This is a genomic window from Mycolicibacterium arseniciresistens (assembly GCF_030519285.1).
In the GTDB taxonomy this organism is placed as follows: domain Bacteria; phylum Actinomycetota; class Actinomycetes; order Mycobacteriales; family Mycobacteriaceae; genus Mycobacterium; species Mycobacterium arseniciresistens.
In genome coordinates, this window is record NZ_JAUMSQ010000020.1 from 1 (window position 1) to 53,575 (window position 53,575).

At 68.7% G+C, this 53,575-nt stretch carries 51 protein-coding genes and 2 tRNA genes; 25 read left to right on the top strand and 28 right to left on the bottom strand.

The features are described 5' to 3' along the window. Window positions 1–86 precede the first annotated feature (86 nt). Complete coding sequence (locus Q2100_RS04665) at window positions 87–413, bottom strand: transglycosylase family protein (RefSeq protein WP_302471835.1); 327 nt, start codon at window positions 411–413, stop codon at window positions 87–89. Window positions 414–732: 319 nt separating this feature from the next. On the opposite strand from Q2100_RS04665, the gene Q2100_RS04670 reads away from it, so the two are divergent. Next, a complete protein-coding gene (locus tag Q2100_RS04670) occupies window positions 733–1,035 on the top strand; it encodes a hypothetical protein (RefSeq protein ID WP_302913024.1) in 303 nt (100 codons plus the stop codon). A gap of 284 nt (window positions 1,036–1,319) precedes the next feature. Next, a complete protein-coding gene (locus tag Q2100_RS04675) occupies window positions 1,320–1,481 on the top strand; it encodes a hypothetical protein (RefSeq protein ID WP_302913025.1) in 162 nt (53 codons plus the stop codon). On the opposite strand, the gene mobA is transcribed toward Q2100_RS04675, so the two are convergent. From mobA to Q2100_RS04700, 5 genes are all read right to left on the bottom strand, one after another. Then, a complete protein-coding gene (mobA, locus tag Q2100_RS04680; RefSeq protein ID WP_302913026.1) occupies window positions 1,468–2,073 on the bottom strand; it encodes a molybdenum cofactor guanylyltransferase in 606 nt (201 codons plus the stop codon). The genes Q2100_RS04675 and mobA overlap by 14 nt on opposite strands. Window positions 2,074–2,083: 10 nt before the next feature. After that, window positions 2,084–3,160, bottom strand: a complete 1,077-nt coding sequence (locus Q2100_RS04685) for a 2-oxoacid:ferredoxin oxidoreductase subunit beta (protein WP_302913027.1) — start codon at window positions 3,158–3,160, stop codon at window positions 2,084–2,086. Continuing rightward, the gene (locus Q2100_RS04690; protein WP_264015409.1) at window positions 3,157–5,142 is read right to left on the bottom strand and encodes a 2-oxoacid:acceptor oxidoreductase subunit alpha; all 1,986 of its coding nucleotides are present in this window, start codon (window positions 5,140–5,142) and stop codon (window positions 3,157–3,159) included. Before Q2100_RS04690 ends, Q2100_RS04685 begins: the two co-directional genes overlap by 4 nt. Before the next feature lie 343 nt (window positions 5,143–5,485). Continuing rightward, the gene (locus Q2100_RS04695; RefSeq protein ID WP_302913059.1) at window positions 5,486–6,310 is read right to left on the bottom strand and encodes a PfkB family carbohydrate kinase; all 825 of its coding nucleotides are present in this window, start codon (window positions 6,308–6,310) and stop codon (window positions 5,486–5,488) included. 107 nt (window positions 6,311–6,417) lie between these two features. Next, window positions 6,418–7,422 (bottom strand): LacI family DNA-binding transcriptional regulator, encoded by a 1,005-nt coding sequence (locus Q2100_RS04700; protein ID WP_264015410.1) that lies wholly within the window; start codon window positions 7,420–7,422, stop codon window positions 6,418–6,420. Between the two features lie 95 nt (window positions 7,423–7,517). Here Q2100_RS04700 and Q2100_RS04705 point away from each other — a divergent pair, with 95 nt between their 5' ends. The 4 genes from Q2100_RS04705 to Q2100_RS04720 are packed head-to-tail and all read left to right on the top strand — an operon-like array spanning window position 7,518 to window position 11,531. Next, entirely contained in the window at window positions 7,518–8,681 is a 1,164-nt protein-coding gene (locus Q2100_RS04705; protein ID WP_302913028.1) for a phytanoyl-CoA dioxygenase family protein, read from the top strand. Continuing rightward, on the top strand, window positions 8,678–9,685 hold the full coding sequence (locus Q2100_RS04710) for a Gfo/Idh/MocA family protein (protein ID WP_302913029.1): 1,008 nt from the start codon (window positions 8,678–8,680) through the stop codon (window positions 9,683–9,685). The genes Q2100_RS04705 and Q2100_RS04710 overlap by 4 nt, the downstream gene beginning before the upstream one ends. 5 nt (window positions 9,686–9,690) lie before the next feature. Beyond that, window positions 9,691–10,572, top strand: coding sequence for a sugar phosphate isomerase/epimerase family protein (locus tag Q2100_RS04715; protein ID WP_302913060.1), 882 nt, complete (start codon window positions 9,691–9,693; stop codon window positions 10,570–10,572). Beyond that, window positions 10,569–11,531: a Gfo/Idh/MocA family protein gene (locus Q2100_RS04720; protein WP_302913030.1), complete on the top strand. Its 963-nt coding sequence runs from the start codon at window positions 10,569–10,571 to the stop codon at window positions 11,529–11,531. The genes Q2100_RS04715 and Q2100_RS04720 overlap by 4 nt, the downstream gene beginning before the upstream one ends. On the opposite strand, the gene Q2100_RS04725 is transcribed toward Q2100_RS04720, so the two are convergent. Both Q2100_RS04725 and Q2100_RS04730 read right to left on the bottom strand, forming a co-directional pair. Further along, a complete protein-coding gene (locus Q2100_RS04725; protein ID WP_302913031.1) occupies window positions 11,528–11,713 on the bottom strand; it encodes a hypothetical protein in 186 nt (61 codons plus the stop codon). The two genes, Q2100_RS04720 and Q2100_RS04725, sit on opposite strands and share 4 nt — an antisense overlap. A gap of 94 nt (window positions 11,714–11,807) precedes the next feature. Then, window positions 11,808–12,665 carry a polysaccharide deacetylase family protein gene (locus Q2100_RS04730; protein ID WP_302913032.1) on the bottom strand — a complete coding sequence of 286 codons (858 nt, stop codon included), beginning with the start codon at window positions 12,663–12,665 and terminating at the stop codon, window positions 11,808–11,810. Between the two features lie 64 nt (window positions 12,666–12,729). On the opposite strand from Q2100_RS04730, the gene Q2100_RS04735 reads away from it, so the two are divergent. Then, entirely contained in the window at window positions 12,730–13,101 is a 372-nt protein-coding gene (locus tag Q2100_RS04735) for a MerR family transcriptional regulator (RefSeq protein WP_302913033.1), read from the top strand. A gap of 53 nt (window positions 13,102–13,154) precedes the next feature. On the opposite strand, the gene Q2100_RS04740 is transcribed toward Q2100_RS04735, so the two are convergent. The 4 genes from Q2100_RS04740 to Q2100_RS04755 all read right to left on the bottom strand — a co-directional run bounded on the left by Q2100_RS04740 (window position 13,155) and on the right by Q2100_RS04755 (window position 17,080). Further along, a complete protein-coding gene (locus tag Q2100_RS04740) occupies window positions 13,155–13,976 on the bottom strand; it encodes an ATP-binding cassette domain-containing protein (RefSeq protein ID WP_302913034.1) in 822 nt (273 codons plus the stop codon). A 4-nt stretch (window positions 13,977–13,980) separates the two neighbouring features. Next, complete coding sequence (locus Q2100_RS04745; RefSeq protein WP_264015418.1) at window positions 13,981–15,039, bottom strand: ABC transporter permease; 1,059 nt, start codon at window positions 15,037–15,039, stop codon at window positions 13,981–13,983. A gap of 17 nt (window positions 15,040–15,056) precedes the next feature. Further along, window positions 15,057–16,046, bottom strand: coding sequence for a substrate-binding domain-containing protein (locus Q2100_RS04750; protein WP_264015419.1), 990 nt, complete (start codon window positions 16,044–16,046; stop codon window positions 15,057–15,059). Window positions 16,047–16,297: 251 nt separating this feature from the next. After that, complete coding sequence (locus tag Q2100_RS04755) at window positions 16,298–17,080, bottom strand: GntR family transcriptional regulator (protein ID WP_276009652.1); 783 nt, start codon at window positions 17,078–17,080, stop codon at window positions 16,298–16,300. A gap of 104 nt (window positions 17,081–17,184) precedes the next feature. Here Q2100_RS04755 and iolC point away from each other — a divergent pair, with 104 nt between their 5' ends. The 8 genes from iolC to Q2100_RS04795 are packed head-to-tail and all read left to right on the top strand — an operon-like array spanning window position 17,185 to window position 26,181. Next, window positions 17,185–18,156: a 5-dehydro-2-deoxygluconokinase gene (iolC, locus tag Q2100_RS04760; protein ID WP_302913035.1), complete on the top strand. Its 972-nt coding sequence runs from the start codon at window positions 17,185–17,187 to the stop codon at window positions 18,154–18,156. Further along, on the top strand, window positions 18,149–19,021 hold the full coding sequence (locus tag Q2100_RS04765) for a Cgl0159 family (beta/alpha)8-fold protein (protein WP_302913036.1): 873 nt from the start codon (window positions 18,149–18,151) through the stop codon (window positions 19,019–19,021). Before iolC ends, Q2100_RS04765 begins: the two co-directional genes overlap by 8 nt. Window positions 19,022–19,023: 2 nt before the next feature. After that, window positions 19,024–19,893: a 5-deoxy-glucuronate isomerase gene (gene iolB / locus Q2100_RS04770; RefSeq protein ID WP_302913061.1), complete on the top strand. Its 870-nt coding sequence runs from the start codon at window positions 19,024–19,026 to the stop codon at window positions 19,891–19,893. Window positions 19,894–19,895: 2 nt separating this feature from the next. Then, window positions 19,896–21,839: a 3D-(3,5/4)-trihydroxycyclohexane-1,2-dione acylhydrolase (decyclizing) gene (gene iolD / locus Q2100_RS04775; protein ID WP_302913037.1), complete on the top strand. Its 1,944-nt coding sequence runs from the start codon at window positions 19,896–19,898 to the stop codon at window positions 21,837–21,839. 16 nt (window positions 21,840–21,855) lie between these two features. Then, entirely contained in the window at window positions 21,856–22,773 is a 918-nt protein-coding gene (locus Q2100_RS04780) for a sugar phosphate isomerase/epimerase family protein (protein WP_302913038.1), read from the top strand. Window positions 22,774–22,779: 6 nt separating this feature from the next. Next, window positions 22,780–23,811 carry a Gfo/Idh/MocA family protein gene (locus tag Q2100_RS04785; protein WP_302913039.1) on the top strand — a complete coding sequence of 344 codons (1,032 nt, stop codon included), beginning with the start codon at window positions 22,780–22,782 and terminating at the stop codon, window positions 23,809–23,811. A gap of 1 nt (window position 23,812) precedes the next feature. Next, the gene (locus Q2100_RS04790; RefSeq protein WP_302913040.1) at window positions 23,813–24,694 is read left to right on the top strand and encodes a sugar phosphate isomerase/epimerase family protein; all 882 of its coding nucleotides are present in this window, start codon (window positions 23,813–23,815) and stop codon (window positions 24,692–24,694) included. Next, window positions 24,691–26,181: a CoA-acylating methylmalonate-semialdehyde dehydrogenase gene (locus Q2100_RS04795; protein ID WP_264015429.1), complete on the top strand. Its 1,491-nt coding sequence runs from the start codon at window positions 24,691–24,693 to the stop codon at window positions 26,179–26,181. Before Q2100_RS04790 ends, Q2100_RS04795 begins: the two co-directional genes overlap by 4 nt. Window positions 26,182–26,247: 66 nt before the next feature. Here the strand turns inward: Q2100_RS04795 and Q2100_RS04800 are convergent, their stop codons facing one another. Beyond that, window positions 26,248–27,807 carry a Na+/H+ antiporter gene (locus Q2100_RS04800; protein WP_302913041.1) on the bottom strand — a complete coding sequence of 520 codons (1,560 nt, stop codon included), beginning with the start codon at window positions 27,805–27,807 and terminating at the stop codon, window positions 26,248–26,250. A gap of 140 nt (window positions 27,808–27,947) precedes the next feature. Here Q2100_RS04800 and Q2100_RS04805 point away from each other — a divergent pair, with 140 nt between their 5' ends. Then, window positions 27,948–29,036 carry a YncE family protein gene (locus Q2100_RS04805; RefSeq protein WP_302913042.1) on the top strand — a complete coding sequence of 363 codons (1,089 nt, stop codon included), beginning with the start codon at window positions 27,948–27,950 and terminating at the stop codon, window positions 29,034–29,036. Between the two features lie 110 nt (window positions 29,037–29,146). On the opposite strand, the gene Q2100_RS04810 is transcribed toward Q2100_RS04805, so the two are convergent. Further along, the gene (locus Q2100_RS04810) at window positions 29,147–31,321 is read right to left on the bottom strand and encodes a glutamine synthetase III family protein (RefSeq protein WP_302913043.1); all 2,175 of its coding nucleotides are present in this window, start codon (window positions 31,319–31,321) and stop codon (window positions 29,147–29,149) included. A 189-nt stretch (window positions 31,322–31,510) separates the two neighbouring features. Here Q2100_RS04810 and Q2100_RS04815 point away from each other — a divergent pair, with 189 nt between their 5' ends. From Q2100_RS04815 to Q2100_RS04835, 5 genes are all read left to right on the top strand, one after another. Then, on the top strand, window positions 31,511–33,880 hold the full coding sequence (locus tag Q2100_RS04815) for an FdhF/YdeP family oxidoreductase (RefSeq protein WP_302913044.1): 2,370 nt from the start codon (window positions 31,511–31,513) through the stop codon (window positions 33,878–33,880). Continuing rightward, entirely contained in the window at window positions 33,868–34,692 is an 825-nt protein-coding gene (gene fdhD, locus Q2100_RS04820) for a formate dehydrogenase accessory sulfurtransferase FdhD (RefSeq protein WP_264015434.1), read from the top strand. The genes Q2100_RS04815 and fdhD overlap by 13 nt, the downstream gene beginning before the upstream one ends. A 228-nt stretch (window positions 34,693–34,920) precedes the next feature. Continuing rightward, window positions 34,921–36,153, top strand: a complete 1,233-nt coding sequence (locus Q2100_RS04825) for a fatty acid desaturase family protein (RefSeq protein WP_302913045.1) — start codon at window positions 34,921–34,923, stop codon at window positions 36,151–36,153. An 84-nt stretch (window positions 36,154–36,237) separates the two neighbouring features. Beyond that, on the top strand, window positions 36,238–37,554 hold the full coding sequence (locus Q2100_RS04830; protein WP_302913046.1) for a nucleotide disphospho-sugar-binding domain-containing protein: 1,317 nt from the start codon (window positions 36,238–36,240) through the stop codon (window positions 37,552–37,554). Window positions 37,555–37,599: 45 nt separating this feature from the next. Beyond that, window positions 37,600–38,004 (top strand): hypothetical protein, encoded by a 405-nt coding sequence (locus Q2100_RS04835; protein WP_302913047.1) that lies wholly within the window; start codon window positions 37,600–37,602, stop codon window positions 38,002–38,004. A 57-nt stretch (window positions 38,005–38,061) separates the two neighbouring features. Here Q2100_RS04835 and Q2100_RS04840 read toward each other — a convergent pair whose 3' ends face one another. Together Q2100_RS04840 and clpX are read right to left on the bottom strand one after the other, a co-directional pair. Beyond that, the gene (locus Q2100_RS04840) at window positions 38,062–38,961 is read right to left on the bottom strand and encodes an SAM-dependent methyltransferase (protein WP_302913048.1); all 900 of its coding nucleotides are present in this window, start codon (window positions 38,959–38,961) and stop codon (window positions 38,062–38,064) included. Between the two features lie 55 nt (window positions 38,962–39,016). After that, complete coding sequence (gene clpX / locus Q2100_RS04845) at window positions 39,017–40,297, bottom strand: ATP-dependent Clp protease ATP-binding subunit ClpX (RefSeq protein WP_264015439.1); 1,281 nt, start codon at window positions 40,295–40,297, stop codon at window positions 39,017–39,019. A 436-nt stretch (window positions 40,298–40,733) separates the two neighbouring features. On the opposite strand from clpX, the gene Q2100_RS04850 reads away from it, so the two are divergent. Then, entirely contained in the window at window positions 40,734–41,132 is a 399-nt protein-coding gene (locus Q2100_RS04850; protein WP_302913049.1) for a hypothetical protein, read from the top strand. Window positions 41,133–41,155: 23 nt separating this feature from the next. Here the strand turns inward: Q2100_RS04850 and Q2100_RS04855 are convergent, their stop codons facing one another. From Q2100_RS04855 to Q2100_RS04870, 4 genes are all read right to left on the bottom strand, one after another. After that, window positions 41,156–41,803 carry an ATP-dependent Clp protease proteolytic subunit gene (locus Q2100_RS04855; protein WP_302913050.1) on the bottom strand — a complete coding sequence of 216 codons (648 nt, stop codon included), beginning with the start codon at window positions 41,801–41,803 and terminating at the stop codon, window positions 41,156–41,158. Continuing rightward, window positions 41,803–42,399 carry an ATP-dependent Clp protease proteolytic subunit gene (locus tag Q2100_RS04860; protein WP_264015442.1) on the bottom strand — a complete coding sequence of 199 codons (597 nt, stop codon included), beginning with the start codon at window positions 42,397–42,399 and terminating at the stop codon, window positions 41,803–41,805. The genes Q2100_RS04855 and Q2100_RS04860 overlap by 1 nt, the downstream gene beginning before the upstream one ends. A 121-nt stretch (window positions 42,400–42,520) precedes the next feature. Beyond that, a complete protein-coding gene (gene tig, locus Q2100_RS04865) occupies window positions 42,521–43,954 on the bottom strand; it encodes a trigger factor (RefSeq protein ID WP_302913051.1) in 1,434 nt (477 codons plus the stop codon). Between the two features lie 39 nt (window positions 43,955–43,993). Next, a tRNA-Pro gene (locus tag Q2100_RS04870) sits at window positions 43,994–44,067 on the bottom strand. A 135-nt stretch (window positions 44,068–44,202) separates the two neighbouring features. Between Q2100_RS04870 and Q2100_RS04875 the strand changes: the two genes are divergently transcribed. Next, window positions 44,203–44,276 (top strand) — tRNA-Gly (locus Q2100_RS04875). A gap of 65 nt (window positions 44,277–44,341) precedes the next feature. Here the strand turns inward: Q2100_RS04875 and Q2100_RS04880 are convergent. Continuing rightward, complete coding sequence (locus Q2100_RS04880) at window positions 44,342–44,749, bottom strand: hypothetical protein (RefSeq protein WP_302913052.1); 408 nt, start codon at window positions 44,747–44,749, stop codon at window positions 44,342–44,344. Between the two features lie 85 nt (window positions 44,750–44,834). Continuing rightward, entirely contained in the window at window positions 44,835–45,221 is a 387-nt protein-coding gene (locus Q2100_RS04885; protein WP_302913053.1) for a hypothetical protein, read from the bottom strand. A 251-nt stretch (window positions 45,222–45,472) separates the two neighbouring features. Between Q2100_RS04885 and Q2100_RS04890 the strand changes: the two genes are divergently transcribed. Continuing rightward, a complete protein-coding gene (locus Q2100_RS04890) occupies window positions 45,473–46,657 on the top strand; it encodes a serine hydrolase domain-containing protein (protein WP_302913054.1) in 1,185 nt (394 codons plus the stop codon). Window positions 46,658–46,704: 47 nt separating this feature from the next. Then, window positions 46,705–47,490: a DUF1542 domain-containing protein gene (locus Q2100_RS04895; protein ID WP_302913055.1), complete on the top strand. Its 786-nt coding sequence runs from the start codon at window positions 46,705–46,707 to the stop codon at window positions 47,488–47,490. Between the two features lie 74 nt (window positions 47,491–47,564). On the opposite strand, the gene Q2100_RS04900 is transcribed toward Q2100_RS04895, so the two are convergent. The 6 genes from Q2100_RS04900 to Q2100_RS04925 are packed head-to-tail and all read right to left on the bottom strand — an operon-like array spanning window position 47,565 to window position 53,426. Next, the gene (locus tag Q2100_RS04900; protein ID WP_264015451.1) at window positions 47,565–49,253 is read right to left on the bottom strand and encodes a cation:proton antiporter; all 1,689 of its coding nucleotides are present in this window, start codon (window positions 49,251–49,253) and stop codon (window positions 47,565–47,567) included. 43 nt (window positions 49,254–49,296) lie between these two features. Beyond that, a complete protein-coding gene (locus Q2100_RS04905; RefSeq protein WP_302913056.1) occupies window positions 49,297–50,103 on the bottom strand; it encodes an Fpg/Nei family DNA glycosylase in 807 nt (268 codons plus the stop codon). A gap of 2 nt (window positions 50,104–50,105) precedes the next feature. Beyond that, a complete protein-coding gene (locus Q2100_RS04910; RefSeq protein ID WP_264015453.1) occupies window positions 50,106–50,585 on the bottom strand; it encodes a ribose-5-phosphate isomerase in 480 nt (159 codons plus the stop codon). 26 nt (window positions 50,586–50,611) lie between these two features. Then, window positions 50,612–51,571, bottom strand: a complete 960-nt coding sequence (locus tag Q2100_RS04915) for an isopenicillin N synthase family dioxygenase (RefSeq protein WP_302913057.1) — start codon at window positions 51,569–51,571, stop codon at window positions 50,612–50,614. After that, entirely contained in the window at window positions 51,568–52,017 is a 450-nt protein-coding gene (locus Q2100_RS04920; RefSeq protein ID WP_269893406.1) for a nucleoside deaminase, read from the bottom strand. Before Q2100_RS04920 ends, Q2100_RS04915 begins: the two co-directional genes overlap by 4 nt. After that, the gene (locus tag Q2100_RS04925; protein WP_302913058.1) at window positions 52,014–53,426 is read right to left on the bottom strand and encodes a purine-cytosine permease family protein; all 1,413 of its coding nucleotides are present in this window, start codon (window positions 53,424–53,426) and stop codon (window positions 52,014–52,016) included. Before Q2100_RS04925 ends, Q2100_RS04920 begins: the two co-directional genes overlap by 4 nt. Between the last annotated feature and the right edge of the window lie 149 nt (window positions 53,427–53,575).

A 53,575-nucleotide genomic window follows, 5' to 3' on the forward strand; every position in this document is an offset into this window, starting at 1 on the left:
CGGGGCGGAACACATCAGAGGGGCTGAAGAGAAGAAAGTGGCGGTGCCGGGGTATGCCCGGCACCGCCACCATCAGCTGCGAAGAATCAGCCCTGCCCACCGCACACCGGCCATGCGCCGATGCCCTGGCTGTTGAGCACGTTCTCGGCCACGCGGATCTGCTCCTCGCGCGAGGCATGGTGCGGCATGCCGGAGCCGCCGTTGCCCTTCCAGGTGCCCAGGGCGAACTGCAGGCCGCCGTAGTAGCCGTTTCCGGTGTTGGTCGACCAGTTGTTGCCGGACTCGCAGGAGGCAACGGCGTCCCAGTTGACGCCGCTGTCCGCATTCGCGGTACCGGTCGCCAGTGCCATCGGGGCCACGGCGAGCGCCCCGGCGATGGTGGCCAGCCCAAACGTCTTGCGGATGTTCTTCAAGTTCGATCCTTTCGCCAAGCGCGCGCCGGCGACGGCCCGGAAGGGTCGCGTCGCCTCACAGGAGGCTGGGAAGCCGGGGCGTGCCGTCTCGGTCAGGCACGCCAGGGGCGGCGATCTCGCCCCGCCGGGTAGATCCCGGCGGCCGCGGGGTGTCCCCACCCGTACGCGGACCCGCTCACACGCAGGTTCTCGGTTTTGAAATTATTTGCTCCAATTCCGAAGCCGGGTCGAACCGTACAAAACCGATTCAAGAGAAGTCATATCGTCCTCACGCCGATCCCGGTTTGATCACGGACAGATCACGACGCCGGCCCAGCGCATGCTTGTGCAGGTCAGCAGCGGTATCGACGCGGACCGCGATATCGTTACGCTCGCGAAAGATCGTGAGGCAGTTCACGCACAAAATGTGACCTGGGTTACCCGATTCGGGCGCAATCGGCGGCCGAAAACGGGTTTGTGCGGCAACATCAACGGGTATCGGATCGGCCTTGTGCCGCCTGATCCGGGCGATTCCTGGCGAGCCGGTTCGCTGACGGCTGTTGCGTGCACCGAAGCGGATGCTGCAGGAATCGTGCTGTCGCACAGCGTGATCGGTCATGTGCCGTTGTGCTTCCATGCGTGACGACGCCGGCCGGAGCCGGAGGGCACGCCGGCCGTAGGCGGCCGGGTGCCCCCGGCACGCAACGGGTTTCGGCATCTCTCGAAATCTCGCGAGGGGATGCCTCACTCGGTCCCGTGCGCTGGGTCCGGCACCGTCACCGGGCGGATCCAGGACCGACGGCTCGTCACGACATCGGCCCGGACAGACACGTCGTCCTGCACGCGCCTCGGGAAACGTCTTCCCGGCAACGACATCAACTGCCAGTCAAGCGAAATTCCCTACGGCGCAGGCACATCGGATCCCCCGTGCCGCCGCAGGGCGGTAATTCGACCGCCGAAACATTGAAATTGCCGCCACTGAATAACGGCACCGAATTCGGTGCATTCGACGATGACAGCGAAATAGGAGCGTCTGGGCTCTTGAATTCAGCGATTCACGGCAATTTGCTGGAGTTCACCGGCTGCTGAGTCGGCCGAGATCGGAGGAGGTGTTGACGTTGGTCAGTGCCCGTTGTTCCGGCATGACGATGCGCTGGGTGTCGACGCGGTCCACCAGAGCTCGCATGCTGCGTTCCCCGGCCGCCACGAGTGTCGAGATGCGCTCGTGCAGTGCGGTCCGGTACACGCCGGCCAGGTAGTGGTCACGGCCGTCCCAGGGCAGCACGACGTCGGGGCGCAGCCGTGCCGCCGGGCCGGCGAGGGCGTCGATGAGATCGACCGAGAGGTATGGCATGTCCACCGCGCAGACGAAGGCCCACTCCAGCCCCGCCTCGGCGGCGGCACGCAGGCCCCGGCCGGTGGCCAGGAGGGGTCCGACGCCGCGTTCCTCGTCGCGCAGCACCGACGGCTCGGGTGCGATGTCGAATACGGGCAGCCGCTGGCCGGGGGCCGCCATGACCAGCACCGGCGCACAACGACCGCTGACAGCGGCCACCACGGTCTCGACCAGGGTGGCGGGTCCCGCCGGGCCGTCGATGACCAGAGTGGCCTTGTCGCGTCCCATCCGCCGGGACGCTCCGCCGGCCAGAACGACTGCGGCGAGCGGCACGGCGGGCGTCACCTCTGCGACGTTAGTCGACGGTCCAGGTGTCCCTGCCGCGAAGCAGCGATTGCAGTGCGGCCGTGTCGTGCGGCCGCGCCTCGCGCGCCGCACGGACCTGCCCGCGGGCGGCATCGTCGTACGTGGGCCGGTTGACCTGGCGGAAGATGCCCATCACCATGTGCTCGAGGTTCTGCTCGCTCAACCGCGACAGGGCGAACGCGTACGCGGGGTCGTCGGCCTGGGCGTTGTGCACGACGATCTCGTCGGCCGACACATCCGCTGTCTTGGCCACCTCGAGCCCGAAGCCGGACCGCACGACGCAGTACTCGCCGTCGGCGCCGAACGTGATCGGCTCACCGTGAGTGACGCTGATCAGGCGCTCCTCGGCGCCCTCCTTGCGCAGCGCGTCGAACGAGCCGTCGTTGAAGATCGGGCAGTCCTGCATGATCTCCACCAGGGCGGCACCGCGGTGCGCAGCGGCGCCGCGGAGCACCTCGGAGAGGCCCTTGCGGTCCGAGTCGAGCGCCCGGCCGACGAAGGTGGCCTCGGCGCCCAGTGCCAGCGACACCGGGTTGAACGGGTAGTCCAGCGAGCCCATCGGCGTCGACTTGGTGATCTTGCCGACCTCGGAGGTCGGCGAGTACTGGCCCTTGGTCAGCCCGTAGATCCGGTTGTTGAACAGCAGGATCGTCAGGTTGATGTTGCGGCGCAGCGCGTGGATCAGGTGGTTGCCACCGATCGAGAGCGCATCGCCATCACCGGTCACCACCCACACCGAAAGGTCCTCGCGGGCCAGTGCCAGGCCGGTGGCGATGGTCGGCGCCCGGCCGTGGATCGAGTGGAACCCGTAGGTCTCCAGGTAGTACGGGAACCGGCTCGAGCAGCCGATGCCGCTGACGAAGGCGATGTTCTCCCGCCGCAGCCCGAGTTCGGGCAGGAAGTTCCGGATCGTGTTGAGGATGACGTAGTCACCACAACCGGGGCACCAGCGGACCTCCTGGTCGCTGGTGAAGTCCTTGCCCTTCTGCGGCTGGTCCGTCGTCGGCACATGAGCCGTCTTGGACAGCGGGGTCAGGTTCAGATCGGATCCGACTAGGTCGGTCATGCTTTCACTCCCACACCGGTCGCATCGGTTTCCACGTCGTCCTGCCCGGGGCCCTCGATGGTGGCCGCGGCCAGTCGTGCGAACTTGGCCTTGTCGATTTCCTTCTCCGCGAGTGTGCCCTCCAGGGCGGCGTCGATGATGCCCTCGACCTCGTCGGCCAGGAACGCCATGCCCTCCACCTTGGTCACCGACTGCACGTCGATGAGGAACTTGGCGCGCAGCAGCATCGCGAGCTGGCCCAGGTTCATCTCCGGCAGCACCACCTTCGGGTAGCGACGCAGCACGTCACCGAGGTTGGCGGGGAACGGGTTCATGTGCCGGATGTGCGCCTGGGCGACACTGATGCCGTTGCGCCGCGCCCGCCGGCACGCCTCGCCGATGGGGCCGTACGAGCTGCCCCAGCCCAGCATCAGCAGTTCGGCGTCGCCGCTGGGATCGTCGACCTCGAGGTCGGGCACCGCGATGCCGTCGACCTTGGCCTGGCGCAACCGCACCATCAGGTCGTGGTTCTTCGGCTCGTAGGAGATGTTGCCCGAACCGTTGGCGGCTTCCAGCCCGCCGATGCGGTGCTCCAGACCGGGTGTGCCGGGGACCGCGAACTGGCGGGCCAGCGTCTCGGGATCACGGGCGTACGGCTGGAACGGCTCGCCTGTCTTGGCGAAGGTGTGCTCGATCGACGGATAGGTGGTGATGTCCGGGATCCGCCACGGCTCCGAGCCGTTGGCGATCGCGCCGTCGGAGAGGATGACCACCGGGGTGTGGTAGCCGATCGCGATCCGGACGGCCTCGACGGCGACGTCGAAGCAGTCCGACGGAGAACGCGGTGCCAGCACGGCGACCGGTGACTCACCGTTGCGGCCGTAGAGCACCTGGAGCAGATCGGCCTGTTCGGTCTTGGTCGGCAGACCGGTCGACGGACCGCCGCGCTGCACGTCGATGACGATCAGCGGCAGTTCTGTCATCACGGCCAGACCCATCGCCTCCGACTTGAGCGAGATGCCCGGGCCGGAGGTGCTGGTCACACCGAGTGCGCCGCCGTAGGAGGCGCCGATGGCCGCGCCGATGCCTGCGATCTCGTCCTCGGCCTGGAACGTCAGCACGTTGAAGTTCTTGTGCTTGGACAGTTCGTGCAGGATGTCCGAGGCCGGGGTGATCGGGTAGGTGCCGAGCACCACCTGCAGGTTGCTGAGCTGTCCGGCCGCCACGATGCCGTAGGCGAGCGCGGTGTTGCCGGAGATCTGCCGGTAGTCGCCGGACTTGAGCTTGGCGGGCGAGACCTCGTAGGTGGTGGCGAAGGCCTCGGTGGTCTCACCGAAGTTCCAGCCGGCCTTCAGCGCGAGCACGTTGGCCTCGGCGACGTCGGGCTTGCGGCCGAACTTCTCCCGGATGAAGGCCTCGCTCTGATGCAGTTCGCGGCCGTACATCCAGGACAGCAGGCCGAGTGCGAACATGTTCTTCGCGCGCTGGCCGTCCTTCTTGGTCGCGCCGATCGCCTCCACCGCGCCGAGTGTCAGGGTGGTCATCGGAACGGCCTGCACGACGTAGTCGGACAGCTCGTCGTTCTCCAGCGGATTGGCCTCGTAGCCGACCTTGGCCAGGTTGCGCTTGGTGAATTCGTCGGAGTTCGCGATCACCAGACCACCGCGCGGGAGGTCGCCCACGTTGGCCTTGAGCGCCGCGGGATTCATCGCGACCAGGACGTCCGGGCGGTCACCCGCGGTGAGGATGTCGTAGTCGGCGATCTGGATCTGGAACGACGAGACGCCGGGCAGCGTGCCCTGAGGTGCACGGATCTCGGCGGGGTAGTTCGGCTGCGTCGCGAGGTCGTTGCCGAACAACGCCGCCTCGGAGGTGAACCGGTCACCGGTCAACTGCATGCCGTCGCCGGAGTCACCGGCGAATCGGATGACGACTTTCTCCAGCTTCTGCCGTGGCTGTGCTGGACTGGCTGCCGGACCAGCTGCGTTGCCGTTCGAGCCCATCCCCCTGCCTTTCCCGGGTCGTGGTGCTGTGATCGAGTCGCGGTCAATGACTACCCGCCGCCGGGCGGAACCCACGGAGGTCTCGGCTTCGCGCAGCGGCGCGTCGCCGTTTGATGTCACTGTCAGTACCGATTATTGCACTTCTCTTAGGCGAGGCTTTACCACACACGCCCGCGCGTCGCCGGGCCACGTCGGTAGTATTCGCTGCTCAGTGACGTGAAAGACAAGTTGACACCCGTCAATGTGTGTCGTTGGTCACGTTTTCACGTGTTGTCATTTCTAAGGAAAAGTTACCCACCGGTAGCACCTGGCTAGCACTGCTGAGCAGCTGCTCAGCAGCACGTCAGGGCCGTCCGACGGGTTCCTTCTGGCGGCGCTTGTCGAGTTCGCGCGCCACCAGCTCACTGGCCAGCGCGACGGCCTCGCGGGGATCCGCGCCCGCCGACCTGTTCGCGGTGTAGCAGGCGGTGAACATGTCGCCGGCGCCCGTGGTCTGCACGCCGCTCACCTGCCACGCCGCGGGCACCCTGATCACCGATCCGTCGGTGTAGACGTCGCAGCCCTCGGACCCGAAGGTCACCAGGATCTCGGGCACTCCGAGCCGTTCGGCGGTCGACGCGTCGAACTCGCCGTCCGCGACGATCACCGCCTCGTCCTCGGCGAGCTTGAGGACTGCGAGGTGCGGCAGCATCTCCTCGCTGAAGTGCCGGTCCAGCGTCAGCGGTCCCAGCCGGTCGGCCCGCACCAGCCCCTGTCCGTCGTAGACGATCCGGTGCCCGCGGCGGGCGAGCAGCGCGAGCGTCTCGGCGGGGAAGTCCCCTCGCAGCAGCGGGGCGAGATGGATCCAGGTGGTGTCCGGGTCGGCGGCCGCGATCTCCGCCTCACCCCACACCGGCCCGATGGCCTCGACGGTCATCGTGCGGTGGTCGACGTCCACGTAGTCGAGCCGGAAGCTGCTGGTGCGCCGTCCGGGCAGGACGCGGAGGAAGGCGCCGAACCGGTCGACCAGCGGATCGAACAGCGCGTGGTCGCGCTCGGCGGCCATGCCGATGATGCGTCCCGGCCCCGCCATCGCCTCGAGGGCGACGCCGGCGAAGGACGCACAGCCTCCCGGGCTCGGCGCCGCACCGTTGATCACGTCGACGGCGAGGTTCCCCATCACGGTCACCCCGCCGACGAGCTGTCGCACCGCTGCCCTCCCCGTTCACCCTGTGGCCACCTCGGGCCGTGGCGCGAAATGTTATCGGGGATTGTCTCCCGACGACGACTCCATCGTCACACCGGCAGGTTGAAGGGGGTGACGACCTGGATCGGCGCCGGCCGCACGGGTTCGGCGGGCAGCGCTCCCCGCTGCGCCAGGATCGACCGGATCGCCAGCCGCGCGTCGGCGCGCAGGTCGTTGTGCAGGACCACCGAGATCCTCCCGTCCCGCAGCAGCCGCAGGTTGTCGGCGTCGAGGTCGTGGGCGATGAACGCCCGGCAGCGCCGGCCGACCTTCTCGAACGCCGCCACCGTGGCGGTGTTGCCGCCGCCGACCGAGTACACCGCCTCGATGGCGGGGTGCCGGTCGAGCGCCTCGAGTACCAGCCGCTCGTTGGTCGCGTCGATACCGTCGCTGTCGCTGACCTCGACGATGCCGCGGCCCGAGCCGCGCAGGGCCGAACGGAAGCCGACCTCCCGTTCGCCTTCGCCGCGGAACACCGTGCGGCTCAACGTGATCAGCACGTCGGATCGCGACGCGCCCAGCCACTGGTCCATCAGGTAGGCCGCGGTCACCCCCGCGCCGTGGTTGTCGATGCCGACGTAGCCGGACCGCGCGCTGGCGGGCACGTCGGTGGCGTAGGTGACCACCGGGACGCCCGCGGCCACCAGCCGGTCGACGGCCGCGGCGACCTCCGGATCGTCCTGCGCCTTGAGCACCACGCCGTGGCTGCCACGGATGCGGGCCAGCGCGTCGACCATCTGTGCGGTCTCCCCCGACTCCCACAGATGGAAGCGCGCCCGCACCATCGCCGGCGCGAAGGCGGGCAGTTCCGCCTCGACGGCCGTGCGGAAGGCGTCGGAGAACCGCCGCGGGGTCTGCATCACCACGTCGATCAGGTAGCGCCTGCCGTTCAGCCGCAGCTGCGCCCGCTGCTTGTCCAGGTCGGCGATCGCCTGCGCCACCTCCGCGCGGGTGTTCTCCCGGACGCCGGCACGGTTGTTGAGCACGCGGTCGACGGTCGCCTCGCTCAGCCCGGCCTGCTGGGCGATCTCGCGGACCTTGTAGCGGTGCGCCATGGGTCTGGGTCCTCTTTTCCCGCGCACATCAGTGAGGGTTTTTTGAGGGCTTTTTGCCGTTGATTGCGGGGTGGGTCACCGCAAGACTATCGGACATGACCGCCTCAGTGACCACTACGGACGGCGCGTGGATCGAGGACGCCGACTGCCGCCTCGACGACTTCCATGCGCAGGTCTCGCGGACCACCGATCCGGCCGACTATCCGCTGGCCGGCGACGTCCGGGCCGGCGTGCCGGTGTACCCGGCCGACGCGCTGGCGCACCCGGACCGCCGTGCGCTGCAGGCCGAGCTGATCCGGGCACTCGCCGACGGGCCCGGAGTGGTGGTGTTCACCGACGCCTTCGCCCACGACGTGGTGGACCGCGCGAGTGCCGCGTTCACCGCGCTGATCGACGCGCAGCGCACCGAGGGCGCCGCCGCGGGCGACCACTTCGGCGAGGCCGGCGCGAACGACCGCATCTGGAACGCCGCCCAGAAGTTGGCCCTGTTCGCCCCCGAGGTGTTCGCCGAGTACTACGCCGCCGACGCGCTCGCCCTGGTGTCGCAGGCCTGGCTCGGGCCGCGCTACCAGGTCACCTCGCAGGTCAACGTCGTCAATCCCGGTGGTGCGGCGCAGGTTCCGCACCGCGACTACCACCTCGGATTCGTCGACGCCGACCAGCTGACCCGCTATCCGGCGCATCTGCACCGGCTGTCGGCGGCCCTGACGCTGCAGGGTGCGGTGGCGCACTGCGACATGCCGCTGGAGAGCGGGCCGACCATGCTGCTGCCGTACTCGCAGCGGTTCGCCGGCGGCTACGTCGCCTTCCACCGACCCGAGTTCATCGACTACTTCGCGGCGCATCACGTTCAGGTGCCGCTGCGCAAGGGCGACGCGGTGTTCTTCAATCCGGCGCTCTACCACGGTGCCGGGTCCAACACGTCGGCCGACATCCGCAGGATGGCCAACCTGCTGCAGGTCTCCTCGCCGTTCGGTCGGGCGATGGAGTCACTGGACCGCACCGCGATGGTGCGCGCCGTCTACCCGGCGCTGCTCGCCATGAAGGCCGCGGGCCGCTCCGAGCGGGAGCTGACCAACGTCGTCAACGCCACCGCCGAGGGCTACGCGTTCCCCACCAACCTCGACCGGGATCAACCCCTCGGCAACCTCGCGCCGCCGAGTCAGGTCGACGCCGTGCTGGCCGCCCTGACCGACGGACTGCCCTCCGCCGCACTCGACACCGTGCTCGACGCCCACAACGATCGGAGAACCCCATGACCACCCTCGGAGTGATCGGCCTCGGCCGGATCGGCGCCTTCCACACCGAAACGCTCTGCGCCATCGACGGAATCGACGGCCTGGTGATCACCGACGAGCGCACCGACGTGGCCGCGGCCGTCGCGGCCCAGCACGGGGTCAAGGCCGTCGACAGCGTCGCCGAACTGCTCGCCTCCGGCGTCGACGGCGTGGTCGTCGCCGCCGCGACACCCGCCCACGCCGAGCTCACCCTGGCCGCCGTGGAGCGGGGCATCCCGACGTTCTGCGAGAAGCCGATCGCCTCGACCGCCATAGAGAGCGCACGGGTTGCCGAGTTGATCGCGCGCTCCGGCGTGCCGGTGCAGGTCGGCTACCAGCGCCGCTTCGACGCCGCCTTCGCCGCGGTGAAGCGGGCGGTTGACGACGGTTCGGTCGGGACCCTGCACACCGTGCGGAGCACGACCATGGACCCCGCTCCGCCGCCGATGGACTACATCAGGGGCTCGGGCGGCATCTTCCGTGACTGCGCGGTGCACGACTTCGACGTGCTGCGCTGGGTCACCGGCCAGGAGGCGGTCGAGGTCTACGCGACCGGAACCCGGCAGGGTGATCCGCTGTTCGCCGATTACGGCGACGTCGACACCGCCGCCGTGGTGGTGACGTTCGACGGAGGAGCCATGGGCCTGGTCTCGGCCGCGCGGTACAACGCCCGCGGGTACGACTGCCGCCTCGAGGTGCACGGCTTCGACGACACCGTGGTCGCCGGCTGGGACTCGGGGGCGCCCGTACGGAACCTCGACCCGCACAGCGACTTTCCCACCGGCAAGCCGCACCACTTCTTCATGGACCGGTTCACCGAGGCCTTCCGCACCGAGCTGGCGGCATTCGTCGACGTCACCAGGGGCGGCCCCATCCGGGGAGCGACGGTCGCCGATGCCGTCGAGGTGGCGTGGCTCGCCGAGGCCGCCACCGAGTCCCTGCACAAGAACGCGTCGGTGCGCGTCGAGGAGGTCCGTAACCGATGAACTCGATGAATCCGATCAAGATCGCTGGAGCGCCGATCTCGTGGGGAGTCTGCGAGGTGCCGGGCTGGGGCCATCAACTGGATCCCGACCGCGTGCTGGCCGAGATGCACGACGTCGGGCTGACGGCGACGGAACTCGGCCCGGAGGGTTTCCTCCCCACCGACCCCGCTGCGCTGCAGGCCACGCTGCGCACCCACGCGCTGGAGTGCGTCGGCGGCTTCGTGCCGGTGGTGGCTCACGACGCCGCTCAGGACCCGATCCTCGACCTCGCCGGTCCGCTCGAGGCACTGGTCGACGCGCACGCCGGCGTCGTGGTGCTCGCCGCGGCCACCGGCGCCGACGGATACGACTCGCGGCCCGTCCTCGACGACGACCAGTGGCGCACACTGCTGACCAACCTCGACCGGCTGGCCGCCGTCGTTGCCGCGCGCGGGCTGCTCGCGGTCCTGCATCCGCATGTCGGGACGATGGTCGAGACCCGCGCCGACGTCGAGCGGGTGCTGTCGGGTTCGGCGATCCCGCTGTGCCTGGACACCGGGCACCTGCTGATCGGTGGCACCGACCCGCTGCAACTGGCCCGCGAACACCCCGACCGGATCGCGCACACCCACCTCAAGGACGTCGACGCGGCGCTCGCGGCGCGGGTGCAGTCCGGCGAACTCACCTACACCGAGGCCGTGCGCATGGGCATGTACACCCCGCTGGGCGCCGGTGACGTCGACATCACCGGTATCGTGACGACCTTGCGCGCCAACGGCTTCGACGGCTGGTTCGTGATGGAACAGGACACCATCCTCGACGGTGAGCCGGCGGGCGCCGGGCCGGTCGCCGACGTCCGCGCCAGCGTCGCCTTCCTTCAGGACGTCTGCCGCGCGGTCACGGTGTGACGCTGCGCATCGGTGTCCTCGGCGCCTCCCGGATCGCCGAGTTCGCCATCGTCGACCCGGCGCGGGAACTGGGTCACCGGCTGGTGGCTGTGGCGGCGCGCGACCCCCACCGCGCGCGGGCGTTCGCCGACAAGCACGGCATCGAGCGGGTGGCCGGCACCTACGCCGACGTGGTCTCCGATCCGGAGGTGGACGTCGTCTACAACCCGCTGGCCAACGCGCTGCACGCCCCGTGGAATCTGGCGGCCGTCGCGGCAGGTAAGCCGGTGCTGACGGAGAAGCCGTTCGCCCGCAACCACATCGAGGCGCGTCAGGTTGCCGATGCCGCCCGCACCGCCGGGGTCACGGTGATGGAGGGCTTCCACTATCTCTTCCACCCGGTCACCCAGCGGGCGCTGCAGCTCGCGGCCGACGGCACGCTGGGCGAACTGGTCCGTGCGGAGGTCCGGATGGCGATGCCCGCACCGGCGGACGATGATCCGCGCTGGTCGACGGCGATGGCCGGCGGCGCACTGATGGACCTGGGCTGCTACGGAATGCACCTGCTGCGCAGGCTCGGCCGCCCGTCGATCGTGAGCGCCCGTGCCGAACAGCGCTTCCCGGGGGTGGACGCCCGCTGCGACGTCGAGGTCGCCTTCCCCGGCGGGGCCACCGGCCTGTCGACGAATTCAATGGTCGCGGATGACTATTCGTTCACGCTGCGGATCGCCGGAACCATGGGCGAGGTGCTGGTGCACGACTTCATCAAGCCCCACGACGACGACCGGGTGACGGTGCGCACCGCGGCGGGCGTCTCGGTCGAACGGCTGGGCGCCCGGCCGTCCTACACCTACCAGCTGGAAGCCTTCGCCGCCCACGTGGAAACCGGTGCGCCACTTCCGATCGATCTCGCCGACGCGGTCGAGAACATGGCCTACGTCGACGACGCCTACCGGGCGGCCGGGATGGCGCCGCGCTAGGGGCGTCGGTTGGTGTGCAGCCGCTGGCTCAGCTGTCCCAGCGGCCGCCTGCGGTCGGTGTCGGCGTGCCGGCGTTCGTGCCACCGCAACCGCAGCATCAGCAGTTGCCGGTGGGCAGACCAGCCGACCGACATCGGATCGCGCCACGCCGAGGCGCGGCTCCGTGCGGGAAGTGGCTCCATGACTCCATTGTGCCCATCTCCGGCGAATCGGCACGTCGACGCACCCGTGCAACGGATGTCGACCTGGTGAATTGCCGCCGAATTGAGGTGTCAGTCACCCTCGCTCCGCGAGGTAGTGCGCGGCGATCTCGTCGGATGTGGTGACCCACACGTCGGGATGGTTGACGACGTAGCGCAGCGCCTCGTCGAGATATCTGGCGCGGAACGGCTGGCCAGTCACGAACGGGTGCAGCGCCAGTGCCATCACCCTGCCGCTGTGTTCGGCGTCGGCGTGCAGTTGATCGATTTGGTCTTTCACGATCTGGACGAACTGGTCACCGGGGAGGCTCTTGCCGACGAACAGCGGGATGTCGTTCAGTTCCACGGAATACGGCAGGCTGTGCAGGCCGGGGGTGCGCAACGGGTAGGGCTGGTCGTCGTTGGTCCAGTCCAGCGTGTAGCGGACACCCAGTTCGGCCAGCAGTTCCGGCGTGCGGAAGGTTTCGGTCAGAGCAGGGCCGAGCCAGCCGGAAGGGCGCTGCCCGGTGGCCTTCTCGATGGTGTCGAGGATCTCGATCAGGTAGTCGCGCTCGTCGTCGCCGAGTCCGGTCTGCAGCGTGGAATTGTTCCTGCCGTGTGCCAGCCACGCCCACGCGCGGTCGACGCCGGCCCGGATCACCTGCGGATAATGTTGCGCCACATCGGAGTTAAGCAGCACACTCGGCCGGATCCCGTGCCTGTCGAAGATCTCGATGAGGCGCCAGATCCCCACCCGCAGTCCGTAATCGCGCCAGCCGTAGTTCAGCGGGTCGGGAGTCAGCGCCGCGGTGTCGGGATGGATGCTGGTCGACGGGCGGTCGACCTCGAAGTGTTCGACGTTCAGCCCGACGTAGAACGCCACCCGGGCGCCGCCGGGCCATCGGATGGCCGGTCGTTCGGTGATCGGTGTGTAGGTGATGAGTTGGGTGTCCACGGCGGTATCGTCGAACGCTGACATCGATGTGAAGGTCAATCGGCGACGGAGTGAGGTGCGTCACATGCGGATCGGCGAGCTGGCGCGGCGCACCGGGGTCTCCACCAGACTGCTGCGCTACTACGAGGACCAGGGCCTGATCGTGCCGCAGCGCTCGGCCAACGGGTACCGGGACTACAGCGAGGAGTTCGTCGACCAGATCGCCCAGATCCGCAGCCTGCTCGACGGTGGCCTGCCGACGCGGGTGATCAGGCAGGTGCTGCCCTGCCTGAAGACACCGCGGGACATCCACTTCGCCGACGCGTCCCCGGAGATCATCACGGTACTGCAGCGCGAATGCGACCGGATGGGCGACCGGATCGACCACCTCACCCGCAATCGCGACGCGATCTCGGCCTACCTCGCCGAACTCCGCCGCTGCGCGCGGCCTGCGTGAAGCGAATTCGGCGCGGTCTCGTTCGCCGAGCGAACGAAACCGCGCCCGAATCGCTACTTGCCGTTGCGTAGCTCGTGGGACAGCGCCTCGAGTTCGTCGCCGCCGGCCATCTCCTGGGTGAGGTGCTCGAGAGTGATGTCGTCGTAGGTGCAGTCGAGCTTCTGGCGGCCACGGTTGAGCAGCACGAAGTGGTCGCCGACCATGTGGGCGTGATGCGGGTTGTGCGTGATGAAGACGACGCCGAAGCCCGCCTCCTTGGCGGCGGTGATGTACTTCAGCACCACGCCGGACTGCTTGACGCCCAACGCCGCGGTCGGTTCGTCGAGGATCAGCACCCGGGCGCCGAAGAACACCGCCCGCGCGATGGCCACACACTGCTTCTGCCCGCCGGACAGCGAGCCGATCGGCACGTCGACGTCGGGCAGGTCGATCCCCATCTTGGACAGCTCGATCAGCGTGGTGGCCCGCATCGCGTTGGCGTCCAGCGAGTACGGGAACGACGACTTGCGGAGCTCCTGGCCCAGGAAGAAGTTGCGCCACACCGGCATCAACGGCACGACGGCGAGGTTCTGGTACACCGTCGCGATGCCCTTCCCGAGCGCATCGGCGGGCGATCCGAACCGGGTGGGCTCGCCGTCGACGAGGAGTTCGCCGTCGGTCTGCTGATGCAGCCCGGCGATGATCTTGATCAGCGTGGACTTGCCCGCGCCGTTGTCGCCGAGGATGCCGGTGACCTCGCCCGCGTGCACCCGAAGGCAGATGCCCTTCAACGCGGTGATGTTCCCGTAGGACTTGCCGACGTCGCGCAGTTCGACCAGCGGTACCCGGCCGCCGGAAGGGGCGTCGTGGGCGGGCTTTTCAACAGAGATGGTCATCGGATCACTTCTTCGCTGCGTAGTTGCGGAAGGCGTTGTTGGCGATCACCGCGAACAGCAGCATCGCGCCGAGGAAGAACTTGAACCAGTCGGGGTCCCAGCCCGCGTAGACGATGCCCTGGTTCGTCATGCCGAAGATGAACGCGCCGATCGCGGCCCCGATCGCGGTGCCGTAGCCACCGGTCAGCAGGCAGCCGCCGATCACCGCGGCGATGATGTAGAAGAACTCGTTGCCGATGCCCTGACCGGACTGCACGGTGTTGAACGCGAACAGCAGGTGCATGCCCACGAACCAGGCACAGAAGCCGACGAACATGAACAGCCCGATCTTGACTTTCGTGACCGGGACACCCACGGCGCGTGCGCTGTCGGCGTCACCACCCACCGCGAAGATCCAGTTGCCGATCTTCGTCTTGAACAGCACGTAGGTCGCCACCGCGGTGAACACCAGCCACCACACCACGGTGATGCGGATACTGACGCCGAAGACGGTGAACGACGAGGCGAAGACCTTCTGTGCGGAGTCCCAGCCCTGCATGTCACTCACGCTCTGCGTGGCGACCTGGCCGGAAACCAGCTTGGTCACCGCGAGGTTGATGCCGGCGAGCATGAAGAACGTGCTCAACGTGATCAGGAAGCTGGGGATCTTCGTCTTCATCACCAGGTACCCGTTGAAGAATCCCACCACCAGCGCGAGCACCAGCGCGAGGAGCGCGCCGACCCACAGGTTGAGGTGCAGGTTGTAGGCCAGCATCGACGCGGCGAGTGAGCTGAAGGTCACCGCCACGCCCGCCGACAGGTCGAACTCGCCGCCGATCATCAGCACGGCCACGCCGCACGCCATGATGCCGATCGTCGAGCTGGCGTAGAGCACCGTCGCCAGCGATCCCGCCTCGCGGAACGGCGGCGCGACGACAAGGAAGAACACGAAGATGCCGATTGCGCCGATACCGGCGCCCATCTCGGGACGGATCAGCAACCGCTGCAGGCGGTTCCGCTCCTTGACACGTTCGTCGCGAATGACCTTGTGGTCGGCGACGTCGAGATCTGCCTGTGTGGTCATGTTCTCTGCTCCTGCCGCTACCGAGTACCGGCCTTGGCCAGCTCGGCCACGGCGTCGATGTTGGACTTGTCGATGAAGGACGGGCCGGTCAGCGTCGGCTCACCACCGCCGATCAGGTTCTTGTTGTTGAGGAACAGCCAGAGCCCGTCGATGGCGAGATAGCCCTGCAGGTACGGCTGCTGGTCGACGGCCCACTGCACGTCGCCCTGGCTGATGGAGTCGACGAGCGCGGCGTTCGTGTCGAACGTGACGATGTTGGCGTTGCTGCCCGCGTTGGTCTTCGACTGCACGGCGGTCAGCGCGATCGGCGCACCGAGCGCGACGAAGGTGTCGACCGCCGGATCCTGCTGCATCTTGGCCGTGATCGTCGCGTCGACCGACGGCATGTCCTTGCTGTTGACGTTCAGGATCTCGCTCGGCCCTTTGAAACCCTGCTTGACACCCGCACAACGTGATTCGAGCGCGACCTGGCCCTGCTCCTGGATGATGCAGACGACCTTCTTCGCGCCGTCCTTGGTCAGGCGCTCGCCGGCGGCGATGCCGGCCAGCTTCTCGTCCTGCCCGAAGTACTCCTGGATGCCCATCTGCTTGAAGTTGTCGAACCCGGAGTTGAAAGCGACCACCGGGATGCCCTTGTCGATGGCGGCCTTGATCGCGGGAGCCATGGCGTCGGGCTTGGCGAGTGTGACGGCGATGCCGTCCACACCACTGTCGATGGCGCTCTGCACCAGGTTGGCCTGGTTGGGCGCCTCGGGATCGTTCGAGTAGCGGAGCTCGATGTTGTCCTTCTTGGCGGCGGTTTCGGCGCCCTTGCGGATCAGGTCCCAGAACGAGTCGCCGGGCACCTCGTGGGTGATCATCGCGATGGTCTTGCGGGGGGTGTCGACCGTGCCTCCGCCGTCTCCGCCGCCGGCCGAATCGGGTCGCCCGCCGGTCGATGAACACGACACGGCGGCCAGCGCCAGAACGCCCGCCCCTGTGATCGCCGCGAGCCGCTTGAACGCCATTGTCTGTCTCCTCGCTGTCAGTTCGCCGCGGCGTCCGCCAGTGGCGGCCGACACGCCTCGCCGTTGATGTAATACGGCTCACACCGGATTGTCAATACTTTGTCCTGACATTAGGACTGCACGTCAAATGTTTGATGCATGCCGCTACCGCCCGGGCGGCTCACACGCGCCGAGTGTGAAGCCACTGCGAGATTTCGGGTCGTTTCTCGCAGTGGCCGCACGTTCGGCGAGGTCGCGCCCAGGGTCGTGGGTCAGCGGTCGACGAGCGTCGTCTCGAAGTAGTAGCGGGAGGCCCGGTAGCAGTGGTCCCCGAACTCGACGGCCTTGCCCGAGTCGTCGAAGGCGGTGCGGGACATCGTCAACAGCGGGGCGCCCGCCTTCTCGTCGAGCAGCCGGGCCTCGGTCCTGGTGGCGGGCTTGGCGCCGATGCGCTGACGGGCCAGCCGGATGTGCACGCCGCGGGCGCGCAGCGACTGGTAGAGCCCGTTGGCCTCCAGCTGGTCCGCCTCGGGCGCGAGTTCGACGGGCAGGTAGTTGGTCATCACCGCCAGCGGTTCGCCGTTGGCGCACCGCAGCCGCTGGATGGTGACGACCTCGTGATCCTTGGCGAGGTTCAGCTCAGCGGCGATCTGTTCGTCGACGATGCCGGCGTGGTACTCGAGCAGCTCGGTGGTGGGTTCTTGACCGGCCCGGACGAGGTCGTCGAACAAGCTCGTGAGCTCCACCCGGCGATGGACTGGGTTCTGCACCACCTGGGTGCCGACGCCCCGCTTACGCACAAGCAGGCCCTTGTCGACGAGCTCCTGGATGGCCCGCCGGGTCGTCGGCCGGGACAGCGTCAGGCGACTCGCGAGGGCGAGCTCGTTCTCGAACCGGTCCCCCGGCGCGAGTTCGCCGTCGCGGATGGCGGCTTCGATCGCCTGGGCGAGTTGGTAATAGAGCGGCACAGGGCTGGACCTGTCGAGCTCGATGGATAGGGGCACGTCCACTCCGATCTCGGGCCTTGCCAGAAAAGAGTAGCTGAATCCTAACATCGGCATGACATAAAGTTAGAATGTCAGGACAAACTATTGACAGAGCCGAGTGGCGCGAGGCACAGTCGTAGACACCCACCGCCCCCCGATCCCTGGGAGCCGAATTGACCAGCACGGAACCGTTCGACGTCGTCGCGATCGGCCGCAGCGGTGTCGACGTCTACCCCCTCCAGACAGGCGTCGGCCTGGAGGACGTCGAGACCTTCGGCAAGTTCCTCGGCGGCAGCGCCGCCAACGTCGCGGTTGCTGCCGCCCGGCTCGGCAACCGCACCGCACTGATCTCCGGAGCCGGCGCGGATCCGTTCGGCCGGTTCGTGCGCGCCGAGCTCGAACGCCTGGGCGTCGACAGCCAGTTCGTCTCCGTGCACGACGAATTCCCGACGCCGGTGACGTTCTGCGAGATCTTCCCGCCGGACCACTTTCCGCTGTACTTCTACCGCAAGCCGTCGGCTCCCGACCTGCAGATCCGGGCCGACGAACTCGACACCGATGCGATCAGGGCGGCCCGCCTGTACTGGTCGACGGTGACCGGCCTCTCCGAAGAGCCCAGTCGCAGTGCGCATTTCGCGGCCTGGGCGGCTCGCGGCAGAAGCCCGCTGACGGTGCTCGACCTCGACTACCGGCCGATGTTCTGGGAGTCGCCCGCCGCCGCGACCGAACAGGTGCAGCGCGCCCTGCCCCACGTCACTGTCGCGGTGGGCAACCGCGAGGAGTGCGAGATCGCTGTCGGCGAGTCGAATCCGCGCAAGGCCGCCGACGCGCTGCTCGACCTCGGTGTCGAGCTCGCCATCGTCAAGCAGGGCCCGCGCGGCGTGCTCGGCAAGACCCGACACAGTTCGGTCACCGTGCCGCCCAACGACGTCGACGTCGTCAACGGCCTGGGCGCCGGCGACGCGTTCGGCGGCAGCCTCATCCACGGCCTGCTGAACGGCTGGCCGCTGGAGAAGACATTGCGCTATGCCAACGCCGCAGGTGCCATCGTGGCGACCCGGCTCGAGTGCTCGACCGCGATGCCGACCACGGCCGAGGTTGCGGCACTGGCCGAGCAGACCGCCGTGGAGGCCGTCAATGTCTGACCTCACCTACGCCGACATCACCGGGATACGTGCTGCCGATCCCGGCGCGGTCGCCCGGGCCTGGGCGGACCGCGTCACCCGCCCGACCGTCCGCGGCGACGGCCGGCTGATGATCGTGGCGGCCGACCACCCGGCGCGCGGCGCGCTCGCCGTCGGATCGCGTGTCACGGCGATGAACAGCCGCGTCGATCTGCTCGACCGGTTGCGGGCCGCGCTCGCCGACCCCGGCGTCGACGGCGTGCTCGCCACCGCCGACATCCTCGACGATCTGGTGCTGCTCGGCGCGCTGGAGGACAAGGTGGTGTTCTCCTCCTTCAACCGCGGCGGGCTGGCCGGCGCATGCTTCGAACTCGACGACCGCATGACGGGTGCGAGCGCCGCCTCCACCGCCGCGGCGCGGATGAACGGCGGGAAGATGCTGTGCCGCATTGATCTCGACGATCCCGGCACCGTTTCCACAATGGTGGCGTGCGCGCGGGCGGTCGACGAACTTGCCGCGCTCGGACTGATCGCCATGGTGGAACCGTTCATGTCGGCCCGGGTTGCAGGCAAGGTCCGCAACGACCTGTCCCCCGACGCGGTGATCAAGTCGATCCACATCGCGCAGGGCCTGGGCTCCACCTCGGCCCACACCTGGATGAAGCTTCCCGTCGTCGACGAGATGGACCGCGTCATGGAGGCGACGACGATGCCGACGCTGCTCCTCGGCGGCGATCCGACCGATCCCGACGAGGCGTTCGCCAGTTGGGAGAAGGCACTCGCGCTGCCCCCCGTGCGCGGCCTCATCGTCGGCCGCACCCTGCTGTATCCCCCCGACGACGACGTCCGTACGGCCGTCGCCACCGCCGTGTCGATGGTGAGGTGACGATGCACAGCAAGCTCTACATCCCGGCCCGCAGCGCGACGCCGCCCCACACCGTCGACATCACACCGGAGTCGGCGGGCTGGACCGAATCCTCGCTCCAGGTGCTCGAACTCGACGGCACCGGGCGTGCCGAACTCGCCACCGCTGACACCGAGGTGATGATCCTGCCGCTGGCCGGCGGCGGTACCGTCGAATGTGACGGCGAGAACTTCGACCTCGCGCCTCGTGCTTCGGTGTTCGACGGTCCCTCTGACATGGTCTATCTCGGCATCGGCCAGACGTACGTGCTCACCGGCTCGGGCCGCTTCGCGATCTGCGGAGCCCGCGCCACCCGGTCCTTCCCGAACCGGCGGGTCGCCGCGGCGGACGTGTCGGTGGAGTTGCGGGGCGCGGGCAACTGCAGCCGCCAGGTGCACAACTTCGGCACCGCGGATGTCTTCGAGGCGGACTCGCTGATCGCCTGCGAGGTCATCACCCCCGGCGGCAACTGGTCGAGCTACCCCGCACACAAGCACGACGAGAACACGCCGACCGAAAGCGAACTCGAGGAGATCTACTACTTCGAGATCGCCCCCGGTCCGGACGGTTCGCGGGGCTTCGGCTATCACCGGGTGTACGGCACGCCGGACCGCCCCATCGAAGTGCTCGAAGAAGTGCGCACCGGCGACGTCGTGCTGGTGCCGCACGGCTACCACGGCCCGTCGGTCGCCGCCCCCGGCTACCACATGTACTACCTGAACGTCATGGCCGGACCGGGCGAGGAACGCGCCTGGAAGATCGTCGACGATCCCGAGCACACCTGGTTGCGCGGCACCTGGGCCGACCAGGCCGTCGACCCCCGCCTTCCCCTGCACGCACCGAGAGGACACTGATCGTGGTCTCCACCGCACCGAAGCGGGCCGAGAAGACGCCCGACACCGAGGCGACCGTCCGACTCACGGTGGCGCAGGCCACCATCCGCTTCCTGGGCAACCAGTACGTCGAACGCGACGGCGAACGCACGAAGTTCTTCGCCGGCTGCTTCGGCATCTTCGGCCACGGCAACGTCGCGGGCCTGGGGCAGGCGCTGCTCGAGGACGAGGTGACCGCGCACGAAGCCGGCACCGCCCCGAAGCTGCCCTACGTGCTCGGCCGCAACGAACAGGCCATGGTGCACAGTGCCGTCGCTTACGCGCGGCAGAAGGACCGGCTGCAGACCTGGGCGGTCACCGCCAGTGTCGGCCCCGGAGCGACCAACATGCTGACCGGCGCCGCACTGGCGACGATCAACCGGCTCCCGGTGCTGCTGCTTCCGGCCGACACCTTCGCCACCCGCGCCAGCGCGCCCGTCCTGCAGGAACTCGAACTGCCGTCCAGCGGCGACGTCACCGTCAACGATGCGTTCAAACCCTTGTCGCGGTACTTCGACCGGGTGTGGCGGCCAGAGCAGCTGCCCGCTGCACTGCTCGGCGCGATGCGGGTGCTCACCGATCCCGTCGAGACCGGCGCGGCCACCGTCGCGATCCCGCAGGACGTTCAGGCCGAGGCCCATGACTGGCCGGAATCGCTTTTCGCCGAACGCACGTGGCACGTCGCGCGGCCGCTGCCGGAACGCTCGGTGATCGAGCGCGCCGCCGAGGTGATCCGGTCGGCGCGTACCCCGCTCATCGTCGCCGGCGGCGGCGTCGTGTACTCCGGGGCCACCGACGCGCTCGCCGCATTCAGCAAGAGGACCGGAATCCCGGTCGGGATGAGCCAGGCAGGCAAGGGGGCGCTGCCCTACGACCACCCGCAGTGCATGGGCGCCATCGGGTCGACGGGCACCACCGCGGCGAACGCCCTGGCCGCCGAGGCCGACGTCGTCATCGGGATCGGCACCCGATACAGCGATTTCACGTCCGCGTCGCGCACCGCGTTCAACAACCCCGACGTGCGGTTCGTCAACATCAACGTGGCGTCGCTGGACTCGGTGAAGCAGGGCGGCATCAGCGTCGTCTCCGACGCGCGCGAGGCGCTCGATGCGCTCGGAGCGGCACTGGACGGGTATGCGGTGACCGACGACTATCGCGCCCGCGCCGCCGCGCTGGCCGCCGAATGGGACGACACCGTGTCGGCCGCCTACGCGGTGGAAGACGGTGTCGCACTGAACCAGAACCAGGTCATCGGCCTGGCGAACACGCTCAGCGATCCGCGTGACGTGGTGGTGTGCGCGGCCGGGTCGATGCCCGGCGATCTGCACAAGCTGTGGCGCACCCGCGATCCCAAGGGCTACCACGTCGAGTACGGCTACTCCTGCATGGGCTACGAGGTCGCGGGCGGCCTCGGCGTGCGGATGGCCGACGAGACCCGCGACGTCTTCGTGATGGTCGGCGACGGCTCCTACCTGATGATGGCCACCGAGCTGGTGACCGCCGTCCAGGAGGGCATCAAGGTGATCGTCGTGCTCGTGCAGAATCACGGCTTCGCGTCCATCGGGTCTCTGTCGGAGGCGCTCGGCTCGCAGCGGTTCGGCACCGCGTACCGCTTCCGTGGCCGCGACGGCCGGCTCGACGGCGACAAGCTGCCCGTCGACCTCGCCGCCAACGCCGCCAGCCTCGGCGCCGAGGTGATCAAGGTGAGCACCGCGGCCGAGTTCGGTGACGCCGTCAAGGTGGCCAAGGCCAGCGACCGCACCACGGTCATCCACGTCGAGACAGACCCGCTGATCCCCGCGCCGGACAGCGAATCCTGGTGGGACGTCCCGGTGAGCGAGGTCTCCACCCTCGAGTCCACACAGGCCGCCCACCGCACCTACGCCGACTGGAAGACGATCCAGCGGCCCCACCTCCGACCCTCCTGAGCACGAAGGACACAGCGTGAGCACCATTCTCGTCGGCAGCGCCCCCGACTCCTGGGGCGTGTGGTTCCCCGCCGACCCGCAGCAGACGCCCTACACCCGGTTCCTCGACGAGGTCGCGGCGTCCGGTTACGAGTGGATCGAACTCGGTCCGTTCGGCTACCTGCCCACCGACCCCGCCCTGCTCTCCGACGAGCTCGCCAAGCGCAACCTGAAGCTGTCGGCCGGCACGGTCTTCGAGCATCTGCACAAAGACGGCGACGATTCGTGGTCGGCGGTGTGGAGCCAGGTCGAGGACGTCGCCAAGCTGACCGCGGCGGTCGGCGGCAAGCACGTGGTCGTCATTCCCGAGATGTGGCGCGATCCCGCCACGGGCGAGGTGCTCGAGGACCGCGATCTCACCGCCGAGCAGTGGCGCAAGAAGACGAGGGGCATGGACGAACTCGGCCGGGCGATGTTCGAGAAGTACGGCGTGCGTGCGCAGTACCACCCGCATGCCGACAGCCACGTCGACACCGAGGAGAACGTCTACCGGTTCCTCGACGGCACGGACAGCGAGTTCGTCAACCTGTGTCTGGACACCGGGCACATCAGCTACTGCGGCGGCGACAACATCGCCATCATCCGCCGGGCGCCCGAGCGGATCGGCTACCTGCACCTCAAGCAGGTCGACCCGGCGGTGGTCGCGAAGGTCGAGGCCGAGGACCTTCCGTTCGGTGAGGCCGTCCGACTCGGCGCGATGATCGAACCGCCGCTGGGTGTTCCGGAGATGCCACCGCTGCTCGCGGAGATCGAACAGCTCGGTATCGACGTCTTCGCGATCGTCGAACAGGACATGTACCCGTGCGAGATCGACGCTCCCCTGCCCATCGCCCAGCGCACCCGGTCCTACCTGGGTTCGTGCGGCGTCCCTTCCGTCCGCTTCAACCAGGAATGAGAAGCCATGTCTGACTTGCGTGTAGCCGTCCTCGGTGTCGGCGTCATGGGCGCCGACCACGTGGCGCGTCTCAGCACCCGAATCTCCGGGGCCCGGGTGTCCGTGGTCAACGACTACGTCACCGAGAAGGCCGAACAGATCGCCGCGGCCATCCCCGGGTGCCGCGCGGTCGTCGACCCCCTCGACGCCATCGCCGATCCCGACGTCGACGCCGTCGTGCTCGCCACCCCGGGCCCGACCCACGAGAAGCAACTGCTGGCCTGCCTCGAGCACGGCAAGCCGGTGTTGTGTGAGAAACCGCTGACCACTGACGTGGAGACCGCCCTCGGCGTGGTCAAACGCGAGGCCGAACTGGGTCGCCGGCTGATCCAGGTCGGCTTCATGCGCCGGTTCGACCACGAGTACGCCCAGCTGAAGGCGCTGCTCGACGGAGGTGAGCTGGGCCGCGCGCTGGTGCTGCACTGCGCGCACCGCAACCCCGCCGTGCCACCGACGTTCGACAGCGCGATGGTGGTCCGCGACTCGCTGGTGCACGAGGTCGACGTCACCCGTTTCCTCTTCGACGAGGAGATCACGTCGATCCAGATCATCAAGCCGACCGCCAATCCCGGTGCACCACAGGGGCTTGCCGACCCGCAGATCGCGATCATGCGGACGGCGTCGGGCAGGCACGTCGACGTCGAACTGTTCGTCACCACCGGCGTCGCCTACGAGGTGCGCACCGAGGTGGTGGCCGAGAAGGGCAGCGCGATGATCGGCCTGGACGTCGGACTGATCCGCAAGCGCGGCGACGGCACGTGGGGCGGGCAGATCACGCCCGGGTTCCGCGAGCGGTTCGGCCAGGCCTACGACACCGAGTTCCAGCGCTGGGTGGACGCGGTGGCGGCCGGGGCCGGCTCGGGAGACCACACAGACGGGCCCACCGCCTGGGACGGGTACGCCGCCGCCGCGGTGTGTGAGGCGGGCGTGGAGTCGCTGAACAGCGGACTGCCCGTCGACGTGACGATGGTCGACCGCGCGTCGATCCCGGGGGCCTGACGTGAAGATCGCCCTCGACCCCACGCCGTTCCACCACGACCACGACCTGCTCGAGTTCCCGGCGCTGGTCGCCGAACTCGGCTACGAACACCTGCAACTCACCCCGCACCGGGACTTCATCCCGTTCTTCAACCACCCCCGCGCCGACGACGACCTGGTGGCGAAGTTCCGCAAGGCGTGCGCCGATGCGGGTGTCGGTATCGCGTCGGTGCTACCGGTGCTGCGGTGGTCGGGCCCTGACGAGGATGCCCGCGAAGCGGCAGTGCGCAACTGGAAGCGGGTCGTCCAGATCACCGTCGACCTCGGGGTGAACGTCATCAACACCGAGTTCTCCGGCCGCCCGGAGAAGGCCGAGGAATCGGAGCGGGCGTTCTTCCGGTCGATGGAGGAGCTGGTGCCGATCTTCGAGCGCGAGGGCATCGACGTCCGAATCGACCCACACCCCGACGACTTCGTCGAGGACGGCCTCGAAGCGGTCCGCATCATCCGCGGCGTGAACTCACCCAACATCGGCATGGTCTACGTCGCCTGCCATACCTTCCATATGGGGGGTGACATGGCGGCCATCATGCGGGCCGCCGGTGACAAACTGCGCCTGGTGCACGTCGCCGACACCATGGACCACCACCGCAGCCACGGCCTGCGCTACATCACCAACCCGCCGGGCAATCCGGTGCGGGTGCATCAGCACCTCAAGATCGGCGACGGCGACGTCGACTGGGACGAGTTCTTCGGCGGCCTAGCCGAACTCGGTTTCTACGACCGCGATGACACCGTGATGGTGTCGTCGGTGTTCGCCGAGGACGAGACCGCCCACGACGTGTCCCGCTACCAACTGAAGACCATGACCGAGTACGTCTCGAAGTACGGAGCCCGACCATGAGCACGATCACCCACTGGATGAACAACGCGCCGTTCACCGGCACCGGCACCGGGACGGCCCCGGTGACCAACCCGGCCACCGGTCAGGTCACCGGCGAGGTCGCCCTGGCCGGCGTCGAGGACGCCCGCGCCGTCATCGACGCCGCCGCAGCGGCGTTCCCGGCGTGGCGCGACACCTCGCTGGCCAAGCGCACCGCGATCCTGTTCAACTTCCGGGAACTGCTCAATGCCCGCAAGGGCGAGCTGGCCCGGATCATCACCGCCGAGCACGGCAAGGTGGTCTCCGATGCACTCGGAGAGGTCAGCCGCGGCCAGGAGGTCGTCGAGTTCGCCTGCGGCATCCCGCATCTGCTGAAGGGCGGGTTCACCGAGAACGCCTCGACCAAGGTCGACGTCTACTCGGTCCGCCAGCCGCTCGGCGTCGTCGGCGTCATCAGCCCCTTCAACTTCCCGGCGATGGTGCCGATGTGGTTCTTCCCGATCGCCATCGCGACGGGCAACACCGTCGTGCTCAAGCCCTCGGAGAAGGACCCGTCCGCGGCGCTGTGGATCGCCGCGCTGTGGGCCGAGGCCGGTCTGCCCGACGGGGTGTTCAACGTGCTGCAGGGCGACAAGACCGCCGTCGACGAACTGCTGACCAACCCGAAGGTGAAGTCGGTGTCCTTCGTCGGATCGACGCCCATCGCGCAGTACGTGTACTCGACCGGCACCGCCGCGGGCAAGCGGGTCCAGGCCCTCGGCGGCGCCAAGAACCACGCCGTGATCCTGCCCGACGCCGATCTCGACCTGGCCGCCGACGCGATGGTCAACGCCGGCTTCGGCTCCGCCGGTGAGCGGTGCATGGCCATCAGCGCCTGCGTGGCCGTCGGCCCGATCGCCGACGACCTGGTCGCCAAGATCGCCGAACGCACCACGCCGTTGAAGATCGGCGACGGCACCGGGGATTCGGATATGGGCCCACTGGTGACCAAGGCCCACCGCGACAAGGTGGCGTCCTACATCGACGCCGGCGAGGCCGACGGCGCCAAGATCGTCGTCGACGGCCGCTCCGTCGAAGCCGACGGCGGCGAGCAGGGTTTCTGGCTCGGGCCCACCCTGATCGACCACGTCACCCCCGAGATGAGCGTCTACACCGACGAGATCTTCGGCCCCGTGCTGTCGGTCGTGCGCGTCGAAACCTACGACGAGGCACTCGATCTCATCAACACCAACCCCTACGGCAACGGCACCGCGATCTTCACCAACGACGGTGGCGCCGCCCGGCGGTTCCAGAACGAGGTGCAGGTCGGCATGGTCGGCATCAACGTGCCGATCCCGGTGCCGATGGCGTACTACAGCTTCGGCGGCTGGAAGGCCTCGCTGTTCGGCGACTCCCACGCCCACGGGATGGACGGCGTGCAGTTCTTCACCCGGCAGAAGGCGATCACCAGCCGCTGGCTCGACCCCAGCCACGGCGGCATCGAGTTGGGCTTCCCGCAGAACCAGTGACGCGCCGACAGTACGGTTGTTGACGCGAATCGCGAGTAACGGCGTCAACAACCGTACTTTCGGCGCTCAGTCGGAGGTGCCGCGGGCGTCGAGGCGGCGCAACACGCGATCGACGACGGTGGGGTCGGTGCCCGATTTCGCGCGTGCGCCCACCACCGCGTCGCGAGCGGCTTCGAGCACCTCCTCTTTGAGCGCGTTCACCGTGCAGGCGTCGTGCACGTGCACGGTGTCCTGCCGGTCGGCCTCGTCTCGGATCAACCCGAGCGAGTGCCACATGCGGGTGGCGTTCTCGCAGGCCTCGTCGATCACCTCCGAGTCGACGTCGCCGCGGTCGCGGACCTCGTCGAGACGGCGGAACCCGGCGTCCCGGGCCCGCTGCAGCAGCTCCTGTTCCTCGGCGTCCTGCTCTTCGCCCGACACCGTGACACCGAGAACGCGGACCAGCACCGGCAGGGTGAGGCCTTGGGCCAGCATCGTGCCGATGATCACCACGAACGCGATGAAGATCAGCCGCTCACGCTCCGGGAAGCCGGGCGGCAGCGCCAGCACCGCCGCCAGCGTCACCACCCCTCGCATGCCCGCCCACGACGCCACCGTCATCTCCCGCCAGCCGACGGGTTCGGGCCTGTCGCTACGTCGCCGCATGACCTTCTCGTCGATCGCGGCGACGGGGAAGATCCACAGGAACCTCACCACCACCACCACCGCCGTGATCAGCAGTGCCTGCCCGATCAGCGTGCCGAACGACCCGGACACCTGGTCGGCGACGGCGCGCAGTTCCAGGCCGACGAACGCGAAGGCCGCCCCCGTGACCAATAATTCGATGATCTCCCACGTCGTCCCGGACACCAGCCGGGTCTGCGCGGACTCCTGGTCGGCATAGCGGCTGAGCGCGAGCGCGATCGTGACCACCGCGAGCACCCCGCTGCCGTGCGCCGCGTCGGCGGCCACGTACGCCGCGAACGGCATCACCAGCACCAGTGCGCTGCCCGCGGGGTGGGCGGGCAGCTTCTTCAGCAGCCAGCGCGTCGCGACGGCGATCGCCAGCCCCACCGCGATCCCGATGCCCACCGCCGCTCCGAGCGTCGCACCGGCATGCCAGGGCACGAACGCCCCCGTCACCGTCGACGCGACAGCCACCTCGTAGAGGACCAGTGACGTCGCGTCGTTCACCAGTCCCTCGCCCTCCAGGATGGTGCGCAACCGGCGGGGCAACTTCAGCTTGTTCGCCACCGCGGTGGCGGCGACGGGATCGGGCGGCGCCACCGCCGCACCCAGCGCGAGCGCGGCGATGAGTGGCAGCCCGGGCACCACCGCCTGCAGCACCACGCCGACCGCGCACGCGGTCACCCCGACCAGCGCGATCGCGAGCAGGCCGATGGCGCGACGGTTGTCCAGGAACTGCCGCCACGACGTGCGACGGGCCGCGGCGAAGAGCAGCGGCGGCAGCACCAGCGGCAGGATCAGCTCCGGGTTCACCGTTGGCGGCGGCAGCCCCGGCACATAGGCCAGGGCGAGGCCGAAGATCAACAGCACCACGGGGTAGGGCAGGTTGATGCGCTCGGCGAGCGGAGCCAGCAGCACGGTGGCCGCCGCCAGGCCGAGCAGCAGCGTCAGGCCGGCCATCGGTGCCGGCCTCGGTGGGGTGTGGGTCTCATGTCGACCTGCACATTCCCCATTCCCGGACGCGGGAACCCCTGGTGGCGGAATTCTTACGATCCGGGCCGGGCCGTCTCGGCGCGGGCGGCCGTGGCTATCCGACCGCCATGACCCTGCGGCCACTGCTGTTGACGCTCGTGCTGATCCTCGCGGGCTGCGGCGGTGAGGCCGCGGAGCAGTCCCCCGCCGAGCCGTCGACGCCCGGTGCGGCAACGACGACCACCGGCCTGCTGCCCTCCGGGGTGCCGACCGAGGGCAACCGCCCGCCTGCCGGCGACCTGCCACCGCCCGCCGAACCGCAACAGGCGCCGCGACAGACCGCACCGGTGCCCGGCCGCACGGTGGCGGTCGGCACCGCACCCGAAGGTGTCGTCGTCGACGCGCAGACCCGCATCGTCGCGGTGGCCACCCGCAAACCCGACACGCTGGTGCTGCTCGACGCCGACAGCGGCGACGTCGTCGCACGTACACCGCTGCCCGGCTTCGTGCGCCACCTGCAGCTCGCCGCGCCCGGAGGACCCGTCCTGGTGCCCGTCGAGAGCGCCGACGCGTTGATCCGGGTCGAGCTGCCCGGCGGCCGGGCCGAACCGCAGGTGATCACCGGGACGGTTCCGCACGACGCCGCGCAGGCCCCGAACGGCACCGTGTTCGTCGCCAACGAACTCGGCGGCACCGTCGCCGCGGTGCGTGGCGACGACATCGTCAAGGTCTTCACCGACAGCGTCCAGCCGGCCGGGCTCGCACCGGTGGGCACCTCGATGGGCCTGCTCGACGTGCGCAAGAACGACCTGACCGTCTACGACAGCGACCGGCTGACCATCGCCGGGTCGACACCGGCAGGAGAGGGCCCGACGCATCTGGTCGCCGACCGGCACGGCCGGATGATCGCCACCGACACCCGCGGCGACGCGGTGCGCGTGTTCGAGCCGCGGCCGACGCCCCGTGAGGTCGCCTCGGTGCCGCAGGCCGGTGGGCCCTACGGCATCGCGTATGACCCGACCCGCGACCGGCTGTGGGTCGCCTCGTCGGGCACCAACGAGGTCGTCGGCTACGACATGTCCTCGGCACAGCCACGCGAGATCCAGCGGCTGCCGACCGTGCAGAACCCGTACACCCTCGGTGTCGACGCGACGACCGGCCGGCTGTTCGTCGCCGGGGTGTCCGGCGGGGTGGTGCAGATCATCGACCCCGCGTGAGCGTGGCCGCCGAGTGTGAGGGCTGCGGTTACCAGGGCCCGTGCAGGACGGGAACCCTCACACCCGGCGGCGGTACGGGTACGCGGCGTACGGGTCAGCGGCCGTGTCAATCAGAGGATGTAGAGCATCTCCTGGTAGGTCGGCAGCGGCCACAGGTCGTCGGCGACGATGCCCTCGAGGGTGTCCGCGGCGGCACGCACCGCGTCCATCGCGGGAAGCAGGCCGTCGCGGGCGTGGGTCGCCTCCTCGAGCGCGCCCTCGGCGTGATGCGCCAGCGCGGCCTTCAGCGCCGACACCGCCGCGGTCAGCTCGCCGATCGGCTCCGAAACACTCTGCAGCAGCGTCATGTCGGGCTCGATGCCGGCCGCCTTGAGCGTCGCGACGTTCTGCGCGAGCTCGGTCTGGTAGCGCACCGCCGCGGGCAGGATGACCGTGGACCCCAGCTCCAGCGCCAGCTTCGCCTCGACCGCGACGGTCAGCGCGTACTGCTCGAGGCGGACCTCGTAGCGGCTGTGCAGTTCGCGCTCGCTGAACACGCCGTACCGCTCGAACACCTCGATCGCCTCCGGCTTGATCAGCTCGGGAACCGCGTCGAGGGTGGTCTTGAGGTTGGGCAGTCCACGCTCGGCCGCCTCGATGTGCCAGTTCTCGGAGTAGCCGTCGCCGTTGAACACCACCGCGCCGTGCTCGGTGATGATCTCGGTGAGCAGCGTCTGCACCGCGGTGTCGAACGCCTCGCCCTCGGACACGGCCTTCTCCAGCTCCGTGGCCATGTAGTCCAGCGAGTCGGCCATGATCGTGTTGAGGATGATCATCGGCACGTTGATCGTCTGGCCCGAACCGGGCGCGCGGAACTCGAAGCGGTTGCCGGTGAACGCGAACGGGCTGGTGCGGTTACGGTCGCCCGGATCGGTGGGCAGGATCGGCAGGGTGTCGACGCCGATGATCATGGTGCCCTTGCCCTTCGACGACGTCGCCGCGCCCTTGGCGATCTGGTCGAAGACGTCGGCGAGCTGATCGCCGAGGAAGATCGAGATGATCGCGGGCGGTGCCTCGTTGGCGCCGAGACGGTGGTCGTTGGTGGCCGAGGCGACCGACACCCGCAGCAGGCCGGCGTACTTGTGCACCGCGCGGATCACCGCGGCACAGAACACCAGGAACTGCGCGTTCTCGTGCGGGGTGTCGCCGGGCACCAGCAGGCTGCCGAACTGCGCGTTGCCCATCGAGAAGTTCACGTGCTTGCCCGAACCGTTGACACCGGCGAACGGCTTCTCGTGGAACAGGCACTCCATGCCGTGCTTCTTGGCGATGGTCTTGAACGTGGTCATCAGCAACTGCTGGTGATCGGCGGCGATGTTGGCCCGCTCGAACATCGGCGCGATCTCGAACTGGCCGGGCGCGACCTCGTTGTGGCGGGTCTTGGCCGGGATGCCCAGCTTGAACAGCTCGCGTTCGGTGTCCATCATGAAGCCGAGCACGCGCTCGGGGATGGCGCCGAAGTAGTGGTCGTCGAACTCCTGACCCTTCGGCGGCTTGGTGCCGAACAGGGTGCGTCCCGCGTTGATCAGGTCCGGGCGGGCGAGGAAGAAGTGCCGGTCGATCAGGAAGTACTCCTGCTCAGGACCGCAGAACGACACGATGTGATCGAAGTCTTTGTGGCCGAACAGCTTCAGGATGCGCTCGGCCTGCGCGCCCATCGCCTGCTGGCTGCGCAGCAGCGGCGTCTTGAAGTCCAGCGCCTCACCGGTCATCGAGACGAACACCGTCGGGATGCACAGCGTGTTGCCGTTCGGGTTCTCCAGGATGTACGCCGGGCTGGTGACGTCCCAGCCGGTGTAGCCGCGCGCCTCGAAGGTGCTGCGCAGGCCGCCCGACGGGAAACTCGACGCGTCGGGCTCACCCTGGATCAGGGTCTTGCCGGCGAACTCGGCCAGCGTCTGGCCGTCGGAGACCGGCTCGAGGAAGCTGTCGTGCTTCTCGGCGGTGAACCCGGTCATCGGGTAGAAGACGTGGGCGTAGTGGGTGGCCCCCTTGGACAGCGCCCAGTCCTTCATCACCGACGCGACGGAGTCGGCGACGGCCGGGTCGAGTTTGGCGCCCTTCTCGATGGTTGCGACCACGGACTTGTACACCGACTTGGGCAGCCGCAACTGCATCTCGGCCTTGGTGAACACGTTCGATCCGAAGATCTCGCCGGGCGCCTCGGCGGGATCGAAGCTGATCGCCGGCGGCACGTACGCCTCGACGTTGTTGATGGCCTGCAGACGCACGGCATTTCCGCTCAATGAAGTTCCTATCACTCCCAGGTCCGCGCGTGTCTCACGCCGACGGTTGACCGGCCAACACTAGGAACGGTCGATGGCAAACTTGTTACGCGCCCGTCACCGGCAGAATTCAATCGCCGTCCCGCGGCGTCACCACCTCTCCACCCCGACCCGCGGCCGCGGCGTTGCGACGACGCCTACGCTGGTTTCATGGGGCTTCGACTACGCAGAGGACGCGGTGTCACCCGCGACATCGAGGCGGACTACGACGAGCACGCCGCGGTGACCACCGGACCGGAAGGCGAGGCCGCGGGCGTCAAAGCCGTGCTGGTGTCGCTGCAGCGCGGCCTCAAGTCGATGGGTCCGCTGCGCACCGCCGCATCGCTGGTCCGGCTCAACCAGCGGCACGGGTTCGACTGCCCCGGTTGTGCCTGGCCGGAGGAGCCCGGCGGCCGCAAGTTCGCCGAGTTCTGCGAGAACGGCGCGAAGGCCGTCGCCGAGGAGGCCACCAAGCGGGTGGTGACGCCGGAGTTCTTCGCCCGGCACTCGATCGCCGACCTGGAGGCCCGCCCCGAGTACTGGCTGAGCCAGCAGGGCAGGCTCACCCACCCGGTGGTGCTGCGTCCCGGTGACGACCACTACCGCGAGATCGGCTGGGCCGAGGCGTACCGGCTGATCGCCGGCGAACTGCGGGCCCTCGCCGACCCGAACGAGGCGGTGTTCTACACCTCTGGCCGCACCAGCAACGAGGCCGCGTTCCTGTACCAGCTGCTGGTCCGCAGCTTCGGCACCAACAACCTGCCGGACTGTTCGAACATGTGCCACGAGTCGTCGGGCGCCGCGCTGGGCGATGCGATCGGCATCGGCAAGGGATCGGTCAGCGTCGAGGACGTCGCCACCGCGGACCTGATCATCATCGCCGGCCAGAATCCGGGCACCAACCATCCCCGGATGCTGTCGGTGCTGGAGAAGGCGAAGGCCGACGGCGCCAAGATCATCGCCGTCAACCCGCTGCCCGAAGCCGGCCTGATCCGCTTCAAGGACCCGCAGAAGGTGCACGGCGTGGTCGGGCACGGGGTGCCGATCGCCGACGAGTTCGTCCAGATCCGCCTCGGCGGCGACATGGCGCTGTTCGCGGGGGTGGCGCGCCTGCTGCTGGAGGCCGACGACCGGCAGCGCGGCACCGTCGTCGACCGCGACTTCATCGACAAGCACTGCGCAGGCTTCGCCGAGTACGAGGCGCACGCCCGGGCGGTGGACCTGGACACCGTGCTCGAGGCCACCGGCATCGACCGCGAACAGCTGGAACGGGTGGCGGCGATGGTCGCCGGTTCGCAGCGCACCGTGGCGTGCTGGGCGATGGGGCTCACGCAGCACCGGCATGCGGTGGCAATGATCTCCGAGATCGCCAACGTGCTGCTGATGCGCGGCATGATCGGCAAGCCCGGGGCCGGATTGTGCCCGGTGCGTGGCCATTCCAACGTGCAGGGCGACCGCACGATGGGAATCTGGGAGAAGATGCCGGAGGCGTTCCTCGCCGCGCTGGACGCCCACTTCGGGATCGTCAGCCCGCGCGACCACGGCGTGGACACCGTCGACGCGATCCGGGCGATGCGCGACGGCCGGGCCAAGGTGTTCATGGGCATGGGCGGCAATTTCGCGCTGGCGACGCCGGACACCGCGGTCACCGAGGCCGCGCTGCGCAGTTGCTCGCTCACCGTGCAGGTGTCGACGAAGCTCAACCGCAGCCACATCGTGCACGGCCGCACCGCGCTCATCCTGCCCTCGCTCGGCCGCACCGACCGTGACCTGCAGAACGGCGTGAAACAACAGGTTTCCGTAGAGGATTCGATGTCGATGGTGCACCTGTCGCGCGGCAGCCTGCAGCCGCCGGGCGACGAGGTGCGCAGCGAGGTCGCCATCATCTGCCAGTTGGCTCGCGAGCTGCTCGGCCGCGACCATCCGGTGCCGTGGGAGCGGTTCAACGCCGACTACGACACCATCCGCGACGCCATCGCGGCCGTGGTGCCCGGGTGCGACGACTACAACGCCAGGGTGCGCGCACCCGACGGCTTCCAGCTGCCCAACGGCCCCCGCGACTCACGCGAGTTCCCGACCAGCACAGGCAAAGCCAACTTCGCGGTCAACGAGCTCGAATGGGTACCGGTGCCGCCCGGCCGGCTGGTGCTGCAGACCCTGCGCAGCCACGACCAGTACAACACCACGATCTACGGGCTGAGCGACCGCTACCGCGGTGTCGAGGGTGGCCGGCGCGTCGTCTTCGTCAACCCAGCCGACCTCGCCGAATTCGGGCTCACCGAAGGCGACCGTGTCGATCTGGTGTCGGAGTTCGCCGTCGGTGGCGAGACGCAGGAACGCCGGGCCAAGGACTTCATGGTGGTGCCGTACTCGACACCGGCGGGCAACGCCGCCGCCTACTACCCGGAGACGAATTCGCTGGTGCCCCTCGACCACGTCGCCGCGAGGTCGAACACCCCGGTCTCCAAGGCCGTCGTCATCCGGCTCGAGAGGGCCAGCGCGCCCAGCGATCTGGTGAGCGGTTCGACATGGGACGAGTGACCACCCGCCGGCGGGCGCACCACCTCACCGGCGAGGACACCGTCGCCCGGCCGGAGACGCTGGTGGTCGAGGAACCGCTGGAGATCCGCCTGAACGGCACGCCGATCACCGTGACGATGCGCACACCGGGCTCCGATGTCGAACTCGCGCAGGGTTTCCTGCTCACCGAGGGCGTCATCGGCCACCGTGACGACGTGCTGACCGTCCGCTATTGCCGCGGCGCGGACGAAACGGGCGCCAACACCTACAACGTGCTGGACGTCACCCTGGCGCCGACGGTGCCCATGCCGGACATCGACGTGCGGCGCAACTTCTACACCACGTCGTCCTGCGGGGTGTGCGGCAAGGCGTCGCTGGAGGCCGTGCAGCTGTCGAGCAGGCACTGTCCGGGTGACGATCCGTCGACCGTTCCCGCAGGGACGCTGTCGGCGATGCCGGACCAGTTGCGCCGGGCGCAGAAGGTGTTCGCCAGCACCGGCGGCCTGCACGGCGCCGCGCTGTTCACCACCGACGGCACGCTGCTGGTGGTGCGCGAAGACATCGGCAGGCACAACGCCGTCGACAAGGTGATCGGCTGGGCGACCGAACAGGATCGCGTCCCGCTGACGGGCACGGTGCTGCTGGTCAGCGGTCGCGCATCGTTCGAGCTCACCCAGAAAGCGGTGATGGCCGGCATCCCGGTGCTCGCCGCGGTGTCGGCGCCGTCGTCGCTCGCCGTCGACCTGGCCAGCCAGTCCGGACTCACGCTGGTGGCGTTCCTTCGTGGCGACTCGATGAACGTGTACACCCGGCCGGACCGCGTCACGCGGTGAGTCCGCAGGTACCGGCGGGCCCGTGCGACACACGACGCGCACCCGTAGAGTGGTAAGGGCACGGCAACTGAACGTCGGTCGTTCCGCCGGGGTGAGACTTGGCTCGGCGGAAACCGCTTCTGACTCGTGGCTGCGTTCACCACGCGAGCGCAATCACGGATGGGAAGGAACCCCATTCGCGCGTCCCGGTGACACGCGCGCTTCGTCCCATCGAACAAGGATTGACCAATGGTGATCAGCCAGGTCCGCGCCTACGCGCATCTGACCGACGCAGACCTCGACGCATTCGGCAGTGAACTCGACACCCTGCGCACCCGCATCGAAGACGATCTCGGCGCCCGTGACGCCGCCTACATCCGCAGGACCATCTTCTTCCAGCGCACGCTGGACATCGCGGCGCGGCTGACGATCCAGTGCAGCCGCAGCCGGGCCGGCTGGCTGCTGGGCACGGTGGCGCTGGCCACCGCCAAGAGCATCGAGAACATGGAGATCGGGCACAACGTCGGCCACGGCCAGTGGGACTGGATGAACGACCCGGAGATCCACTCCAACACCTGGGAGTGGGACATGGCGGGACTGTCCTCGCAGTGGCGCTACTCGCACAACTACACCCACCACGTCTTCACCAACATCCTCGGCATGGACGACGACATCGGTTTCGGGGTGATCCGGGTGACCCGGGACCAGACCTGGAGACCGGAGCACCTCATCCAGCCGGCACGCAACGTGCTGCTCGCACTCATCTTCGAATGGGGCATCGCGCTGCACGGCGTGCACTCCAACCGGGACCGCGTGGACACCACCGCCGAGCTCGTAGCCGGGCGGAAAGCGCTGCTGCGCAAGATCTCACGTCAGGTCACCAAGGACTACGTGGTCTTCCCCGCGCTGAGCGGACGGCGCTGGCGACGGACGTTGGGCGCCAACACCGCGGCCAACGTCCTGCGCAATCTGTGGGCCTACCTGGTGATCTTCTGCGGCCACTTCCCCGACGGGGCGGAGAAGTTCGATCCCGCGGTGCTGACCGACGAGACGAAGCCGCACTGGTATCTGCGCCAGATGCTCGGCAGTGCCAACTTCACCGCCGGCCCGTTGATGGCGTTCCTCAGCGGCCACCTCTGCTATCAGATCGAACACCACCTGTTCCCCGATCTGCCCAGCAATCGCCTTCCGGAGATCGCGGTGTCGGTGCGGCAGCTGTGCGAGAAGTACGACCTGCCCTACACCACCGGCCCGCTGGCCCGGCAGTACTTCCTCACCCTGCGCACCATCCACAAACTCGCGCTGCCGGACCGGTTCCTGACCGCCACGGTGGACGACGCCCCGGAGACCGCGTCCGAGCGGCGATTCGACGGCGACCCAGCATGGCCGGCGGATCCCCACGTGCGATACGGGCTGCGCAGCGCCCTGGAGCGGCGGCGTCAGGCCCGGCGATCGCGCATGCCGTGGCGGAGCGGCGGGTAGCGTCCGCCTCGCGCGGTGAACCTTTGACGGCGGTGGCTCGTAGGAGTGGTCGGAACACAATCGACCACTCGAAGGAGCCCTCCCATGGCGGAGATCTTGATCGTCGCGATGCCCCCGATCGGCCACGTGAGCCCGCTGCTCAGCGTCGCCGCCGGACTGATCGACCGAGGCGACCGCGTCACCGTGCTGACGTCGGCCACCCACGCCGAACGGGTCCGTGCTGTCGGCGCCACGCCGGCCGCCATTCCCACTGAGGCCGACTTCGATCTGTCGCGCCTCGACATCGACTTCCCGGGGCGAGCCGAGACGACGGGTGTCGCACGGGTCAACTTCGACATCACCCACCTGTTCGTCGCACCGATGCCGCACCAGGCCCGCGCGCTATCCGAAGTCCTGGCGCACAACAGGTTCGACGCCGTGATCGTCGACGCCGCCTTCCTGGGTGTGCTGCCGCTGCTGCTCGGCGACCGGGCCGGCCGGCCCCCGGTGCTCGCCTACACCACCACACCGCTGATGATCACCAGCCGCGACACCGCACCGGGCGGCCTCGGCATGGCGCCCTCGTCGTCGTGGCCGGGCCGGTTGCGGAACCGGGCACTCACCGTCCTCGCTCAGAAGGTGCTGCTGCGGGAGTCGCAGCGGGCGGCCGAGGACGTGGTGAACCGCCTCGGCGCCGGCCCGCTGCGGACCTTCGTCCTGGACGCGGGATTGCTGGCCGACCGCTACATCGCGCCGACCATCCCCGAATTCGACTATCCGCGTAGCGATCTGCCCACCACCGTGCGATACGTCGGCGCGGTTCATCCCGCACCGTCATCCGGCGTGACGCTTCCGTCCTGGTGGGAACAGCTCGACACGGCACGCCCGATCGTGCACGTCACCCAGGGCACCATCGACAACGCCGACCTCGGCCGACTGCTCGCACCGACGATCGCCGCACTGGGCGGTGAGGACGTCACCGTGGTCGCCACCACCGGTGGCCGGCCGGTGACCGACCTGAGGATTCCGCTGCCCAGCAATGTCCATGTCGCCGAATACATCCCGCACGACCTGCTGCTGCCCAAGGTCGACGTCATGGTGACCAACGGCGGCTACGGCGCCGTACAGCGCGCGCTCAGCGCCGGGGTGCCGCTGGTGGTGGCCGGTGACACCGAGGACAAGCCGGAGGTGGCGGCCCGGGTGGCCTGGGCCGGTGCGGGCATCGACCTGCGCACAGGCACACCGTCACCGGAAGCGGTGCGCACCGCGGTTCGTGCGGTGCTCGACGACGACCGCTACGGGCGCAGAGCCCGCGACCTCGCCGCCGGCTATGCCCGGCGCGACGGCGTCGCCGAGATCGCCGCGCTCGTGCACGACGTGATCGCCGAGCGCGGCAATGTGGCGCCGCGCGAAGTCGCGTAGTCGACTACTCATGCGCTTGCACGCTGCGGCCCGCAGGCTCGAACCATGCTGACCGAGCTGCAGTTCGTCGCGATCACCGCGTTCCTGATCTGGGGACTCGTCAGCTCGGTGTGCGGCCTGCTCACATCGTCGGCCCCCGAGCCGGTGCTGGTCTGGCGCGAACACGGCCCGGACGGCTGGGACGGCTGGCGTGAGGTGCATTTCGGACTGACGGGCGCCGACCGGCGGGCTGTCGAGCAGGCACATGCCAGGGAGCTGACCGAGTCGGACCGGGCCGGCCTCACCGAGGCCGTGCTGCAGCAGACCCGCCGCGATGACAGCGATGCCGTCCAGTTCGCCGTCGTGCACCGCTCACCGGAGGGGATCCACACCGCACCGGCAGTCGTCTGCGTCTGCGCGCCGGTCGCGATACGCCAGGGGGAAGAGGTGGCCGCCGTCGGCACGGCATGAGCCACCAGCAGAAGGGACGGCAGCGTCGAGGAGGGGACGACGCTGCCGTCCCGCTGCTCAGCGGAGCGCGGTGACGAAGGTACTGCTCAACGACCCGGCTGGAACGTCGTCGGGTGCGGGCCTGCCGAACTGTGCCATCACATCGACCGCGACCGCTGCACGGGTTGACCAGCCCCGGTCGGCCAGCCACTCAACGACATCGGCGCGTTCCCCAGCGAAGAACAGTTCCTCGCCAGAGTAGACGTCTTCGCGGGTCGTCTCGTTCATCCGCCGGAACGTCTCGGCGGTGTTTGCGTAGAACTCGGGTGTATAGGCATCCACCACGAGTCGGCTTCGTGCAGCGCTGAATTGGTGAATACGTTCGAACAGCAGATCCTGGGCGGCCGGCGGGAGGTATGGCAGCAAGCCCTCCGCCACCCATGCCGTCGGCTCACCCGGATCGAAGCCCGCGGCGGTCAAGGCCGCCGGCCAATCACGGCGCAGGTCGATCGGAACCGCCCGACGGGCGATGGCGGGTTCGGCATCGTGCGCCCGCATGGTGTCGTCCTTGAACTCGAGAACGCCCGGCTGGTCGAGCTCGTAGACGACGGTGGCATGGGGCCACGTCAGCCGCCAGGCTCTGGCGTCGAGACCGGCCGCGAGGATCACGACCTGGCGTTCGCCACCCACGGTCAGGAAATCGTCGATGAAGCGGGTGCGGCAGGCGGCCCAGTCCGTCGACGCCTGCCGGAAACGTGCCACGGCCGGGTCGTCGTACTCATTGCGGTTCCAGGCCTCAGTGGCGTACGGATTCTTCCAACCTCGCGCGACCGCCGCGTTGAGGAAGTGCTGAGCGAACGGGTCGGCCGTCAGTCGATCGTCGCGGGTTGTCTCTGCCGCCCGGACCATCGCGGTGGCGAGCGCGGTGGTGCCGACGTTCTCGCTGATGTCCCAGCTGTCGCCTTCGGTTCTGCCCATGCGCGACCCCCCGTTCGGGGACATCATGCCCCCGCGCGGCGGTCAGCGGGTCAGATCAGGCGCTCTTGTCGCGGCGTTCGGCGCGCGTCGGCTTGCGCGGCACGATCGTCGGCAGCACGTTGTCCTGCACGGTCTCCTTGGTGACGACCACCTTGGCGACGTCGTCGCGGCTGGGGATGTCGTACATCACCGGCAGCAGGACTTCTTCCATGATGGCGCGCAGACCACGGGCACCGGTGCCGCGGTGGATCGCCTGGTCGGCGATCGCGTCGAGGGCGTCCTCGTCGAACTCGAGCTCGACGCCGTCCATCTCGAACAGCCGGGTGTACTGCTTCACCAGCGCGTTCTTCGGCGTGGACAGGATCTGCACCAGCGATTCCTTGTCCAGGTTCGTCACCGATGCGACGACAGGCAGGCGACCGATGAACTCGGGAATCAGACCGAACTTGATGAGGTCTTCGGGCATGACCTCCGCGAAGTGGTCCTGGGTGTCGATCTCGGCCTTCGAATGCACCTCGGCGCCGAAGCCAAGCCCGCGCTTGCCGACGCGGTCCTGCACGATCCGCTCGAGCCCGGCGAACGCGCCGGCCACGATGAACAGCACGTTGGTGGTGTCGATCTGGATGAATTCCTGGTGCGGGTGCTTGCGGCCGCCCTGCGGGGGCACCGACGCCTGGGTGCCCTCGAGGATCTTCAGCAGCGCCTGCTGCACGCCCTCACCGGACACGTCGCGGGTGATCGACGGGTTCTCGCTCTTACGGGCGATCTTGTCGACCTCGTCGATGTAGATGATGCCGGTCTCGGCGCGCTTGACGTCGTAGTCGGCGGCCTGGATCAGCTTGAGGAGGATGTTCTCGACGTCCTCACCGACGTAGCCGGCCTCGGTGAGCGCGGTGGCATCGGCGATCGCGAACGGGACGTTGAGCATCTTGGCCAGCGTCTGGGCGAGGTAGGTCTTGCCGCAGCCGGTCGGGCCCAGCATCAGGATGTTGGACTTGGTCAGCTCGACGGCCTCGGCGCGCGAATCGCGCGACTTCTCCCCCGCCTGGATGCGCTTGTAGTGGTTGTAGACCGCCACTGCGAGCGTGCGCTTGGCGGTGTCCTGCCCGATGACATAGCCCTCGAGGAAGTCGCGGATCTCCGCAGGCTTGGGGAGTTCATCGAGTTTGACGTCGTCGGCGTCGGCCAACTCCTCTTCGATGATCTCGTTGCACAGGTCGATGCACTCGTCGCAGATGTACACACCGGGACCCGCGATGAGCTTCTTCACCTGCTTCTGACTCTTGCCACAGAACGAGCACTTCAGCAGGTCACCGCCGTCTCCGATACGTGCCATGGTGGTGGAGGCCTACTTCCTGTTCACAAGTCGGTGAATCGGACTGGTGGTTCACTTCGGGCGTCGCCGAGGCGTAGTTCCCGACGCTACCCGCTTGCTCCGGCGCGGTGCGACCGTTAGAGCCGAATCGCGTCGGTGGTATTCAACTGTCGCGCCAACATATCGCCTGATAACCGCTGGAACGCTCCGGACGCGCTGGCGTGTCGCCGCCGTTACCAGACCGAGAGCGCGCGCTTCGTCCACGATACCGAAGGCCGAGTCCGAGGCGAACTCCCGTTCACTGAGCGCTGACGCACGACACTCGCTTGCCCGGCGGCTAGGAAACCTTTTCATTTCGGCAGCGGAGTCTGGCTTCGCGGTGATTTCGGCAAGTCGGTGTGATCCGCAGAATTTCTTCCAACGAGCCGCAACCGCCACCGCTTGATCGGAGCCAGACATGAAGATCCAATTCGCCGCACGCGCAGTCGCGATCACCACCGTGGGCCTGGGCCTCACGCTCGGCGCGTCCGCCGTTGCGAACGGCAAGCCGGTCTGGGATATCGGTGTCTACGACAGCTGCGTCACCAAAGCGGACAACGACTACGTCAACGGTGTCCTCGCGGCTGATGACTACGCCGACCGAATCGCACATTGTTGTGCCGACAGCGGAGGCGTCTGGGTCGGCGGACCGATCTCCGGTTGGTGCACCTCCCCACCGCCGCGCAAAGTCGACGCCGTGCCGATCGCCCCCGGCGCTACGGCGGGCGTGTCCGACGAGCCCCCACCCGGCACGCCGCTTCCGACGCCGACACCGCGCCCTCGGCCGGTCGCCCAACCCGGAACCACCGTCGGTTAGCGGATCCAACCGGGGTCGTCCGGCTACTTCTTCTGCGCCGACAGCTTGCGGTACTCGAGCACCGTGTCGATGACGCCGTAATCCTTGGCCTCGGCGGCGGTGAGGATCTTGTCGCGGTCGGTGTCCTTGCGGATCTGCTCGGCGGACTTGCCGGTGTGGCCCGCCAGCGTCGTCTCCATCAGCGTGCGCATCCGCTCGATCTCCTTGGCCTGGATCTCCAGGTCGGAGAACTGCCCCTGGATCACACCGGACAGCGCCGGCTGATGAATCAGGATGCGGGCGTTGGGCAGCGCAAGCCGCTTACCTGGCGTTCCTGCCGCCAGCAGCACCGCCGCGGCCGAAGCCGCCTGGCCCAGGCACACGGTCTGGATGTCGGCACGCACGTACTGCATGGTGTCGTAGATCGCCATCAGCGAGGTGAACGAGCCACCGGGCGAGTTGATGTACATGGTGATGTCGCGGTCGGGATCCAGCGACTCCAGGACCAGCAGCTGGGCCATGATGTCGTTGGCCGACGCGTCGTCGACCTGCACGCCGAGGAAGATGATGCGCTCCTCGAACAGCTTGTTGTACGGGTTGGACTCCTTGACGCCGAAGCTCGAGTGCTCGATGAACGACGGCAGGATGTAGCGGGCCTGGGGCATGACGCGGGGGTCAGTGTGATTGGTCATCAGGGTGCCACTCCGTCGTTGATGCTGGCGCTGGTGATGATGTGGTCGACGAAGCCGTACTCGAGGGCTTCCTGCGCGGTGAACCAGCGGTCGCGATCGGAGTCGGCTTCGATGCGCTCGATGGTCTGACCGGTGAACTCGGCGTTCAGCCGGAACATCTCCTTCTTGATCGAGGAGAACTGCTCGGCCTGGATCGCGATGTCCGCCGCGCCACCGGTGATGCCGCCCAACGGCTGGTGCATCAGGATGCGGGCGTGCGGCAGGGCGTAGCGCTTGCCCTTGGTACCCGCCGCGAGCAGGAACTCACCCATCGATGCGGCCATACCCATGCCATAGGTCGCCACGTCGCACGGCGCGAGCACCATGGTGTCGTAGATCGCCATGCCGGCGCTGATCGAGCCGCCGGGCGAGTTGATGTACAGGTGGATGTCCTTGACGGGGTCCTCGGCCGACAGCAACAGGATCTGCGCACAGATCCGGTTGGCGATGTCATCGTCGACCTGAGAGCCCAAGAATATGATGCGCTCGGCGAGCAACCGCTCGTAGACCGAGTCCTGCAGCGTGAGCCCTGGCGACCCGCCACGCATTTCCGTCATCGGCTGAGTACCTCTTTCTCGTACGTCTTCGTCGCTCTCGAACTTCATCGGTTGTCTTCACCGACACTAACCAAACCGCGCCGCGCCGCACTCCCTGACGGGGGCGCGTTCGCTCACAGCGTCACTTGCTGTCGGCGTCCTCGGCTGCGTCGTCATCGGCCTCGTCGGCGGTGTCGTCCTCGGCGGCGGCGTCGTCGGCCTCGGCGGTGACGTCGCCCTCGGCGTCAGCCTCGCCGGCGGGCCCGAAGAACTCCGTGGTGTCGATGACCGTGCCCTCGGTGTCGGTGACCGTCGCGGCGTGCACCACCGCGGCGATGGTCAGCCCGCGCCGCACGTCGGCGAACATCGCCGGCAGCTGATTGTTCTGCTGCAGCACCTGCAGCAGCTGCTGCGGCTCGATGCCGTACTGGCGTGACATCAGCACCAGGCGCTCGGTCAGGTCGTTCTGGCCGACCTGGATGTCGAGCTTGTCGGCCACCGCATCCATCAGCAGCTGGGTCTTGACGGCCTTCTCGGCATCGCTGCGGGTCTCCGCGTCGAACTCCTCGCGGGTGCTGCCCTGCTCGGCGAGCTGCTCGGCGAACCGCTCCTCGTCGTGGTCGAGGCCGTGGATCGCGTTGTGCACCGTGTCGTCGACCTGGGCCTGCACCACCTTCTCGGGCAGCGGGATCTCGGTCTGCTCCAGCAGCGCCTCGAGCGCGCGGTCACGGATCTGCTCGGCCTGGGTAACGCGCTTGACCCGGCGGACCTGCTCGACCAGGCTCTCGCGCAGCTCCTCGAAGGTGTCGAATTCGCTTGCCAGCTGGGCGAACTCGTCATCGGGCTCGGGCAGCTCGCGCTCCTTGACCGACTTGACGGTGACGGTGACCACGGCCTCGCGGCCTGCGTACTCACCTGCGGCGAGCGTGGTGGTGAAGTCCTTGCTCTCGCCCTCGGAGAGCCCGGTGATCGCCTCGTCGAGGCCGTCGATGAGCTGACCGGAGCCGACCTCGTGGGACAGGCCCTCGGTGGCGGCCTCGGGCACCGGCTCGCCGTCGACGGTGGCCGACAGGTCGATGGACACGAAGTCGCCCTCGGCGGCCGGCCGGTCGACACCGGTGAGGGTGCCGAACCGGGCACGCAGGTTCTGCAGCTCCGCGTCGACCTCGTCGTCGCCGACCTCGATCGGGTCGACGGTGATCGTCAGGGATTCCAGATCGGGCAGCTCGATCTCGGGCCGGACGTCGACCTCGGCGGTGAAGACCAGGTCCTCGCCGTACTCCTTGTTGGTGATCTCGATCTCGGGCTGGCCCAGCGGCTGCACCTCGGAGGTGGTGATCGCCTCGGAGTACTTGCCGGGAACGGCCTCGCCGACGACCTGGTCGAGCATCGCCTCACGGCCGACGCGCGCCTCGAGCAACTTGCGCGGCGCCTTGCCGGGCCGGAAGCCGGGCAGCCGGACCTGCTGGGCCAGCTGCTTGAAAGCGCGGTCGAAATCGGGCTCCAGTTCCGTGAAGGGCACCTCCACGTTGATGCGCACCCGGGTGGGGCTCAACTTCTCGACGGTGCTCTTCACGCTCTTTGACTCCTCGATGTCTGAATATGGGTGGTGCTGTCGGGGTGACAGGATTTGAACCTGCGGCCTTCCGCTCCCAAAGCGGATGCGCTACCAAGCTGCGCTACACCCCGAAGGTGGTCCTCGTCGCCCGCACGCGCGTCACTGACCACGCGAGATACTACGTGTTGCCGGCGGCACGCATGCGCGCGCGGCAGCCAATTGGCCTTGATCGACGGCGCGCCGGTACGATCTGCGGTGCACAACATGCGGGCGTAGCTCAATGGTAGAGCCCTAGTCTTCCAAACTAGCTACGCGGGTTCGATTCCCGTCGCCCGCTCCACAGAACGGCTCGACAGGCCAGTTATCGCAGGTGGTGGCCAGTTTTCTGCGCTGGCGTCGGACCTTCTACGGCCCCAAGATGCAGTGCCCGGTCATATCGCCCGGGACAATCCGCACGTCGGCTCCCAGAGGAGCAGGTACCCCGACCGGCAAACAGGTATCAACGCCATTTATCAGTACGCGCAGGCCAGTTGGGCCGGGGTTGGCCTTGCCCGTTGCCGGGTCGATCAAAGGCTTGACCGGGCCCTGGCGCACGGCGTCTTGCCCCTGTTGCAGGGCGTCTTGCCCCTGTTCCAGGGCGCCCTCGACCTGGCCGGCGATGCCGGCGGCCCGGTCCTGCTGGCACTGCTGCTGTTGGTCTGGCGGCCGCTGTTCACACGGCGGATCCTGCGCACCGGCGATCGGAGCGAATGCGACGACGCCGCACGCGCCCACCCCGGCGAGAATCGCGCTGGCGGTGTAGAGCTTGAACACGAGGTCGTCCCTTCGGTTTGCTTCGCTTGAAGCTGATCAGGTAGGCGGGATGTTGGCGGATCAGGGCCTGGCGCGGCGATCAGAATCAGGGGCCGACGCGCGTCCATACCGCTGTGATGTTCGCCGCCGGGCAGCTGCTCACCGACACCAGCGTCAGCTCCTGGACGTAGCCGTCGGTCACGACGGTCGGCGTCCCGGTGCCGGTGGCCACACCACAGCCCGCCAGTTCGTGGGTGTGCTGCCAGCCGACGCCGTTCCAGTTCATGACCACCGTCCTCGACGGACCCGTGCCGACGGCGTCGCACTCGGGGCAATCGGACGTGACGTGAACGGTGTCGCCGAACGGGGCGATGACGTACGTGCCGCTGAACAATCCGTCGTTCGCCGCATTCGCGACACCCGGCGACCACACGGCTGCGGCCGCGATAACCGCCGCGGCCCCCGCCACGCCCGAAATCGCTTGAAACTTCATGATTCTCCCCATTGTGGTCGAGCGCAGGCGCTCAGTATGCGGCCTTCCCGACCGCCGCACCGTGCGAATCCCTCGATTCGCTGAAGCGGACACCAGCAATCATGCCGTGACACCGATCGGTACCGACCGCGTAACGATCCGATCGCCTCGGCCGCCGTCGCCGTTTCGGCCGATAGCATCGTCAGTCAAATTGCGCGAGTTGGCTTTTCGCCTCGACCCGACGGGGCCGGCGGCGCCCGGACAGGGGAACAGTGACAGACAAGCCCGTGCACGGCCGCTGTGATCCGCTGTTCGCCAAGGTGCGCGACGCGTTCGAGGCGAACTTCACCGAACGCGACGACGTGGGCGCCGCGGTGGCCGTCTGGGTGGAGGGCGACCTGGTCGTCGACCTGTGGGGCGGGCACGCCGACGCCGCCGCGCGACGACCGTGGCGGCGCGACACCCTCGCCAGTGTCTTCTCCGGATCGAAAGGCCTGACGAGCACCTGCATCCACCTGCTGGCCGACCGCGGCGAGCTCGACCTGTACGCGCCGGTGGCCGCCTACTGGCCCGAGTTCGCACAAGCCGGCAAGCAGGACATCACGGTCGCCATGGTGCTGGCACACCGCTCGGGGGTGATCGGACCGCGCGCCCCGCTGCACTGGTCGGACACCACCGACTGGGACGCGGTCTGCGCGCGGCTGGCCGCGGCCGAACCCTGGTGGTCACCGGGCAGCGCGCAGGGCTACCACATGGTCAGCTTCGGATTCATCCTCGGTGAACTGGTCCGCCGGGTGACCGGCCGAACCCTGGGCCAGTACCTGCGCACCGAGATCGCCGAGCCGCTGGGCATCGACGTGCACATCGGCCTGCTCGCCGCCGAACACCACCGGTGCGCCGACATGATCGGCAAGCCGCACATCCGCGACGTGCTCGCCGCGGGCGACGCACCCGCCATGCCGGTCTCGCTGGCCGAGCACCCGAAGGCCGGACTGTCGGTCGCCATGGGCCACATCCCCGACGACGAGCTGGGCTCACACGCGCTGACGCGGTGGCGCCTCGGCGAGTTCCCCGCCACCAACGCCCACGTGTCCGCGATCGGCATGGCCACCTTCTACAACGCCCTGGCCCAGGGCAAGCTGCTCTCCCCCGAGCACCTCGACCTGGTGCGAATCTGCCAGGGCGGCAACGACACCGACCTGGTGCTCGGATCGCGCGTCGCCGATCACGGGTGGGGACTGGGCTACATGCTCAACCAGCGCCGCGTCGCCGGTCCGAACCCGCGGTCGTTCGGGCACGGCGGGTCCGGGGGCTCCTTCGCGTTCGCCGACCTCGAACACCGCATCGGCTACGCCTACGTGATGAACCGGTTCGACGCCACGAAGTGCAACGCCGACCCGCGCAGCCTGGCGCTCTCCGACGAGGTCTACGCCGCCCTGAGAGTCGCTCAGGACTGAATCTCGCGCACCCGGTCGCGACCATTCCTGTCGGTACGCTGAAAGGCATGAACGGCGTTCTGCTCGTGCTCATCGTCCTGGTCGTCGCGACGATCGCCGTCGTGGTGTACACCGCCTCGAAGTCGGCGGGCAAGCGTTCGGCGGAGTCGCTGGCCGACGCCAAGGCTGACGCCCGCCGGGTGATCGAACGCCTCGGCGGCCAGGTGCTCAACCTCAGCGGCAACGACGACGCCTCCAAACAGGCGATGGCCGACGCGTCGGAGCGCTACACCGCCGCCTCGTCGCAGATCGACCAGGCGACGACGGCGAAGCAGGCACTGCTGGCCAAGGAGAGCGCGGTCGAGGGCCTCTACTACGTGCGGGCGGCCCGGGTCGCGATGGGCATGGACCCCGGGCCGGAGCTCGAGTCGCTGGCCGGCCAGCGCACCGCAGGCTCGGTGACCGAGTCCCGCAGCGTCGAGTTCGAGGGCCGCGAGATCCAGGCGTCGCCGAGCCCGTCGCAACGCACCCCGAATTACTACCCGGGAGGCACCGTTGCGGGTCGCCCGGTGCCTGCGGGCTGGTACTCCGAGCCATGGTGGAAGCCGGCGCTGGTCGCCGGCGCGTGGGGTGTCGGCTCGGTGCTCCTGTTCAGCGCGTTGTTCTCCGGGATGGCCGGTACGGGTTACGAGCAGGGGTTCGCCCAGGGCTACGACCAGGGCGCGGAGGGCGCCGACGGCGGCGACGCGGGTGGCTTCGACGGCGGCGGCGGTGACGGCGGTGGCTGGGGCGGCGGTGACGGCGGCGGCTGGGGCGGCGGCGATTTCGGCGGCGGCGACTTCGGCGGCTTCTGACCGCCGAGTCTGAACTTGTGTGCGCGAAGTTTTCGAATTAGCGCACACGAGCTCAGGTTCGAGCCCTCCCGACGCTAGAAGCGGCTCTCGAGTCGTGCCGACACTCCGGCCTCCTGCAGGTCGAGCCGCTCGAGCATCGCGCGCACGGCCTCGTCCTCTATTCGCCCCTCGTCACGCTCGGCGATGAGCGCGGCCCGCTGGGCGGCGAGCACGTCGCGGTAGAGCGCCGAGTAGACCTTCGCCCGCTTGGTCGGCGCCTCGGGGTCGGGCATCTCGTCGATCTCCTCGGACTGCCGGGTGATCGCCGCGCGGATCTCGGCGAGCACCCGCGGGTCCATGTTCTCCGGCGGGTTGGCGCGGAATTCGGCGAGCACGGCGTCGAGCGCATCGTGGACGACGCGTTCGGCCTTGAGTTCCTCCTCGCGGTCGGCGGCGTGGTCGTCGGAGAACCGGGAGATCTGCAGCCTGCGGATGAGCACCGGCAGCGTCCAGCCCTGGATGAGCAGGGTGCCGACGCTGACCACGAAGGCGATGGCCTGGATGGTGGCGCGCTCGGGGAACGGATCCCCCGCCGCCGTCGTCGCCGGGATGGCGGCCGCGGCGGCCAGCGTGACCACGCCGCGCATCCCCGTCCACGACACCACCACGTTCTCCTGCCATGACAGCGACCGCCGGTCGATGCGGGCGCGCCAACCCGCGCTGGGTCTCTTGCGCTGCCGCGTGCCCAGCGCGCCGCGGCCACCGACCGGGACCGGCACGCTGAGCCGGTTCCCGACGTGGCTGGACAGCTTGTTGCGGCCGAAGATCGCGAACACCGACAGCGGCCGGATCACCAGGACGATCAGCAGCACGATCACCGATGCGACGGCCACCTCGACGAGCGACTCGTGCGCCTCCCGCAGGTCCTCCAGCACGAACCGCAGGTGAAGGCCGATGTAGGCGAAGACGAACGCCTCGAGCAGCACGTCGACCGAGTTCCACACGTAGCGCTCCTGCAGCCGCGTCTGGTAGCCGGCGTCCAGGGTGCCGTTGCCGACCACGAAGCCGGCGACGACGACGGCCAGCACGCCGGAGGCGTGCAGTTCCTCGGCGGCGATGAACGCGGCGAACGGGACCACCAGGCCCTGCACCGTCTCCAGGCCGGGATTGGCCAGCCTGCGGCGGATCCACAGCGTGACGTAGCCCAGCACGCCGCCGACGACCGGTCCGACGAGCGCGCTGTAGCCGAACAGCAGGAATGGGTTCTCGATGAACGTGTGGCTTCCGGCGACCTGCGCCACCGCGATGGAGAACAACGTCAGCGCCGCGGCGTCGTTGATGAGGCTCTCGCCGGTCAGGATCGCCATCACCCGCTTGGGTAGCCCGAGCTTGCGTCCCACCGCCACGGCGGTGACGGCGTCGGGCGGCGCGACGATCGCGCCGAGCACCAGCGCGGTGGCGAACGTCAGCGGCACCACCACCAGCCAGGAGGACACCATCGCCACCGCGAACGCGGACACCACCACGAGGCCGACGCCGAGGCCGAGGATCGGGCGGATGTTGCGCAGGAACGTCGGGAAGGAGAAGTTCAGCGCCGCGGAGTAGAGCAGCGGCGGCAGGACCACCGTGAGCAGGATGTGCGAATCCAGTTCGGGCGGCTCGAACTCGGGCAGGAAGGACACCGCGCCGCCGATGACGACGATGATGAGCGCGGGTTCCAGGCCGCGCCGGTGGGCGATGGCGGTGACCACGATGGCGCCGACGACTACCAGGATCAGTTCCACGCGCCGATTCTCTCGTCAAAAGCGGCGCCGCGCCCGCTCACCTTCAGCGCTGGCAGTGCGGGCACCAGAACAGGTTGCGGCCCTCCAGCACCGCGGTGCGGATCGGGGTGTCGCAGATCCGGCACGGCTCGAGCGCCCGGCGGTAGACGTAGGTGCGCGGTCTGCCCTTGCGGTACGACGGTGCGCCGTGGTCGTCGTCCGGTCTCAGCGTGATGATCCTGCCGCGCCGCACACCGACCTTCATCAGGTCCACCAGGTCGGTCCACATGGCGTCGAATTCACCTGAGGCGACGTCGGTTCCGGTGCGGTAGGGGTCGATGCGGTGGCGGTACAGCAGCTCGTTGCGGTAGACGTTGCCGACGCCGGCGAGCACCGTCTGGTCCATCAGCAGCGCGCCGATCGGCCGACGGGACTTCACGATCCGCGCCCAGGCGGTGCTCGGATCGGCGTCCCGGCGCAGCGGATCGGGCCCCAGCCTGGCCAGGATGTCGGAGACCTGCGCCTCGTCGACCACCTCGCAGGCCGTCGGACCGCGCAGATCGGCGCCGTACTCACTGCTGAAGATGCGCATGCGCACCTGGCCGACCGGATCGGGCGGCGGGTCGCCGGGAGTGAGGGTGAAGTCGTCGAACCGGCCGTACAACCCGAGGTGTACGTGCACGATCCGGCCGCCGTCGTAGTGGTGGAACAGGTGCTTGCCCCAGGCGCTGGCACCGGTGAAGGTGCGGCCGTCGACCATCGCGGCGCCGTCGGCGAACCGGCTCTGCGGGCTGCTCACCCGCATCCGACGGCCCTTGAAGCGCTTCTGATGCAACCGGGCGAGCCGGTGCAGCGTGTGCCCCTCAGGCATCGCTACTCCGGCGCCCCCGGCACCGGCGGGGGGACGTGCGTCTGCTCGTACTTGGCGAGGATGTCGATGCGGCGCTGGTGCCGCTCGGCTTCCGACCACGGGGTGGTGACGAAGGCGTCGACGATGGCGAGCGCCTCCTCGCGGGTGTGCATCCGCCCGCCGATGCCGATCACCTGGGCGTTGTTGTGCTGGCGGGCCAGTGACGCCGTCTCGGTGCTCCACGCCAGCGCGCAGCGGATGCCGGGCACCTTGTTGGCCGCGATCTGCTCACCGTTGCCCGAGCCGCCGAGCACGATGCCCAGGCTCTCCGGGTCGGCCAGCGTCTTCAGCGCGGCGGCGATGCAGAACGCCGGGTAGTCGTCCTCGGCGTCGTAGCTGTGAGCGCCGCAGTCGATCGGCTCATGACCGCCGGCCTCCAGGTGCTCGATGATCGCCTGCTTGAGTTCGAAACCGGCATGGTCGGCACCGAGATAGACACGCATGGCGGCCATTGTGGCAGACGCCGGTGTCAGGACACCGTGATCGCGTCCAGCCGCTCCTTGATGAAATCCGAGCAGGTGACCGGCGTCAACCCCGCCACCCGCCCGACCGGTGGCGCGAGCGGCGTCACGCGGGCGTCGTGGTTGGCCTCGTAGAAATAGATCAGCGAGACGAGGTCCTCTTCGGGGGCGTGCGGTTGAGGCGGCAGGACGCGGTGCCGGCCCGACGGCCAGCGCCGCCCGCTCCAGTACTCGAGCAGGTCGCCGATGTTGACGGTCAGCGCGTCCGGGTCGTAGGGCGCGTCGGTCCAGCCGTCGGCCTCCGAGTAGATCTGCAGACCGCCTGCCCCCGGTTCGCGGTCGAGGATGGTGACGGTGCCGAAGTCGGTGTGCGGGCCGATCCGGAACTGGCCCGGCTCGGGCTCGCCGACCACGCTCACCGGCGGGTAGTGGTTGATGTTCATCGTCCACGTCGGCCGGTCGGCGAGCGTCGCGAACGGGTTGTCCGGCAGCTTCAGCGCGTGCGCGAACAACGCGAGCAACTCGTCGGCCACCTGCCGCACCGCGTCGGTGTAGGCGGTCACCAGGGAGCGCAGACCCGGCACTTCAGAGGGCCAGACGTTGGGCGCGAACCAGATCCGGTCCACGTCGGCATCGCCGGTCTGCGTCTCCGCGCCGAGGCTGAAGCTCTCCTTGAGATCCGGCGGCGTCTCGGTGCCCTCGGCGTAGCCGTTGGCTTCGGCGCCGGGCCCGATCCAGCCGTGCCCGCCCACCGGCACCGCGTAGCGCTGCTTGACCGTCACCGGCTGGGCGAAGAAGGCGCGGGCGGCGGCGCGGACGTCGGCCGCCAGTGCGGCGTCCACGCCGTGACCGGTGACCAGGATGAAACCGGCGCGCTGCAGGCTGTCGTCGACCTCGGTGGCCACCCTTTGGGCACCTGAACCGCCCGCGCGCCAGCGGGAGAGGTCCACGGTGGCAATCGAACTCACTGCGCGACTCCGATGTCTTCGTTCCACAGACCGGGTCGGGCAGCGATGAACTCGCGCATCATGTCCGCACATCGGTCGTCGTCGAGGACGGTCACCGACACACCGTACTCGGCCAGCCACTCGTGGCCGCCGGAGAACGTGCGGGCCTCGCCGATCAGCACCGCGCCGATGTTGAACTGCCGCACCAGTCCGCTGCAGTACCAGCACGGCGACAGCGTGGTCACCATCACCGTGGACCGGTAGTCGCGCTGCCTGCCCGCGGCCCGGAATGCGTCGGTCTCGGCGTGGATGGAGGGATCGTCCTCCTGCACCCTTCGGTTGTGTCCGCTGCCGAGCAGTGTGCCGTCCACCGCGAACAGCGCCGCACCGATCGGGATGCCGCCCTCGGCAAGCCCTTGTCGCGCTTCCCGATACGCGACCTCGAGCATGTCCTGCGGTGACGTCATACCGCGAGACGCTCCGCGGCGATACGGGCGCGGCACATCAGCAGATAGCAGCCACCGGCCAGCAGGAAGCCGACATAGAACGTGACGTCGCCCAGCCCGGGCAGCTCGCGTGCGGCGAAGCCGACGAACTTCTGCTGGTTGCAGAACAGCAGCACCGACACGACGAGTCCGATGCCGAAGGACAGCAGGCCCGGCCAGTTGGTGTACGAACGGTCATAGAGCAATCCGGCCACCCGCTGGCCGCGGCGCAGGTACTGGTCGGCGAACACCACTCCCAGCCACGGACCGATCCAGTAGGCGATGATCAGCAGGAACGCCTCGTAGCTGTGCGCCGCGTCGGGCAGGGCCCACCACGCGACGAGGAACCCGGCCACGCCGAAGAACACCGTCACCAGCGCGCGGGCGATGTGCGGCGGCAACTTGATCCCGATGGTCACGAAAGCCATTGCGCCCGAATAGACGTTGATCGAGTTTGCCGCGATCGCGCCGATCGCGATGGCCAGCAGCGTGGCTCCGGCCAGCCATCCGGCGAGCGGGGCCGTGAAGGAGGCGGTGGGGTCCCCCAGCGCGTCACCGGCGCCGATGGTCACCGAGGCGGCGCCGACACTCATCAGGCCGATGCACCCGAGGAAGAGCCCGGCGGAGGCGAAGGATCCGGTCCGTCGGGTCGATACGCTCGCCGGCAGATACCGCGTGTAGTCGGCCGCATACGGCGTCCATCCCGCCGCATAGCCGAAAGCCGTTCCGACGGTGAGCAGGAAGCCGCCCGTGCCGCCGACACCGCCCTCGGCCGCGGGTGCGCCGAGGTCGGCCTGCCACAGGATGACCACCGAGGTGACCGCGAAGATCACCGCGAGCAGCGGGAACGTCCAGCGTTCGAACGCCTGCACCAGGTTGTGGCCGAAGAACGCCAGCCCGGTCTGCAGCAGCACGATGATGACCAGCCCCACCAGGGGCCCGAAGCCGAACAGGGTGGACAGCGCGTACGCGCCGCTGACGCTGTTGGTGGCGAACCAGCCCACCCCTGCGGTGATGGACATCAGCACCGCGGGCACGGCGTTGCCGCGGAAGCCGAATGCCAACCGGCCCAGCACCATCTGCGGCACCCCGTGCAGCGGCCCGCGGGCGGACAGGAAGTAGTGCGCGAGGGCGCCGAGGCCGGTGCCGAGGGCGAGGCCGCCGACGGCCTGCCAGAACGTCATGCCATAGGCGGCGACGGCCAGCACGCCGACGAACACCGTCGCGAACTCGAGGTTCGGCGACGCCCAGGTCCAGAACAGCTGGCTGGGCCTGCCGTGCCGATCGGCCTCGGCGATGGCCTCGTTGCCGCCGGGTTCGACGGCCACCACCCGGTCACGGTAGGTGCCGTCGGACTGTTCGAGGATGTCGGCGGGTTCGGCGACTGTCATCGGTCAACGGTGGGGTCGGATGCGTTGGACCGCAACCGGAGTAAACGCAATCGAAACAATTGGGATCGGCGCGGGTGTCAGGAACCCCCGCAGCCACCGCCTCCGCCGCCGCAGCCACCGCCGCCGCACCCGGCACCGCCGTCGGGAGC

Excerpts from the sequence above, each read along its gene's own strand:
- Q2100_RS04800 (WP_302913041.1), bottom strand. The coding sequence starts at position 27,807 with ATGGCCGGCCTGACGCTGCTGCTCGGCCTGGCGGCGGCCACCGTGCTG.
- Q2100_RS04700 (WP_264015410.1), bottom strand. The coding sequence starts at position 7,422 with ATGGCGCACCGCTACAAGGTCCGCGAGATCGCCCAGCAGGCCGGGCTG.
- Q2100_RS04705 (WP_302913028.1), top strand. The coding sequence starts at position 7,518 with ATGACCGCCTCAGTGACCACTACGGACGGCGCGTGGATCGAGGACGCC.
- Q2100_RS04860 (WP_264015442.1), bottom strand. The coding sequence starts at position 42,399 with ATGACGGAAATGCGTGGCGGGTCGCCAGGGCTCACGCTGCAGGACTCG.
- Q2100_RS04920 (WP_269893406.1), bottom strand. The coding sequence starts at position 52,017 with ATGACGTCACCGCAGGACATGCTCGAGGTCGCGTATCGGGAAGCGCGA.
- Q2100_RS04785 (WP_302913039.1), top strand. The coding sequence starts at position 22,780 with ATGTCTGACTTGCGTGTAGCCGTCCTCGGTGTCGGCGTCATGGGCGCC.
- Q2100_RS04740 (WP_302913034.1), bottom strand. The coding sequence starts at position 13,976 with ATGACCATCTCTGTTGAAAAGCCCGCCCACGACGCCCCTTCCGGCGGC.
- Q2100_RS04895 (WP_302913055.1), top strand. The coding sequence starts at position 46,705 with ATGAACGGCGTTCTGCTCGTGCTCATCGTCCTGGTCGTCGCGACGATC.
- Q2100_RS04850 (WP_302913049.1), top strand. The coding sequence starts at position 40,734 with ATGAAGATCCAATTCGCCGCACGCGCAGTCGCGATCACCACCGTGGGC.
- Q2100_RS04735 (WP_302913033.1), top strand. The coding sequence starts at position 12,730 with ATGCGGATCGGCGAGCTGGCGCGGCGCACCGGGGTCTCCACCAGACTG.
- Q2100_RS04805 (WP_302913042.1), top strand. The coding sequence starts at position 27,948 with ATGACCCTGCGGCCACTGCTGTTGACGCTCGTGCTGATCCTCGCGGGC.
- Q2100_RS04690 (WP_264015409.1), bottom strand. The coding sequence starts at position 5,142 with ATGGGCTCGAACGGCAACGCAGCTGGTCCGGCAGCCAGTCCAGCACAG.
- fdhD (WP_264015434.1), top strand. The coding sequence starts at position 33,868 with ATGGGACGAGTGACCACCCGCCGGCGGGCGCACCACCTCACCGGCGAG.
- Q2100_RS04715 (WP_302913060.1), top strand. The coding sequence starts at position 9,691 with ATGAATCCGATCAAGATCGCTGGAGCGCCGATCTCGTGGGGAGTCTGC.
- Q2100_RS04670 (WP_302913024.1), top strand. The coding sequence starts at position 733 with ATGCTTGTGCAGGTCAGCAGCGGTATCGACGCGGACCGCGATATCGTT.
- Q2100_RS04755 (WP_276009652.1), bottom strand. The coding sequence starts at position 17,080 with ATGTTAGGATTCAGCTACTCTTTTCTGGCAAGGCCCGAGATCGGAGTG.
- Q2100_RS04840 (WP_302913048.1), bottom strand. The coding sequence starts at position 38,961 with ATGGGCAGAACCGAAGGCGACAGCTGGGACATCAGCGAGAACGTCGGC.
- Q2100_RS04855 (WP_302913050.1), bottom strand. The coding sequence starts at position 41,803 with ATGACCAATCACACTGACCCCCGCGTCATGCCCCAGGCCCGCTACATC.
- Q2100_RS04925 (WP_302913058.1), bottom strand. The coding sequence starts at position 53,426 with ATGACAGTCGCCGAACCCGCCGACATCCTCGAACAGTCCGACGGCACC.
- Q2100_RS04710 (WP_302913029.1), top strand. The coding sequence starts at position 8,678 with ATGACCACCCTCGGAGTGATCGGCCTCGGCCGGATCGGCGCCTTCCAC.
- Q2100_RS04905 (WP_302913056.1), bottom strand. The coding sequence starts at position 50,103 with ATGCCTGAGGGGCACACGCTGCACCGGCTCGCCCGGTTGCATCAGAAG.
- Q2100_RS04835 (WP_302913047.1), top strand. The coding sequence starts at position 37,600 with ATGCTGACCGAGCTGCAGTTCGTCGCGATCACCGCGTTCCTGATCTGG.
- Q2100_RS04725 (WP_302913031.1), bottom strand. The coding sequence starts at position 11,713 with ATGGAGCCACTTCCCGCACGGAGCCGCGCCTCGGCGTGGCGCGATCCG.
- Q2100_RS04685 (WP_302913027.1), bottom strand. The coding sequence starts at position 3,160 with ATGACCGACCTAGTCGGATCCGATCTGAACCTGACCCCGCTGTCCAAG.
- Q2100_RS04745 (WP_264015418.1), bottom strand. The coding sequence starts at position 15,039 with ATGACCACACAGGCAGATCTCGACGTCGCCGACCACAAGGTCATTCGC.
- clpX (WP_264015439.1), bottom strand. The coding sequence starts at position 40,297 with ATGGCACGTATCGGAGACGGCGGTGACCTGCTGAAGTGCTCGTTCTGT.
- Q2100_RS04910 (WP_264015453.1), bottom strand. The coding sequence starts at position 50,585 with ATGCGTGTCTATCTCGGTGCCGACCATGCCGGTTTCGAACTCAAGCAG.
- Q2100_RS04795 (WP_264015429.1), top strand. The coding sequence starts at position 24,691 with ATGAGCACGATCACCCACTGGATGAACAACGCGCCGTTCACCGGCACC.
- Q2100_RS04765 (WP_302913036.1), top strand. The coding sequence starts at position 18,149 with ATGTCTGACCTCACCTACGCCGACATCACCGGGATACGTGCTGCCGAT.
- Q2100_RS04815 (WP_302913044.1), top strand. The coding sequence starts at position 31,511 with ATGGGGCTTCGACTACGCAGAGGACGCGGTGTCACCCGCGACATCGAG.
- iolB (WP_302913061.1), top strand. The coding sequence starts at position 19,024 with ATGCACAGCAAGCTCTACATCCCGGCCCGCAGCGCGACGCCGCCCCAC.
- Q2100_RS04750 (WP_264015419.1), bottom strand. The coding sequence starts at position 16,046 with ATGGCGTTCAAGCGGCTCGCGGCGATCACAGGGGCGGGCGTTCTGGCG.
- Q2100_RS04885 (WP_302913053.1), bottom strand. The coding sequence starts at position 45,221 with ATGAAGTTTCAAGCGATTTCGGGCGTGGCGGGGGCCGCGGCGGTTATC.
- Q2100_RS04830 (WP_302913046.1), top strand. The coding sequence starts at position 36,238 with ATGGCGGAGATCTTGATCGTCGCGATGCCCCCGATCGGCCACGTGAGC.
- Q2100_RS04825 (WP_302913045.1), top strand. The coding sequence starts at position 34,921 with ATGGTGATCAGCCAGGTCCGCGCCTACGCGCATCTGACCGACGCAGAC.